48 protein-coding genes and 1 pseudogene (1 of these 49 running past the window's edge) are annotated in these 57,671 nt (G+C 51.8%); 24 read left to right on the top strand and 25 right to left on the bottom strand.

Going from position 1 to position 57,671, the window contains the following annotated elements:
• From AC4IE8_RS03080 to AC4IE8_RS03065, 4 genes are all read right to left on the bottom strand, one after another.
• Nucleotides 1-393, bottom strand: partial view of a cytochrome b/b6 domain-containing protein gene (locus AC4IE8_RS03080; protein ID WP_068987697.1) — the 5' portion only. Its footprint begins 318 nt before the window's first position; 393 of the gene's 711 nt are visible here — the first part of the coding sequence; it begins with the start codon at nt 391-393; the stop codon falls past the left edge of the window.
• Nucleotides 390-2,084: a tetrathionate reductase family octaheme c-type cytochrome gene (locus tag AC4IE8_RS03075; protein ID WP_490790295.1), complete on the bottom strand. Its 1,695-nt coding sequence runs from the start codon at nt 2,082-2,084 to the stop codon at nt 390-392. Before AC4IE8_RS03075 ends, AC4IE8_RS03080 begins: the two co-directional genes overlap by 4 nt.
• 945 nt (nt 2,085-3,029) lie before the next feature.
• Nucleotides 3,030-3,374, bottom strand: coding sequence for a phenylpyruvate tautomerase MIF-related protein (locus AC4IE8_RS03070; RefSeq protein WP_490790294.1), 345 nt, complete (start codon nt 3,372-3,374; stop codon nt 3,030-3,032).
• Between the two features lie 6 nt (nt 3,375-3,380).
• Entirely contained in the window at nt 3,381-3,800 is a 420-nt protein-coding gene (locus tag AC4IE8_RS03065; RefSeq protein WP_490790293.1) for a DUF4124 domain-containing protein, read from the bottom strand.
• A gap of 219 nt (nt 3,801-4,019) precedes the next feature.
• Between AC4IE8_RS03065 and AC4IE8_RS03060 the strand changes: the two genes are divergently transcribed.
• From AC4IE8_RS03060 to AC4IE8_RS03045, 4 genes are all read left to right on the top strand, one after another.
• Nucleotides 4,020-5,738, top strand: coding sequence for an acetolactate synthase 3 large subunit (locus AC4IE8_RS03060; protein ID WP_490790292.1), 1,719 nt, complete (start codon nt 4,020-4,022; stop codon nt 5,736-5,738).
• On the top strand, nt 5,738-6,229 hold the full coding sequence (gene ilvN / locus AC4IE8_RS03055) for an acetolactate synthase small subunit (protein ID WP_068987702.1): 492 nt from the start codon (nt 5,738-5,740) through the stop codon (nt 6,227-6,229). Before AC4IE8_RS03060 ends, ilvN begins: the two co-directional genes overlap by 1 nt.
• A 146-nt stretch (nt 6,230-6,375) precedes the next feature.
• Nucleotides 6,376-7,386 (top strand): ketol-acid reductoisomerase, encoded by a 1,011-nt coding sequence (ilvC, locus tag AC4IE8_RS03050; RefSeq protein WP_068988548.1) that lies wholly within the window; start codon nt 6,376-6,378, stop codon nt 7,384-7,386.
• Nucleotides 7,387-7,571: 185 nt separating this feature from the next.
• Nucleotides 7,572-8,792: an argininosuccinate synthase gene (locus AC4IE8_RS03045; protein ID WP_490790291.1), complete on the top strand. Its 1,221-nt coding sequence runs from the start codon at nt 7,572-7,574 to the stop codon at nt 8,790-8,792.
• A 414-nt stretch (nt 8,793-9,206) separates the two neighbouring features.
• On the opposite strand, the gene dusA is transcribed toward AC4IE8_RS03045, so the two are convergent.
• The 3 genes from dusA to AC4IE8_RS03030 all read right to left on the bottom strand — a co-directional run bounded on the left by dusA (nt 9,207) and on the right by AC4IE8_RS03030 (nt 11,975).
• Nucleotides 9,207-10,172 (bottom strand): tRNA dihydrouridine(20/20a) synthase DusA, encoded by a 966-nt coding sequence (gene dusA / locus AC4IE8_RS03040; protein ID WP_490790290.1) that lies wholly within the window; start codon nt 10,170-10,172, stop codon nt 9,207-9,209.
• A gap of 163 nt (nt 10,173-10,335) precedes the next feature.
• Complete coding sequence (locus AC4IE8_RS03035) at nt 10,336-10,896, bottom strand: hypothetical protein (RefSeq protein ID WP_068987705.1); 561 nt, start codon at nt 10,894-10,896, stop codon at nt 10,336-10,338.
• 203 nt (nt 10,897-11,099) lie between these two features.
• On the bottom strand, nt 11,100-11,975 hold the full coding sequence (locus tag AC4IE8_RS03030) for a substrate-binding domain-containing protein (RefSeq protein ID WP_490790289.1): 876 nt from the start codon (nt 11,973-11,975) through the stop codon (nt 11,100-11,102).
• A gap of 295 nt (nt 11,976-12,270) precedes the next feature.
• Here AC4IE8_RS03030 and AC4IE8_RS03025 point away from each other — a divergent pair, with 295 nt between their 5' ends.
• Complete coding sequence (locus tag AC4IE8_RS03025) at nt 12,271-12,864, top strand: SCO family protein (protein WP_068987707.1); 594 nt, start codon at nt 12,271-12,273, stop codon at nt 12,862-12,864.
• 259 nt (nt 12,865-13,123) lie between these two features.
• On the opposite strand, the gene AC4IE8_RS03020 is transcribed toward AC4IE8_RS03025, so the two are convergent.
• Nucleotides 13,124-13,303, bottom strand: coding sequence for a hypothetical protein (locus AC4IE8_RS03020; RefSeq protein ID WP_068987708.1), 180 nt, complete (start codon nt 13,301-13,303; stop codon nt 13,124-13,126).
• 398 nt (nt 13,304-13,701) lie between these two features.
• On the opposite strand from AC4IE8_RS03020, the gene AC4IE8_RS03015 reads away from it, so the two are divergent.
• The gene (locus tag AC4IE8_RS03015) at nt 13,702-16,587 is read left to right on the top strand and encodes a proline dehydrogenase family protein (RefSeq protein ID WP_490790288.1); all 2,886 of its coding nucleotides are present in this window, start codon (nt 13,702-13,704) and stop codon (nt 16,585-16,587) included.
• Between the two features lie 184 nt (nt 16,588-16,771).
• Complete coding sequence (locus AC4IE8_RS03010) at nt 16,772-19,129, top strand: putative bifunctional diguanylate cyclase/phosphodiesterase (RefSeq protein ID WP_068987711.1); 2,358 nt, start codon at nt 16,772-16,774, stop codon at nt 19,127-19,129.
• Nucleotides 19,130-19,288: 159 nt separating this feature from the next.
• Here AC4IE8_RS03010 and AC4IE8_RS03005 read toward each other — a convergent pair whose 3' ends face one another.
• The 3 genes from AC4IE8_RS03005 to rsgA form a co-directional block, all read right to left on the bottom strand.
• Nucleotides 19,289-19,486: a putative motility protein gene (locus AC4IE8_RS03005; RefSeq protein WP_068987712.1), complete on the bottom strand. Its 198-nt coding sequence runs from the start codon at nt 19,484-19,486 to the stop codon at nt 19,289-19,291.
• 239 nt (nt 19,487-19,725) lie between these two features.
• Nucleotides 19,726-20,736: a peptide-methionine (S)-S-oxide reductase MsrA gene (msrA, locus tag AC4IE8_RS03000; protein ID WP_068987713.1), complete on the bottom strand. Its 1,011-nt coding sequence runs from the start codon at nt 20,734-20,736 to the stop codon at nt 19,726-19,728.
• A gap of 201 nt (nt 20,737-20,937) precedes the next feature.
• Nucleotides 20,938-21,984: a ribosome small subunit-dependent GTPase A gene (rsgA, locus tag AC4IE8_RS02995; protein ID WP_490790287.1), complete on the bottom strand. Its 1,047-nt coding sequence runs from the start codon at nt 21,982-21,984 to the stop codon at nt 20,938-20,940.
• Between the two features lie 274 nt (nt 21,985-22,258).
• On the opposite strand from rsgA, the gene AC4IE8_RS02990 reads away from it, so the two are divergent.
• From AC4IE8_RS02990 to AC4IE8_RS02950, 9 genes and pseudogenes are all read left to right on the top strand, one after another.
• Nucleotides 22,259-22,861, top strand: a complete 603-nt coding sequence (locus tag AC4IE8_RS02990) for an ANTAR domain-containing response regulator (RefSeq protein WP_068987715.1) — start codon at nt 22,259-22,261, stop codon at nt 22,859-22,861.
• Between the two features lie 434 nt (nt 22,862-23,295).
• Nucleotides 23,296-24,702, top strand: a complete 1,407-nt coding sequence (locus AC4IE8_RS02985) for an ABC transporter substrate-binding protein (protein ID WP_490790286.1) — start codon at nt 23,296-23,298, stop codon at nt 24,700-24,702.
• Nucleotides 24,703-24,816: 114 nt separating this feature from the next.
• A complete protein-coding gene (locus tag AC4IE8_RS02980; RefSeq protein ID WP_083225884.1) occupies nt 24,817-25,845 on the top strand; it encodes an ABC transporter permease in 1,029 nt (342 codons plus the stop codon).
• A gap of 38 nt (nt 25,846-25,883) precedes the next feature.
• Nucleotides 25,884-26,675 (top strand): annotated as a pseudogene (locus AC4IE8_RS02975) (ABC transporter ATP-binding protein); the annotation flags it as partial.
• Nucleotides 26,676-26,711: 36 nt separating this feature from the next.
• Nucleotides 26,712-28,085: a CmpA/NrtA family ABC transporter substrate-binding protein gene (locus AC4IE8_RS02970; RefSeq protein ID WP_490790314.1), complete on the top strand. Its 1,374-nt coding sequence runs from the start codon at nt 26,712-26,714 to the stop codon at nt 28,083-28,085.
• Nucleotides 28,082-30,535 (top strand): nitrite reductase large subunit NirB, encoded by a 2,454-nt coding sequence (nirB, locus tag AC4IE8_RS02965; protein ID WP_490790285.1) that lies wholly within the window; start codon nt 28,082-28,084, stop codon nt 30,533-30,535. Before AC4IE8_RS02970 ends, nirB begins: the two co-directional genes overlap by 4 nt.
• Nucleotides 30,532-30,861, top strand: coding sequence for a nitrite reductase small subunit NirD (nirD, locus tag AC4IE8_RS02960; RefSeq protein WP_068987719.1), 330 nt, complete (start codon nt 30,532-30,534; stop codon nt 30,859-30,861). The genes nirB and nirD overlap by 4 nt, the downstream gene beginning before the upstream one ends.
• A 97-nt stretch (nt 30,862-30,958) precedes the next feature.
• Nucleotides 30,959-33,625: a molybdopterin-dependent oxidoreductase gene (locus AC4IE8_RS02955; protein WP_490790284.1), complete on the top strand. Its 2,667-nt coding sequence runs from the start codon at nt 30,959-30,961 to the stop codon at nt 33,623-33,625.
• A gap of 45 nt (nt 33,626-33,670) precedes the next feature.
• Complete coding sequence (locus AC4IE8_RS02950) at nt 33,671-34,084, top strand: globin family protein (RefSeq protein ID WP_068987721.1); 414 nt, start codon at nt 33,671-33,673, stop codon at nt 34,082-34,084.
• 175 nt (nt 34,085-34,259) lie between these two features.
• Here the strand turns inward: AC4IE8_RS02950 and AC4IE8_RS02945 are convergent, their stop codons facing one another.
• From AC4IE8_RS02945 to AC4IE8_RS02935, 3 genes are all read right to left on the bottom strand, one after another.
• Entirely contained in the window at nt 34,260-35,447 is a 1,188-nt protein-coding gene (locus AC4IE8_RS02945; RefSeq protein WP_490790283.1) for a TsoY family (seleno)protein, read from the bottom strand.
• 491 nt (nt 35,448-35,938) lie between these two features.
• On the bottom strand, nt 35,939-36,682 hold the full coding sequence (locus tag AC4IE8_RS02940; protein WP_068987723.1) for a rhodanese-like domain-containing protein: 744 nt from the start codon (nt 36,680-36,682) through the stop codon (nt 35,939-35,941).
• A gap of 336 nt (nt 36,683-37,018) precedes the next feature.
• A complete protein-coding gene (locus AC4IE8_RS02935; protein WP_490790282.1) occupies nt 37,019-37,735 on the bottom strand; it encodes a biosynthetic peptidoglycan transglycosylase in 717 nt (238 codons plus the stop codon).
• 228 nt (nt 37,736-37,963) lie between these two features.
• On the opposite strand from AC4IE8_RS02935, the gene AC4IE8_RS02930 reads away from it, so the two are divergent.
• From AC4IE8_RS02930 to AC4IE8_RS02905, 6 genes are all read left to right on the top strand, one after another.
• Complete coding sequence (locus AC4IE8_RS02930) at nt 37,964-38,566, top strand: RNA polymerase sigma factor (RefSeq protein ID WP_490790281.1); 603 nt, start codon at nt 37,964-37,966, stop codon at nt 38,564-38,566.
• The gene (locus AC4IE8_RS02925) at nt 38,563-38,940 is read left to right on the top strand and encodes a hypothetical protein (protein ID WP_490790280.1); all 378 of its coding nucleotides are present in this window, start codon (nt 38,563-38,565) and stop codon (nt 38,938-38,940) included. The genes AC4IE8_RS02930 and AC4IE8_RS02925 overlap by 4 nt, the downstream gene beginning before the upstream one ends.
• Nucleotides 38,921-39,139, top strand: a complete 219-nt coding sequence (locus AC4IE8_RS02920) for a hypothetical protein (RefSeq protein WP_068987726.1) — start codon at nt 38,921-38,923, stop codon at nt 39,137-39,139. The genes AC4IE8_RS02925 and AC4IE8_RS02920 overlap by 20 nt, the downstream gene beginning before the upstream one ends.
• Before the next feature lie 28 nt (nt 39,140-39,167).
• Nucleotides 39,168-39,626: a DUF3106 domain-containing protein gene (locus tag AC4IE8_RS02915; protein WP_068987727.1), complete on the top strand. Its 459-nt coding sequence runs from the start codon at nt 39,168-39,170 to the stop codon at nt 39,624-39,626.
• A 2-nt stretch (nt 39,627-39,628) separates the two neighbouring features.
• Nucleotides 39,629-40,510, top strand: a complete 882-nt coding sequence (locus AC4IE8_RS02910) for a hypothetical protein (RefSeq protein ID WP_490790279.1) — start codon at nt 39,629-39,631, stop codon at nt 40,508-40,510.
• A gap of 136 nt (nt 40,511-40,646) precedes the next feature.
• Nucleotides 40,647-42,482 carry a DUF4382 domain-containing protein gene (locus AC4IE8_RS02905; RefSeq protein ID WP_490790278.1) on the top strand — a complete coding sequence of 612 codons (1,836 nt, stop codon included), beginning with the start codon at nt 40,647-40,649 and terminating at the stop codon, nt 42,480-42,482.
• Between the two features lie 64 nt (nt 42,483-42,546).
• Here AC4IE8_RS02905 and AC4IE8_RS02900 read toward each other — a convergent pair whose 3' ends face one another.
• Nucleotides 42,547-43,050 carry a gamma-glutamylcyclotransferase family protein gene (locus tag AC4IE8_RS02900; RefSeq protein ID WP_490790313.1) on the bottom strand — a complete coding sequence of 168 codons (504 nt, stop codon included), beginning with the start codon at nt 43,048-43,050 and terminating at the stop codon, nt 42,547-42,549.
• Between the two features lie 24 nt (nt 43,051-43,074).
• Nucleotides 43,075-43,362 carry a DUF1330 domain-containing protein gene (locus AC4IE8_RS02895; protein WP_068987731.1) on the bottom strand — a complete coding sequence of 96 codons (288 nt, stop codon included), beginning with the start codon at nt 43,360-43,362 and terminating at the stop codon, nt 43,075-43,077.
• Between the two features lie 658 nt (nt 43,363-44,020).
• On the opposite strand from AC4IE8_RS02895, the gene AC4IE8_RS02890 reads away from it, so the two are divergent.
• Nucleotides 44,021-45,559, top strand: a complete 1,539-nt coding sequence (locus tag AC4IE8_RS02890; RefSeq protein WP_490790277.1) for a fused MFS/spermidine synthase — start codon at nt 44,021-44,023, stop codon at nt 45,557-45,559.
• Between the two features lie 239 nt (nt 45,560-45,798).
• Nucleotides 45,799-46,173: a 4a-hydroxytetrahydrobiopterin dehydratase gene (locus AC4IE8_RS02885; protein ID WP_068987733.1), complete on the top strand. Its 375-nt coding sequence runs from the start codon at nt 45,799-45,801 to the stop codon at nt 46,171-46,173.
• Between the two features lie 38 nt (nt 46,174-46,211).
• On the opposite strand, the gene AC4IE8_RS02880 is transcribed toward AC4IE8_RS02885, so the two are convergent.
• The 9 genes from AC4IE8_RS02880 to AC4IE8_RS02840 all read right to left on the bottom strand — a co-directional run bounded on the left by AC4IE8_RS02880 (nt 46,212) and on the right by AC4IE8_RS02840 (nt 57,465).
• Nucleotides 46,212-47,108 (bottom strand): DMT family transporter, encoded by an 897-nt coding sequence (locus AC4IE8_RS02880; RefSeq protein ID WP_068987734.1) that lies wholly within the window; start codon nt 47,106-47,108, stop codon nt 46,212-46,214.
• Nucleotides 47,109-47,295: 187 nt separating this feature from the next.
• Nucleotides 47,296-47,625, bottom strand: coding sequence for a hypothetical protein (locus AC4IE8_RS02875; protein WP_490790276.1), 330 nt, complete (start codon nt 47,623-47,625; stop codon nt 47,296-47,298).
• Between the two features lie 152 nt (nt 47,626-47,777).
• On the bottom strand, nt 47,778-48,782 hold the full coding sequence (locus tag AC4IE8_RS02870) for a metal-dependent hydrolase (RefSeq protein ID WP_068987736.1): 1,005 nt from the start codon (nt 48,780-48,782) through the stop codon (nt 47,778-47,780).
• A gap of 17 nt (nt 48,783-48,799) precedes the next feature.
• Nucleotides 48,800-49,126, bottom strand: a complete 327-nt coding sequence (locus tag AC4IE8_RS02865) for a hypothetical protein (protein WP_068987737.1) — start codon at nt 49,124-49,126, stop codon at nt 48,800-48,802.
• A gap of 460 nt (nt 49,127-49,586) precedes the next feature.
• Nucleotides 49,587-50,339 carry a ceramidase domain-containing protein gene (locus AC4IE8_RS02860; RefSeq protein WP_068987738.1) on the bottom strand — a complete coding sequence of 251 codons (753 nt, stop codon included), beginning with the start codon at nt 50,337-50,339 and terminating at the stop codon, nt 49,587-49,589.
• A gap of 325 nt (nt 50,340-50,664) precedes the next feature.
• The gene (locus AC4IE8_RS02855; RefSeq protein WP_068987739.1) at nt 50,665-51,039 is read right to left on the bottom strand and encodes a VOC family protein; all 375 of its coding nucleotides are present in this window, start codon (nt 51,037-51,039) and stop codon (nt 50,665-50,667) included.
• A gap of 94 nt (nt 51,040-51,133) precedes the next feature.
• Nucleotides 51,134-52,231: an HD-GYP domain-containing protein gene (locus AC4IE8_RS02850; protein WP_068987740.1), complete on the bottom strand. Its 1,098-nt coding sequence runs from the start codon at nt 52,229-52,231 to the stop codon at nt 51,134-51,136.
• The gene (locus AC4IE8_RS02845) at nt 52,215-56,495 is read right to left on the bottom strand and encodes a response regulator (protein ID WP_490790275.1); all 4,281 of its coding nucleotides are present in this window, start codon (nt 56,493-56,495) and stop codon (nt 52,215-52,217) included. Before AC4IE8_RS02845 ends, AC4IE8_RS02850 begins: the two co-directional genes overlap by 17 nt.
• 424 nt (nt 56,496-56,919) lie before the next feature.
• Nucleotides 56,920-57,465, bottom strand: coding sequence for a hypothetical protein (locus tag AC4IE8_RS02840; RefSeq protein WP_490790274.1), 546 nt, complete (start codon nt 57,463-57,465; stop codon nt 56,920-56,922).
• Nucleotides 57,466-57,671: the final 206 nt, after the last annotated feature.

Raw genomic sequence — 57,671 nt, 5'->3', positions numbered from 1 at the left:
CTGGAGGGCATTCTGTTTCCTTTGCAGTCCTTTCTTGTAAGGGTGAGGTTCACCGGCAAGAATGCCGTAGGCATAAAATCGGATTACCTTCAGTACACCTTCTTTGAACAGATATTGCCGCCATTGGCCGGTGGTGAAATTCCAGAAGGTGGTGAAGATCCAGAGCACGATCAACGCCAATGCACCGTAGGTATGGATCACCACAGCGGTCTGAAAATCGAGCAGGCTATGGGTGCCGTGCAGGCCCAGTCCGGTGTAGAACAGGGTGAAAATCAGTATCGCCTGAGACCAGTGCCAGAAGCGCTCGTAACGGGTGTAGATCATGACATAGTGTTTTTCACCCCGTGTCTTGATCTTGGTGTTGTGGCTTGAGTTGTTGGTTTGACTGCTCATTGTGCACCTCCCTGTGATAGTTTCTTGCTGAAGATCTTGCGCAACAGGGCATGCAGCAGTACCCCAAGCAAGGCACCGCCGAGTGCGAGATAACCCAGAATATCGAGCCAGCCGAAGCTGTCCCGCCCAGGCATGTAAAAACCGTTCAGATCCGCCAGCCGTCCCTCCCTGCTATGGCAGTCGGCACATCCCATGGCGTCCTCTTTAGGGGCCACCATGTGGGTGATTGGCCAGAATGAGTAGGTCTCGACGAAATCGAACTCACCGCTGTAGGGTACATTGTTCTTTTTCATCCCCACCTTGATGGCCCGGCCGAAATCGTAGTTGCCCCAATAGGCGTCATCGTCTTCACCCCACAGGTGCATATAGACCATGGTGTTGTTGCCTTTGTCATAGGGCTGGATGGTATGCATGCGTTTGAACGGCCAGATGCGGGATTTGCCGTCGTTGTGGCTACCCTGATAGCCGTTGATCTCAACCGGTCCCTGGCTGGGATCGAATTTGGTTTCGATGGTGGTGTAGTTCATCTGGCCGTCAAACCAATCGTAATGGGGTGCCAGGTTTTCCGCGTATTCAAAGCTGCCCTTGATCGATTTATAGGTGGCCCGATGGGCACCATTGGCCTGGGTGTAGTTTTTCTCCTTGAAGCCGGCGCCATCCTTGGTTTTACCCGCAGTACGCCAGTCCCAGTCCACCATGGTGGCAACGCCACCGCGGGCGATGGTTGGGATATGACAGGTCTGACAGGCGATTTTATCGGTATGACCGTTTAGCTTAATGCCGACCAGTGAGCTGTAGTTGTGAGGCGCTTCACTATGGCAGGATTCGCATGTGGCCACATCCCGACGCTCACCGGGCAGACCCAATCCCTCGGTATCATGTGCGATCACGTTATAGCGGCTGCCAGCCCAGATATGCTGTCGGGTAACATGGCAGGTTGTACAGGCGAAGTTGAGACCTTCGGCGTCCATATGCACATCCAATTCCCGGCTGGGTCGCTTCAGGGATGAATCCAGGTCGCCATGTTTGACCCCATCACCACCACCGCCATAGAAGTGGCAGGAGCCGCAGTTTTCCCGCCCAGGTTTTCCCACACTCTGGGCCACCTTGCTCCACTCGATCGGTTTTTTGCCCTCAAACATGATTGAGCAGGCTTTGTTACCGGTTGAGTTGGGGGTTTTGTAGTAGCTGCCGGTTCGGTCGTGACACACCAGGCAGTCGATATTCTCCTGTTTGGAGAAATCAAAATTCTCATCCTTCCAGCCATAGCCGGCATGACATTGAGCGCACATCCCCTCATTGCCTTTTGCGTTGGTGCAGAAGGTGTTGATCAGGGTCTTCTTACCCAGCGTCTGGCCGCTGCTTGGATGATCGTACTCCCAGGTCCAGTGAATCGACTGCATGAAGTGACGACCCGCTTCGGTGTGACATGAAAGGCAGGCTTCCGTCACTTCCGGACCGTTGTTGAAATTCTTCTGCAGGATCTCGAATTTACTATGGTCTGCGGTCGACTCCCCATCGTCCCGGATACTCGGTCCGGTATCCTCGACGATGCGAAAATTCATATCACTGTCCACCGCTTGACTGCTGTGATCTTCGGCAGCCTGGGTGGTGTGGGGCAGGAGTAGCATCAGGGCGCACACGCCAGCTCTGATACTGGACTTGGCAGCCAGTAAGTGTTGTTTATGCATCTTGATTCCGTGATGACGGTTGTGACCGCGACACATAAACAGCTTCGGCCCGGTCCTGTTTATTCCTACCTGAAGGCTTAGATTCAGGTGCTCAATTAATGGGATGTTTTGTCCCTGTCGGGCTGAGCGTACTCGGCTTCCTACCCCATGACATTGATAATTCCCAATGCCTGTGCCAGCAGCACGCCAAGTTTCCAGGTCATGCCGATTGTCAGGGGTACGAGTAGAAAGTGGTAGCGCGCGGTGAGTGCGAACTACCAGCGTGACAGCTCTTTCATCATCGGGTCCAGCATGCGATGCCTCCTGCTAATTGAATGGGCTCAGCCTCAGTCAACTTCAGCAATCTCTGCTCCATTCACTCAGCTGTTTGAATGTAAGCACAACAGGTTTTGTTTAAAAACTGACTGAGATGCTGACTGGGCCTAACCCCCATGGGTTGTGTGATCTGCTCTCTAACCGAATGGTGGATCACAATCAGAGGGTCTTGGCCCAGTCAGTATGAACAGCATTCAAGTCTCCGCAGAGTGAGATGATGAATGCTGTAGAGCAAGCACGATCGGGAGCAAACAGGGCTGTGGTCATGGATGGTCCGCAAAAACTATATGAACTGTAAGCGTTTGTTATTTTTGATAAAAATAAAAATGGGGTGTATTTGTGCGCGATACCCTATCCGTTGTAGTTCCTGGCAGATCTCTATTTAAAATGCAGTCCACAAATGAACGCGAATAGACGCAAAGGGTGAGTTGCCTGTGAGCTGAGCCTGATCTGGCAGATTTCTCAATGCTGGAGCCACTCTGTGCCGGATGGCTTGGGTCGAAATTATCGAGACCTGCGTTCTGATTGACGAGGGTTCGTGGTGCTTCGCGTTCATTCGCCGCGAATCGAATTTACGCCTGCCACAGAGCAATGCTCGTTCGCTCGAATGGTGGGTCTATCGGTGGCCCATTAGAATGTTGCTGAATCCCATCCCCACAGATGGCGCTCTGCGGAGCTGAATTCGATATAGACTCTGTCTTCCGGGATGTGCAGCTGCTGTTGCATCAGTAGGCAGAGCAGCTTGGAGAAATCCCCGGTGCGATCCCCGGGAAGTCCGATGCTTTTCAGTTCCAGGTAGGCAGTGCTGGCGCTGTTACCGCTGAATATCATGTGAGGATTGTGGACGAAGTCGATCATCACATAACGCTCCGGCTTTCCCAGCATCTCGGCGACTGTTGCCGAGGCGATTTTCAGCACCTCTTTCAGTTGCTCATCATCGACGGCTCGATTGGTGGTGATTCTGAGTAGTGGCATATCGGTCTATTTACAATACTCTTCGATCTGTTGTTGCGCTTTCTCAATCCGCTCCTGCTTCTGCTCATCCGAGAGTCGCAGATACTCGTCGCCGGCTTTATAGAGACGGTTACCCAGGCTCTTCAGGGTCTGTAGATTTGACCTGGCCGCCTTGCAGTTCTCTTCGCGCAGCTTCCGGCTCTCCTGACTCTCCTTCTGTTCAGCCTTTTTCAGGGCTCTGTCCTCTTCCCGGTCTGCCAGATCCTGGCGTAACTTCTGTAAACGCTGTTTGGCCGCCGCCGCATCGCTGGAGGGGGCGCTGTAGGTCTTGACCACATCGGCTTTACCCTCCGGAGGGGGCGTTTGAGAGTAGGTGACGACACCATCCTCGTTTACCCAGCGGTAGGTTTCTGCGGATATTGCGGTAGAAATCAGTAACAGAAGCATGAGGAGGATTCTTGATTGCACTGCAGGTTCCCTATCAATCCGGTTGCAAGATTGATTGATATTATGGGGCATGGGTGGCTGATGGCAAGCCACAATCAGTGAAATCACAACATGACAGGGGTATATCCGCTTGACCTGTTAGTGGAGTATTAGTATTTTGCACTGTTTCGATATTGTTTTTGCGCTCGACGGTCAAATCGGCGCAACTGGAGGCATCACGTGGAACTAAGCGGTGGCGAGATCATCGTTCAATGTTTGAAAGATGAAGGCGTAGAGCATGTTTTCGGTTACCCAGGCGGGGCCGTTCTGCATATCTATGATGCATTCTTCAAACAGAAAGAGCTGAAGCATATTCTGGTACGTCATGAACAGGCTGCCGGACATGCCGCGGACGGCTATGCCCGTGCCACCGGCAAGCCCGGTGTGGTACTGGTAACCTCAGGACCGGGCGCGACCAATGTAGTCACCGGCGTTGCCACTGCCTTTATGGATTCCATTCCAATGGTGGTGTTGACCGGACAGGTGCCGACACCGGTGATCGGCAGTGATGCCTTTCAGGAGGTTGATACGGTTGGTATCACACGCCCCTGTGTGAAGCACAATTTTCTGGTCAAGCGGCTGGAGGATCTTGCGGATACCATTAAAAAGGCGTTCTATATCGCGACCACCGGGCGACCTGGTCCCGTGGTCATCGATATCCCCAAGGACATTACCGACCCCGGCATCAAGATCCCCTACCACTATCCGAACAAAGTGAAGATGCGTTCCTACAATCCGGTGGTGAAGGGGCATCTGGGGCAGATCAAGAAGGCGGTCAAGATTCTGATGGAAGCGGAACGCCCGGTCTTCTATACCGGTGGCGGTGTGGTGCTGGACGATGCGGCCAAGCCGCTCACCGACCTGGTGGATACCCTCGGTTTCCCGATTACCCAGACCCTGATGGGACTGGGCGCCTACCCAGGCAGCGGCAAGAACTTTCTCGGCATGCTGGGGATGCATGGTACCTATGAGGCCAACATGGCGATGCATGAGACCGATGTGTTGATCGCGGTCGGCGCTCGCTTCGATGACCGGGTCACCGGCCACGTCAAGCAGTTCTGTCCCGATGCGACGATCATCCATGCGGATATAGATCCATCCTCCATATCCAAGAATGTGCGGGTCGATGTGCCGATTGTCGGACCGGTCAAGCAGGTGCTGAAGGATATGCTCAAGGTGGTCAATGAGGGTGACAAGAAGCCGAAACAGCAGGCGCTGAAAAAGTGGTGGAAGCAGATCGACAAATGGCGCGCCATGGACTGCATGAAGTACGACAAAAAGAGCGAGCTGATCAAACCCCAGCAGGCGGTTGAGATGCTGCACAAGGTGACCAAGGGCGATGCCTATGTGACCTCCGATGTGGGGCAGCACCAGATGTTCGCCGCTCAGTTCTATCGCTTCGACAAACCCCGTCGCTGGATCAACTCCGGTGGTCTGGGCACCATGGGCTTCGGTCTGCCGGCGGCGATCGGTGTACAGATGGCCCATCCCAAGGCGGAAGTGGCGGTGGTCACTGGTGAGTCGAGTATTCAGATGTGCATCCAGGAGCTTGCCACCTGTCTGCAGTACGATCTGCCGATCAAGATCATTTTGTTGAACAATGGTTACATGGGTATGGTTCGTCAGTGGCAGGAGTTCTTCTACGACAGTCGCTACTCCCAGTCGGGGATGAGCGTGACACCGGATTTCGTCAAGCTGACCGAGTCCTATGGACATATCGGCATGCGTGTCGAGAAGTCGGAGGATCTGGAAGGGGCCATGAAAGAGGCCTTCTCCCATAAAGACCGTCTGGTGTTCCTGGATGTGGTGGTCGACCCGTCTGAAAATGTCTACCCGATGATTGCGGCGGGCAAGGGGCATCACGAGATGTATCTGTCACCTGGGAGTGAGTTGGTCTGATGAGGCATATCATATCTATTCTGATGGAGAACGAGTCCGGTGCACTGGCGCGGGTGGCCAATCTGTTTACCGCCCGGGGCTACAATATCGAGTCCCTCACCGTGGCGCCGACTGAGGATCTGAGTCTGTCCCGCATGACCCTGGTCACCAGTGGCAGTGATGAGATCATCGAGCAGATCACCAAACAGCTGAACAAGCTGGTGGATGTGGTGAAGTTGGTTGATCTCACCGAAGGCGGTCATCTCGAGCGGGAGATGATGATGATCAAACTGCGTGCTGAGCGCACCCAGCGGGAGGAGATCAAACGACTGGTCGATATCTTCCGCGGCAAGATCATCGATGTCACCGACACCAGCTACACCGTTGAACTGACCGGTGCGGCCAGTAAACTTAACGCCTTCATCGAGGCGGTGAACGAAGAGCTGATCATCGAAGTGGTGCGAACCGGCCCTTCCGGCATCGGTCGCGGTCCAAAAGGCTTGAGTCTGTAAACGGATCGATCTGCGCCGGGGGAAACTGTTGCTGGTCCGGGATGATCGACCGGCAGCCTACCGGTGAATGATGGACTCTGGCACAATCGGCCCGTTATAAATCTAACCCAATTAATTTGAAATTTTCCGAAGGAAACAACATGGCTATCAATGTTTATTACGACAAAGACTGTGATCTCAACATCATCAAGGGAAAAACAGTCTCCATCATCGGTTACGGTTCTCAGGGGCATGCCCATGCCAACAATCTGCAGGATTCCGGTGTCAATGTCATCGTTGGTCTGCGTGAAGGCTCTCCTTCGGCGATCAAGGCCGGTAACGCCGGGCTGACCGTAAAATCGATCGAAGAGGCGGTGAAGGCTGCGGATATCGTGATGATCCTGGCACCCGATGAGTTTCAGGCTGACCTCTATCGCAACCAGATCGAGCCCAACATCAAGGATTCCGCTGCCCTGGCCTTTGCCCATGGCTTTGCCATCCACTATAACCAGGTCGTGCCCCGTGAGGATCTGGATGTGATCATGATCGCGCCGAAAGCGCCAGGACACACCGTTCGCAGTGAGTACGTCAAAGGCGGCGGTATTCCGGATCTGGTCGCTGTCTATCAGGATGCCACCGGCACCGCGATGGATACCGCTCTCTCCTACGCTTCCGCCATCGGCGGTGGCCGTACCGGTATTATCGAGACCACATTCAAGGATGAGACCGAAACCGATCTGTTCGGTGAGCAGGCAGTACTCTGCGGTGGTGCGGTTGAGTTGGTGAAGGCCGGCTTCGAAACCCTGACCGAGGCTGGTTACGCCCCGGAAATGGCCTACTTCGAATGTCTGCACGAGCTGAAGCTGATCGTCGACCTGATGTACGAAGGCGGTATCGCCAACATGAACTACTCCATCTCCAACAATGCGGAGTATGGTGAGTACGTAACTGGCCCCAAGGTGATCAACGACGAGAGCCGCTGGGCGATGAGAGAGGCGCTGCATAATATCCAGACTGGTGAATATGCCAAAAACTTCGTCTCTGAAGGCGCCTTGGGTTACCCCTCAATGACCGCCTATCGTCGACTCAATGAAGAGCACCCGATCGAGCAGGTCGGTGAGCGTCTGCGCGGCATGATGCCTTGGATCAAAAAGATCGTCGACAAGTCGAAAAACTGATCCTTGCTGATTCTGGCCCGGTTATCTTTGAGCCGGGCCAGTCTGACTCCCCGCCTGCTGCAGAGACGCCATCCAGTCACTCATTATCCTGTTAGTCCAATAAAACCTGGCCGGAATGGATTTGATCTGGCGCAGAATCGTCTATAATGGCGGGTTTTCCAAGCTTCTTTTGTGGGAGATTCCGGATGTCCAAAGCGGATGTTAAAAAGGTCGTACTGGCCTACTCAGGCGGTCTTGATACCTCGATCATCGTCAAATGGCTGCAGGATGAGTATCAGTGTGAGGTGGTGACCTTCACTGCCGATGTTGGTCAGGGTGAAGAGGTCGAGCCGGTTCGATCCAAGGCTGAAGCCGCCGGTATCAAAGAGATCTATATCGAGGATCTGACCGAAGAGTTCGTGCGTGACTACGTCTTCCCCATGTTTCGCGCCAATGCAATCTATGAGGGTGAGTATCTGCTCGGCACCTCCATTGCCCGCCCGCTGATCGCCAAGCGGCTGATCGAAATCGCCAATGAGACCGGCGCGGATGCCATCTCCCATGGGGCCACAGGTAAAGGTAACGATCAGGTCCGCTTCGAGCTTGGCGCCTATGCGCTGCGCCCGGATATCAAGATCATCGCCCCCTGGCGGGAGTGGGATCTCAATTCCCGTGAAAAACTCCTCGCCTACGCGGAGGATCACGGCATCTCCATCGAAATGAAGCGCGAGGGCAAGAAGTCCCCCTACTCAATGGACGCCAATCTGCTGCACATCTCCTACGAGGGCTACGATCTGGAAGATCCCTGGACCGAGCCGGGCAATGAGATGTGGCGCTGGTCGGTCTCACCCGAGGAGGCGCCGGATCAGGCAACCACCATCGAAATCGGTTTTGAACAGGGTGACCCGGTCTCCATCGACGGTGAGCGTCTCTCACCCGCAGCACTGCTGCTCAAGCTGAATCAGCTGGGTGGCGCCAACGGCATCGGTCGGGCGGACATCGTGGAGAACCGCTATGTGGGCATGAAGTCACGGGGCTGCTACGAGACCCCCGGCGGCACCATCCTGCTGAAGGCCCATCGGGCGATGGAGTCACTGACCCTGGATCGGGAAGCGGCCCACATGAAAGATGAGCTGATGCCCCGCTATGCCAAACTGATCTACAACGGCTACTGGTTCGCCCCGGAGCGGGAGATGCTGCAGGCCGCCATCGACAAGACCCAGTCCGTGGTGAACGGTGTGGTACGGCTCAAACTCTACAAAGGCAATGTCGGCATCGTCGGTCGCAAGTCTGAAACCAACAGCCTGTTCGACGAGTCGATCGCCACCTTTGAAGACGATGCGGGCGCCTACAACCAGCAAGATGCGGAGGGCTTCATCAAGCTCAACGCGCTGCGCCTGAGAGTTGCCGCCAGTAAAGAAGATTGAAGGTATTTTTAGTCCGCAAATGAACGCCTATAAGAGATAAGCCTAAAGGCCATATGGAACAGACCTGAATGGTGCTTACTCAAACCCTGCTTGGTGGGGCATGGCCCCACCAAATACGCTTGGATTAAATACAGTCGCACTGATTTTTTCCGGACAGCAGTGGGCGCATACCGGGATCCTGAAAAATCAAACTCAGTGTCTCACCCCATATATTCGAGCCAAGGTGGAGTTATGCTGCTCCTTACTTCAAGGCATTGTTTTTGAATTGCGCATCAGGGCCTCACACCGGGGCTCGGCAATACCATCAAACCGTTAAGCCGGTAGTCGCAACAGTTCCATTTGCGGTCTAAAAACTACCATTGAGTTCAGGGTGTAGGGCGGGGCCATGCCCCACCAAGTACACAAAAAACGCATCTACTCAATAACCTGAGCGGCGGCACGCAGGATCAGGCTGCTGTCGGCACCGGCTTTATGCGCCTCTTCGCTGAGCATCCGGCGCCACTTCTTAGCCCCTGGCAGGCCTTGAAACAGTCCCAGGATATGGCGGGTGATCCGGTTGATCGGAGTGCCCGCTGAGAGCTCCTGATCGATATAGGGGATCATCGACTCAATGATCTGGTGACGGCTTGATGGGCTTCCCTCAGAACCATAAATCAGACTGTCCGCCTGAGAGAGGATCCACGGATTATGGTAAGCCTCCCGGCCGATCATCACTCCATCCACATGCTCAAGGTTCTGCTCGACCTGTTCCAGGGTGGTGATGCCGCCATTGATGATGATCTCCAGAGCAGGGAAATCCTGCTTTAGCTGATGCACTGTCTCATAGTGCAGAGGAGGGATCTCTCGGTTCTCCTTAGGACTTAATCCCTGCAACCAGGCTTTGCGCGCATGCACGATAAAAGTGTGGCAGCCGGCTTCTGAGACCTTGCCGACAAACTCACAAAGCGCCTGGTAGCTGTCCTGGTCGTCCACGCCGATGCGGTGTTTTATCGTGACATCGACCGCGACCTGATCGCGCATCGCCTTGACGCAATCCGCGACCAACTCCGGGGTCAGCATCAGACAGGCGCCGAAGCGGCCTGACTGGACCCGGTCGGAGGGGCAGCCCACATTCAGATTGATCTCATCGTATCCCCACTGTTCTGCCAGCTTGGCGCACTGGGCCAGCGCCTCGGGCTCACTGCCACCCAGCTGCAGTGCCAGCGGATGTTCGCTGTTGTCGAAGTCGAGAAAACGGGCGCGATTGCCGTGCAGTATGGCGCCGGTGGTCACCATCTCCGTATAGAGAAGCACATGGCTGGAGATCAGGCGCAGGAAATAGCGGCAGTATCGATCGGTCCAGTCCAGCATGGGGGCGATGGAGAGTCTACGGTCAGGCACGGAATCAGTTCAGTTGATGCTAGTTAGTGGTGGCTCAAGGCCAGGGGGAGCGACTAAGTTCTGAGAATTTTCGAGTAAAAAGGGCTAAAAGACAAATGTGATTTTGTGTAACTGAAAGGGGGGAGGTGGGGCTGAGCCCCACCAGGCGAACGCGGGATTTGGTTTAAACGGCGCCCCAGCCCTCTCTCTTTACATCTGTGGCGCCTGCGATGACATCATCAAGTGGTGCGGCGGGATATTTCGGTTTGTAGCGCTTCAACTCATCCAGCAGGGTAACCAGCTTGTCGGCGGATGACTGCCCCTTGAAGTCGCTCTTTTCCAGGGCCAGCTCATCGATAACCTCGTTCCAGGGTACGCCCTGAACCAGAGGAATCAGCACAAAGGTGATGCCCTCGATCTCCACCTGGGCCGGTGATTCGATATTCACCACATAGAGCAGCGCCTTCATCTCCGGTGAAAAGAGATCCTGATATTTTTCGATTAGGGTGTTGATCGAAGTGACGTCGTCGATGGCGCCGACCAGCAGTTTCAATTTCTCGTCGCCAAGCAGCACTGCGCCACGCATCACTTCGACAGGGGGTTTTGTGTGACCTTTTTCATCGGCAATCTCCCCTTCGACCAGCACCAGTTCGCCGCGATAGGCGTAGAGCCCTGAGGTGGAAGTCTGATCCAGGAAGTTGCTATTGAAGAGCAGGCCCTCTTCTTTGAATTGCTGCAGTGGCATGGTTTAACTCCAATTAAATTGTGGTTAATGCCAGTGAGCAATCTTGGTGCCAATCAGATCATGATTTGGAATTGTTAATGATTACAAAGACTAAGCTGGTTGTGGTTTCGTCTTCAAGCGGGCTTTGTTGAGTATGCGACAACCTCGACTCGACCAATGTCGAGTCTCTTCCAAGCAGATCAAAGCGGTGCACCCACACTGAGTCAGTTTTGCGCCAGAGACTCGCGGATAAACCGCTTCCAGTCATCGAATCGCTTCTGCAACAGCAGCATGCCATCAAAATAGGGCACCACCTGGTTGTTGCGAATAATCTCACGGCCCTTGGGGCCCAGAGCGAATTGGATAAAACGGTCCGATTCCTTGCTGTTGGGGGAGCTTTTACTGAGTACCAGGTAGAGCGGGCGATAGAGCAGGTAGTCGCCGGTGCGGATGTTTTCAAAGCTTGGATCCCGGTCTTCGAGTTTGAGGATCTTGAAATCCCGTTTGTAGGCACTGGCGACACCGGTGACTGCAATCGCATTGGGATTCACTTCGACGTTCTTCTCCAGTGGTCCTGAAGAGGGGAACTCCTGGTGGCCGATAAACACCGCTTTCGGGTCCTCGAACAGGTGCTTGCGCAGGGTGTAGCCAACACCGGAGATTTTTCCCTGGCGGATCAGCAGCTCCAATGGCTGTTTTTTGCCACCGAGTTGAGACCAGTTGGTGATCTTGCCCTGGTAGAGACTGCGCAGCTGAGAGAGGCTGATCGACTCGATGGGATTGGATTTGTGTACCACAACCACCAGCGCGTCCCAGGCAACCGGGACCATGGTGGCTGCCGCCTCTTCCCGGGACATGTCCAGGGTGAAGCGACAGGCGCCCCCGATATCGGCCTGTTTGCTGGTGATGGCACGGATCCCTTTGGTGGCGCCGCCACCGGAGATATTGATATTGACGCCGGTCTTCTCATAGTAGGCATTTGCCAGATCGGCCATGAAGGCATTCCGGGTGATACCGCAGCCGACCCAGGAGAGTTCCACCGCCTGTGCCGGGACATAGAGTAGGGTTAGTATCAATAAGCTAATGATTTTATTACGCAAAACGGGCCTCTTCTCGGTTTAAGGGTCACTATCATAAGCTTCCTTCGAATGACAGGGTATTTTGGTAGGGTAAAGAGTAGTCAAAAAAAATTAATTGTACGTTGTATAAGGAATTAATTTCCCGATTTGACCTGAAAATTGTTTTGAATTTGATCTTCAGCTCAAAACAGAGATGCTACAGGAAGGAGGGTCATAGGCTGGCTTGCATGCTGGGCGATGAAGGACTATGTCTTGCTTCAGAAAGAGCTCGGCAGGGGCAGTTCATGAATCAATATCAATTGGACCACGGGGAGCTATGTTTCGGAAATTCCTGATTCTGTTAGCACTGATTATGTCGGTTTCATCGACCTGGTCGGCTAAGCGGGTCGAGCAGGACCGGGTGCTTGATCTGCATGGTGATCAGCTGGGTGGTGATTTCACCCTGCAATCGAGCCAGGGTGAGTTCTCTTTGCAGCAGCTGAGAGGCAAGGTGGTTCTGCTGTTTTTTGGTTACACCAAGTGTCCGGATGTCTGTCCCTCCTCCCTGGCGCTGTTATCCCAGGCATTGAATGAGCTCAGCGATGAGGAGTTGCAGCAGGTCCAGGGAGTATTTATCAGTGTCGATCCCAAGCGCGACACTTTTCAGGCCCTGGATGAGTATGTCAGCTATTTCCACCCCAATCTGATCGGTATCACCGGCAGTGAAAGTGAGATCGCCAATGTGGCCAAGCTCTATGGTGCACAATATGTGGAAGTGAAACTGGAGGCCTCAGCATTCGCCTATGCGGTTGACCACTCAGCGACGACCTATCTGATTTCACCACAGGGTGAGTTGCGCTTCCTGCTGCCCCACCAAACTCCCTCGGTGATGATTCTTGAAGCGATCCGTTATCTGCTCGCAGAGGGTTGATGCACTGCAATCTGTTATAAAACTTCTGTAAGGCAGAACTGCAGTGCAGTGAATTATTGTCGGGATGTGTCCACAAAGCGTCGATTTCACAACACAATCCGGGCAGAGACAGGTCTCACAATTGAGTGGTAACTAAAGATTGGGGGGTACTAAGAACAGTACCTCATTCCTGTATGGATAAATTGAATCTATGTAATTTTTCTGTTGATAGGCTGTAACAATAATTTCAACAGATCGTGAACTTTGACTGTTTATTCGTCTATTTACTTTTTTTTGATTTCAGGAGGTGTTTGATACCAAAAAAAAGTGGTAATCCGATCGCTAACACAAGCATCAGGTGCTCAAGAAGATGCGCCACTGAAGGTGTGTCGTGGTGGGCCATTGCCGTACCGGCGGTTAACGTAAGCAATGTGAAGGCAACCAGTCTGCGGATCTTCATGATAGTCAAGCTCCTAGTTACTTGGTTAATTAAGCTATTACTAATATCTAATGCAATTTTAGACTGAATACAGACGATTGATATGCCATGGATCAATAAATCAGAATCGAGTTATTTCTATCGCTTCGGTTGTTTATTGAGCGGTCTCCCTCACTGCCATCATCGCCTCTTCTGATCCAGGGTTTACAATAAAACTATAAAGAGAGTTCGATATCTGAATCTTTTGCCATTTGATAATTAACTGAGAGAACCCCCGCTTGGTTAAGACAGTTTGGATTTGTAACGACAAGCCCTGAAGATTGAGTATCAGCTGCGTCAACCCGTGATCTATTGGGATTGGTGTAAAGGTGCGTCTCATAGCCGTTTCGAACTAACGATTTAGGTGACAGGAGTTGATGGTGAGTAAGTCGTTTGATGACGAGATTCAACAGGTTGGCCGTCAGATGTGGCAACAGCGTCAGCTCAAGGAAGGGGCGAATCGAACCGGCTGGATCGATCGATTACTTCCCCAGTTGATTGCCGATCATCATTTGCGCACCCAGGCATTGAGATTTATCGATGCCGTGCCGATGCTGAATGATGACAAAACCCTGGTCAGACATTTCAAGGCATATTTTGGTGAAGTGGACCCGGATAGTCTCCCCGCGCTGATCAGTTGGGGAATCAAACGGATCTCCCTCCATTCCATACCAGGTTTCATAGCGCCGGTGATCAGGGCCGCTGTGAAAGGTGTTGCGCATCGATTCATCGGCGGTGAAACCGCAGCTGAGATCATTGATTCCATATCCGGGCTACAGCGCCGGGGCATCTATACCAGTCTTGATCTTCTCGGAGAGGAGAGCGTCAGTGAAAAAGAGGCGTTTGCCTATCAGCAGGCCTACCTTGATCTGATCCAACAGTTCTCCAGTCATGGGTTTGATGATCTGAATCTTTCACTCAAACTCTCATCCCTTTATTCACAAATCACACCGGTCGATACGGATGGCGCCGTTGCGATTCTGTCAGAGCGGTTGAAACCAATCTGTGATGCGGCAATGGGTGCTGGGATAAGCCTTTGCCTCGATATGGAGCAGTATGACTACAAAGCGATAATACTCAGAGTGTTCAAGCATCTCGCGATGCAGCCATCCTATCGGGAGTGGCAGGGGTTTGGTGTTGTCTTGCAGGCGTATCTCAAAGAGAGTGACGAGGATTTGACCGAACTGCTCGAATGGGTCAAGCAACGTGGTACGCCCGTCTCTGTCAGACTGGTTCGCGGCGCCTATTGGGATATGGAGACCGTGATGGCACGGCAGCAGGGCTGGAGTGTGCCGGTGTGGCAGACGAAAGCTGAAACGGATGCTTGCTATGAACGTTGTTTAAAACGGCTTTTTGCATCGCCACTGATCTATCCTGCGGTAGCAACCCATAATATCCGCAGCCTTGCCTGTGCCGTTGTATTGGCCGATCAGACGCAGCGTTCGCCGGACAGTTATGAGTTTCAGATGTTGTACGGTATGTCTGATGAGCTCGAGGGTCTGGTTACAGAGCGCGGCCTGAAACTGAGACTCTACATGCCTTATGGTGAACTGCTACCGGGTATTGCCTATCTGGTTCGTCGGCTGCTCGAAAACACATCGGACCAATCGATACTGCCGGTGTTGGAGAGTGCGGATGTTGAGAGAGTCCTCGCTCCTCCGGTGATTGGTGAGAATCGGCGCTCAGAGTTTGAGGCGGAGTTCACCAATTATCCACTGCACAGATTTACTCAACAGTCAGAGCGTGAAAACTTTTCCGCTGCATTGGCAACGGTTGAACAGAAGCTGGGTAAGACCTATCCACTGTTACTGACTGGCCATTTGGTGATCGAAGAAGTTTTTCTTGAATCCACCAATCCCGCGAAACCGGATGAGCTGGTCGGACGTGTGGTTCGGGCTGGTGAGGATGATGCGGAAGTGGCGCTGCAGAGAGCGGTCGAAGCGCAGCGTGAATGGGGACTGAAAACTTTCAGTCACAGGGCCGATCTGCTTCAGGCGGCGGCATCGAAGTTGATCGAACATCAGGATGAATTTGCCGCCTGGGAGGTCAAAGAGGCGGGTAAAGGGTGGCAGGAGGCCAATGCGGATGTCGCAGAAGCGATCGATTTTCTTAACTACTACGCAAAAACCTCCCGTCGTTTCGACACCATCGAACAGCCCAATATGCCAGGTGAGATCAATACTCACGAATATCTACCACTGGGGGTCGGAGTCATCCTTCCGCCGTGGAATTTTCCATTGGCCATCCCCGTTGGAATGGTTGCTGCAGCAATCGTATGCGGCAACAGTGTAGTCTTGAAACCCGCTTCAGAGACGCCAATTGTGGCGTGGCATTTCTGTAAACTTTTGCAAGAGATTGGTATGCCTGAAGGTGTTGTGAACTATCTTCCAGGTAGTGGCGCCGTGATTGGCGAGGCCATGGTGCGTGATCCAAGAACCAATTTTGTCGCCTTTACCGGATCCAAAGAGGTCGGACTGCACTTGTTAAACGTTGTGACCGGGCTTTCAGAGTCCCAGCGTCAGATTAAAAAAGTGATCGCTGAAATGGGTGGAAAAAATGCCATCATCATAGATCAGGATGCGGATCTGGATGAGGCGGTAAAAGGGGTGATCGAATCGGCCTTTGGTTACCAGGGACAGAAATGCAGTGCCTGTTCACGGGTGATTTGTGTTGAGGGTATTCACGATCTGCTTGTTGCAAGATTGGTCGATGCGGTCGAGAGTCTCCGGATCGGTGATCCGGCGTGGCCTGGAGTGACAATGGGTCCGGTGATCTCTGAAGCTGCCAGGCGGCGAATTGTTGAGAAGCTGGCTGAGTGTGAATTGACTGCCTCATGTGTCTCCAAGGTTGAGCTGCCCACCTCTCTGAGGGGTCACTATTTGCCACCAATGATATTCAGTGATGTTCTGGAGGATTCGCCGCTGGCGCAGCAAGAGCTGTTTGCTCCGGTGGTGGCTGTATTAAAGGCTAAGAACTTTATTGAGGCGATAGATATTGCCAATGACAGTGACTATGGACTGACCGGCGGGGTATACAGTCGGTCACCTGAAAACCTGAGATTGGCGAAACAGAAATTCGCTGTCGGCAATCTCTACCTGAATCGAAAGATAACCAGAGCCAACGTGTATCGCCAACCCTTTGGTGGCTTCAGATTGAGTGGTACAGGCTTTAAAGCGGGTGGTCCTGACTATTTACTGCAGTTTCTACAGGCAAAAAATATTACTGAAAACAGCCTGCGTAAGGGGTTTTCTCCGGAATCGGGTTAGGGCCTGTTAACACTAATCCAATGCGCCGAGTGGCGCTTTTTCAGGCGCAACCCGGAGGGCGCATTGGATTAGTGTTAACAGGCCCTAATACTTATCACTATTATTTTCGGAATTAGTTTTTTATACACCGGTGTGTACAATACCGGGGATTGACGGGAGAGTCTGAGAACAGTCTAAACGGAATATGAAATCGATAAAGCAAGCGGTTTTAGACAAGCAGATCGATCTGCTCTTTTCCTACAGTGGCACGGTGGTGGCCTCAGGAATAGCCGTTGGCATATTTGCCTGGATATATTTTTCATTTGTGATCGAAACTCCCTGGCTGATGTTCTGGGGTGTGTCACTGGTTGGAGTGAACCTTGCCAGGCTCTATCTGCTTCACCGTTTCAAACGGATTAACAAAGCTCAGGCAATTCTCAGTATCTGGCTGCGTAGGCATCTTATTCTTACATTTTTCAGCGGTCTGATCTGGGGCTTGCTGAGTCTCGCCTATGATCCGAACTGGGCAACTTCTCACCAAGTGATGCTGGTGATGCTGCTGACCGGTTTGGCAGCCTTCAGTATTACGGCTTATGCCGCAGTGCTTGAAGTCTATGTGGTGTTTCTTATTCCCTTGCTGCTTCCCCTGGAGCTGGATCTGGTTTCCAGTGGGGAAATCTTCACCTCGGTACTTGCTGTACTGCTGCTGTTGTTTGCCATCGGCATGCTGTTTGTCGCAAGACGCTTTTATACCCAGTACATTGAAAGTATCCATCTGTCGTTTGAACACCAGTTTCTACAGAAGGAGTTGTTGAATGGAACTCAGCATTTGGAAAGTATGGAGCATGCCTTAAAGAATGCTGAACAGCAGTTTGACAATGTTCTGGAGACCTCTCTGGATGGTTACTGGGAGTTGGATCTGCAGAAAGATGATCTCTATCTCTCTCCGCGTTGGAAGGCACAGTTGGGTTATAAGGATCACGAATTAAAGAGTGAACTGGATACCTGGAAAAAACTGCTGCATCCCGATGACCGAAATGTGATTTTGGAAAAGTTTGATACCTATCTGACTCACCCCAGAGGACATTGGGAAGCGGAATTCCGTTTACTCAATAAAAGTGGCGGTTACCGGGGTATTCTGGCAAGAGCGACACCGACGCTTGATGAGCAAGGTAAGTTGATTCGCCTGACCGGTGTGCATATCGATATCACAGAGCGGGTCAAAGCGGAAAACAAAATAAAGAAGCTGGCCTACTACGACAGGCTGACCAAACTGCCCAACCGTATACTGTTCAATGACAGAATCAGTCATGCAATCTCCCAATCCAAACATACCGGCCTGAAATTATGTATTCTTTTTTTGGACCTGGACCGGTTTAAAAATATCAATGACAGTTTTGGTCATCCGGCAGGTGATCATGTATTGAAAATGATTGCGGAGCGATTGAAAATGGTTGTCAGGGAGGATGACACGCTGGCGAGACTGGGTGGTGATGAGTTCGCCGTATTGGTGGAGAATGTTCACCATTCTCATCATGCGGCGCTGATGGCGGGTAAGATCAAAAGCAGTTTCGAAAAAAGTTTTGTGGTCGGTGGTCACGATTTCTATATCAGTAGCAGTATCGGTATTTCGGTCTATCCAAACGATGGGGGAGACGCGGCCAGTCTGCTGAAAAATGCTGATGCAGCTATGTATAAAGCGAAGAACATCGATCGAGGTGGTTTTCAGTTTTATACCGAAGAGTTGAGTGAAAAGGCGTTACAACACTACACCATTGATTCTGGCCTTCGTCAGGCCCTCAGCAAGCAGCAGTTTTCGGTTCTGTATCAACCCAAGATCGATCTCTCATCCGGGTCGATTAAAGGCGCTGAAGCACTGGTGCGCTGGAGGCACCCACAACTGGGAGAGATACCTCCGGAAGAATTCATACCCATAGCGGAAGAGACGGGGCAGATCAGAGGGATTGGTGAGTGGGTGTTGTTGCAGGCTTGTAACACGGCACAGGATTGGCGGTCTCAAGGTCTTGATATTGGCAGAATGGCCGTCAACCTTTCAGGCATTCAATTGCAAAGTGATGACTTTCTGGAAACCGTGAAGCGTATTCTGCTGAAAACCGGTCTGCCTACGGATCTGTTGGAGCTTGAGGTTACGGAAAACATATTGATGCGTGACAGCGAAAAGTCGATCAACTCGCTTGTCGAGCTGCAAAGCATGGGGGTCAATATCGCGATTGATGATTTCGGTACCGGCTATTCATCGTTGGCTCAACTGGCCACCCTGCCGGTTGATAAATTGAAAATTGATCGTAGTTTTGTCACCACGATTTGCCAGGATGAACAGAGTGCGGAGATCTCGAGAACCATTATTGCTCTGGGTCGTACCCTCAGCAAGGTCGTAATTGCCGAAGGGATCGAGTATTCCGATCAACAGGATTTTCTTCGCAAGGAAGGTTGTGATGAAGGTCAGGGTTTTCTGTTCTCCAAGCCAATGAACGGTAAACAGTTTATCGAATTCGCAGAGAACAACGGCCAACAGGCTAGACTGACCACCTTACAGTCGTAACTGATTTGCCAATCATGCTGTTAACGATTTGTTACGGTGTTTGGTGTCCATCGCGGCATATAAAAGAGCCTGGATTTTATTCTGCACAAAAAAATCAGCTCCTGGTACATCTGAGGAGCTGATTCTGTGGGTCCAGCTTTCGACGATACTGCTGCGTAGCTAGACTTTTACATCGATGTTATTTCCAAGGGAGGAAGATGGGTTGGCTTTCGGTGCACTCTGCTCCACAGACTGAACCATCTGCACGGCAATCTGTTCCTGCATCTCCATGACTTTTTTCTGCATGGCCACACTAGTCTCTGTTCCTGCATTAGCAACCATGCTGACTGCGGAAGTGCTGACACCGGCAATGTCCATAACTCAACTCCTGAAATTCACAGTTGGGATTCACTTTCCTGTAGCGGCCTTTATGGCCAAATCTTTAGTCTGATCAACGACTGGTGAGTTAAGCGAATCCACTAACATTCCGACTGGCTTCAGGGTGGTGAGGTTTCTGTAACTGATAGATAAATATGGTTATAATATTTGATTTGTTCGGTCGGCTGGGAACTTGTAGAGCATTGTTGAAAGCCCCCCTACTGACCCTCAAGGGGGAATTAAAAGAGTGAGTTTTGAGCGCTCCCAGCCTCCATCGAACTGACGATATTTGAAGCTTCCGGTCGCATGCGTTGGCTGTCAAACCATTGCCAGAACTCGTTCATGTTGCCGTTGTAGCCGATAAACCGGGAGACCTCATTGCCCTGCTCAAACAGCACAATGGTGGGGGTGGCGATCAGACTCTTCTGCATTTTCCAGCCAGCAGGTGGTTGTCTCGACAGGGTGCTGGCAATTTCCACCTCGGCCTGCCAGTGGTCAAGAATGTCAGCCTTGAACTGTTGGCAGTAGATGCACTCTTCCGCTTCGAAAACCACCAGCTGTTGTTGTGGATCAAGTTTTGCACCATCCAGCGTGGCGGTCGTTGATGGTCGTTGCAGATGGCTGTCCTGACTGTCCGGATAGATGACACCTGTACCACCCAGGCCACAATAACCATTAGGATTCTTGACAAGGTAATCCTGGTGGTAGGTTTCTGCCGCAGTATAGCTGGTGAGCGGGGCGATCTCAGTGGTTATCCTGCCAAACTTCTTTGCCAGCAGGGCCTGTTGGTAGATATCGCGGGTTTTAACCGCCGTGGTGGTCTGTTCATCGTTGTGGGTATAGATCGCACTACGATAGTTAGAACCCACATCGTTCCCCTGTCGGTCACCCTGGGTCGGATCATGGTTTTGCCAAAAACCGATCAATACCGCTTCCAGACTGGTTCTGTTGGTATCAAAAGTGATTTTTACCACCTCGGTATGGTTGCGCTTATCGGTCAGCCCCAGCTTACGCAGGGATTCGTGACTGAGTATTTTGCGGTAGCTTGCCTCGATTTCACCATTCGCATAACCACTCTCCACATCGACAACCCCCGGCAGAGCCGACATTCTCTTCTCCGCACCCCAGAAGCAGCCCATTCCCAGAACGATACTCTCGAGATGATCTTGCTGGCTGTTGGCCTGGGTGACTTGAAAGGGAGCCAAAACCAGCAGTGCCAGGATCAGAAGCGTATTGGAACGGTTTTTCATAACTCGGCCTGTAACGAATGTTGCTTGAGTGGAACTATCTACAGTTTAAGTGATTGAACATGCGTGAATCCTCACGTAAAGATCACGAAAATATCACCAGCTTTGCTGCTGGCATTTACGGGCTCAACAGTTGATCAAATGCCTCGGGGCAGAGAGTCTCTGCCCCGGGGCAATCGATTCAGGGTTAAGAAGACAAACGGATCAATCGGCCCCCTTCTTCAGCTTTTGTGAGGCCTTTAATGTGCTGCGGTAGAAGCGTCCGAGTGCACGATCCCTGGCCCGCTTCTGTGCGATGGTTGCACTGTTCTGCTGCTGTTCCCGCATCAGCTTCTGGTAGTTGACCAGACGTCGTTGATCCAGCTCCCCCTGTTCAATGGCTGACACAACAGCACAACCTGGCTCACCCTGGTGAGCGCAATCGCTGAAGCGGCATTGCTGTGCAAGGCTGGTGATATCGGAGAAGCTCTCCTCGATACCCTGCTCGCAATCATACAGCTGTAACTCCCTCATCCCCGGGGTATCGATCAGGATGCCTCCGGAAGGGATAAAGTGCAGCGATCGGCCGGTGGTGGTGTGGCGTCCCTTGCTGTCATCCAGCCGGATCCCCTGTGTGGCCTGATGGTTGTCACCCAGGAGTGTATTCACCAGAGTCGATTTTCCCACCCCGGAGGATCCCAGCAGGGCAACGGTTCTACCGGTCGTGCACCAGAGATTCAGCTTGATCACGCTGTCGCTCTGTTGCCCGTTAACAGGGACCACGCTCAACATTGGATCAACCGCCTGTATCTGTTGAACATAGGATTCTGGATCCTGGCAAAGGTCCGCCTTGCTGAGTACCACCACAGGCTCCACCCCAGCCTCTGCAGCGATTGCGAGATAACGCTCGATACGGTTCAGATTGAACTCTTCATTGAGTGAGCTGACGATGAACAGGGTATCCACATTGGCCGCGATCAGCTGGGTCTCGACCTTACTGCCGGCCGCCTTGCGGGCGAACAGAGTGAGTCGGTCCAGCATTCTGTGAAAATGGTTTTCCCGCTCCAGCAGCAGCCAGTCGCCAACAGTCATGGCGGGCATTGAATGGGTAATGGACAGAGGGGTAATTCCCGCTTCGGTTTCGACTTCCAGTCTGGAGCGATGCTGGGCGATTACCCGTCCGATGGTGAATGTTTCTAGCTCTTCCAGAGCGAGTTGTTGTTGGAAAGAGGGTGACCAACCCAGTTGGTGCAATGATTTATGGTTAGACATGAGTGCCCCCGATGCATAAAACGCATCGTTCTGATGACAATAACACGATGGGGCGTGGGCCCCGGTTATAAAACCGGGCAGAGATTAGCTGGTGGTCAGCTAACTGCCCGGGGGGTGTCGATTACACTCATTCATACCCTCCGGCTTGGATTGGTTAACTGCCTGTAAATTAGCAGAATGAATGAGCGGGTTCAATGCGCTGAAAGGAGATATCCTGTAATGGCGGTCAAAAATTCTGGTTTTTTTGGCATGATTATTGTCTATCACGAACCCCATGTCTCATTCGAAACCAAACAAACCGCTGCGTGTCATGCTGGTGGACGATAAGTCCGACCGGCGGGAGATGATCGATTTTGCACTGCGCGATATCGAGTGTGCGCTGGTGGCTTGTGTCTCCGGTGACGGGGATCTGTTGTCAGCGGTGCAGCAGTGCAATCCCGATGTGATTCTGATCGATATCGAGGCGCCGGGCAGGGATACACTGGAGAGTCTTGAATCGGTACAGAGTACGGTGCCCCGCCCAATGGTGATGTTCTCCCAGGATGACAATAACCGGACGATCCGCCGCGCCACACAGGCCGGGGTAAGCGCCTATGTGGTGGATGGTCTGCAGGGCAACCGGGTTCGCCCGATCATCGATGCGGCTGTTGCTCGCTTCCAGCATTTCAACCATCTTGAGTCGGAGTTGCAAAAAGCCCATCAGCAGCTGAATGACCGTAAGGTGATCGATAAGGCCAAGGGGATCATCATGAAACAGCGTGGACTGAATGAGGAGCAGGCCTATCAGGCGATGCGCAAACTAGCGATGGACACCAATCGTAAGATTGCCGAGGTGGCGCAGAATATCATCGAGGCAGCCAGTATCCTCTCAGGTTGATTCTGTGGCGTGCACTCCGATGGGCCAAAATTGTGCACTCGCACAAACTTGGTGACTTTTTTTAGTGCGTGTCATCTCGATTGTTTGCTCTGGATAAATCGTTCTGTGATTGGATTGGCCCAGCCTCTCTCTCTCTTTACTCAATTAACTCTTATAAAAAACAACAGCTAAGTTACTTGTGGTGACTGCGCCTGCTGTCTGCTGCTGGAAATCTGGCATGTGGATTGCAATAAGTTTGCAAAGGTTGAATTTGGTCCAATGGCGGACCAGCCCAATGGCGGGTATCCAACCGGTTTACGAATTCAGGTCAACGCAGGCCGATCAGGACAAAGGCGTCCATTCCCACACGATCTTCGATCGTGGCTGGGAGTGGGCGCTTTTTTTTTGCCTGCGGACCAATAGAGATTTTTTGACATTTACCAGAGGTGTTTTTCATGAGTTCAAGCAGTTTCATCAAGAACAGCAGTCGCAGGGGTTTCCTGAAACGGGCGGCGTTGGCTGTCGCTTTGTCCGCCGGTCTCGGTTTGGCGAGCGGTACGGCGTCGGCAGAGATTGGATATCCCGAAAAGGAGGACCTGAAGTTCGGCTTCATTAAATTGACTGATATGGCGCCGTTGGCTATCGCCTACGAAAAGGGTTACTTCGAGGACGAGGGTCTGTATGTGACCCTGGAGGCCCAGGCCAACTGGAAGGTGTTGCTCGATGGGGTTATCGATGGGCAGCTGGATGGGGCCCATATGCTGGCTGGTCAACCGTTGGCTGCGACCATCGGTTTCGGTACCAAGGCGCATATCGTCACCCCGTTCAGTATGGATCTGAATGGTAACGGCATCACCGTTTCCAATACGGTGTGGGAACAGATGAAACCCCATGTACCGAAACAAGCCGATGGCAAACCGGTTCATCCGATCAAGGCGGATGCCCTGAAGCCGGTGGTCGATCAATACAAGAAGGATGGCAAGCCCTTCAAGATGGGGATGGTCTTTCCGGTATCCACCCACAACTATGAGTTGCGTTACTGGCTAGCAGCCGGGGGAATCAATCCAGGTTATTACGCGCCTCACAAAGGGGATATCACCGGGCAGTTGAAGGCCGATGCGCTGTTGTCAGTAACGCCACCACCTCAGATGCCGGCGACACTTGAGGCGGGGACCATTTACGGTTACTGCGTTGGTGAACCGTGGAACCAGCAGGCGGTATTCAAAGGGATCGGTGTGCCGGTGATTACCGACTATGAGATCTGGAAGGATAACCCGGAGAAGGTTTTCGGTATGACCAAGGCATTCACCGAGAAGTATCCGAATACCACCATCCGGGTTGTGAAAGCATTGATTCGTGCCGGTAAATGGCTCGATGAGAACGACAATGCCAACCGTCCCGAAGCGGTGAAGATTCTCTCCCAGTCCAACTATGTGGGGGCCGATTATGAAGTGATCGCCAACTCCATGACCGGCACCTTCGAGTATGAAAAGGGTGATAAGCGTTCGGTTCCCGACTTCAATGTCTTTTTCCGCTACAACGCCACCTATCCTTACTACTCGGATGCGGTCTGGTACCTGACCCAGATGCGTCGCTGGGGACAGATCTCGGAAAAGAAACCCGACAGCTGGTATGACAAAGTGGCGAAGAGTGTCTATCGCCCGGACATCTATCAGAAAGCGGCTGAATCCCTGATTGCCGAAGGCAAGTTGAAGGCGGACGAATTCCCCGATTTCAAAACAGAAACCGGTTATCGCAAACCTCAGACCGAATTCATCGATGAGGTGACATTCGATGGCACCAAACCCAATGAGTACATCGATAGTTTCAGCATCGGACTGAAGGGGGACGAACAGGTTTAAACCGGCACAGGGTGCGGCTGAGCCGCACCCGGATCCGGGTAGAGCTTTCATGGTCGAGCAGGGACGCTCTTAATCGGTTCAGAGAAGTACCGGCCTATCAACAGGAAAACTAAGATGGCAACTTCAATCTCATCAAAGACCTTCAATCTGCCGTGGTTCGAGTCAATACTGAATCGCCTGGCCAGTGACCAGTTCGGTCAATCTTTCACCCAGCTGATCAAACAGCTGCTGGTACCACTGATTGCCCTGGTGATATTTCTCGGACTCTGGAGTGTCGGTGCCAAACATGTGGAGACCTCACTGGGTATTTTGCCCGGTCCGGCTAAAGTCTGGGAGCAGACTCAGTCATTGTACCAAGAGCATAATGCGGAACGGGCGAAAGCGGATGCTTTCTACGAGCGTGTGCAAGGACGTATCGACAAGGCCGTGGCCGCAGGCCAGCCGGAAGAGCGCATCGAGCGGATGCGAGCGAGAAAATATACCGGCAAAGAGACCTTTTTCGATCAGATTCTGACCAGCCTGCTGACCGTGATGGCAGGCTTTCTGGTTGCCTCATTGATTGCCATTCCGATCGGTATCGTCTGCGGCATGAGTGCCACCCTCTATACCGCGATCAATCCATTGATCCAGATCTTCAAACCGGTGTCGCCACTCGCCTGGTTGCCGCTGGTGACGATGGTGGTCTCGGCGCTCTATGTGACCGATGACCCACTCTTCTCCAAATCTTTTCTCAACTCGGCGATTACCGTCACCCTCTGTTGTCTCTGGCCCACCATCATCAACACCACGGTGGGTGTCTCCGGAGTGGATAAGGACCTGATCAATGTCAGCCGGGTATTGCGACTCAACGCCTTCACCAAGACGGTGAAGATCGTACTGCCTTCAGCGATTCCAATGATCTTTACCGGTCTGCGCCTGTCACTGGGTATCGGCTGGATGGTGCTGATTGCCGCCGAGATGCTGGCGCAGAATCCCGGCCTGGGCAAGTTTGTCTGGGACGAGTTTCAGAACGGCAGCTCCGACTCGCTGGCGAGAATCATGGTGGCGGTGCTGGTGATCGGTTTCATCGGTTTCCTGCTCGATCGCGGCATGTTGATGCTGCAGCGGAGCTTCAGCTGGGACAAGAACGCAGTACTGCGTTAAGTGTTTCAGACGTGTCATGAATTGATTGGATAAACAGTATGAATAACTATCTGAATATCGACCATGTCAGTATCACCTTCCCGACCGACAACGGTCCGTTGAATGTGCTCAACGATGTGGACCTGAAAGTCACTCAGGGGGAGTTCATCTCTCTCATCGGTCACTCGGGCTGTGGTAAATCCACCGTGCTGAATATTGTGGCCGGATTGCTCAATGCCACCGAGGGTGGGGTGATACTCGAAGAGAAAGAGGTTACCGAACCCGGGCCGGATCGGGCGGTGGTGTTTCAGAACCATTCGCTACTGCCCTGGTTGACCGTCTATGACAATGTGCGCCTGGCGGTGGATCAGGTTTTTAAAAAGAGCAAGTCGAAAGAGGAGCGCCATCGCTGGACCCTGCACAATCTGGAACTGGTGCATATGTCCCATGCTCTCGATCGCAAGCCGGATGAGATATCGGGCGGCATGAAACAGCGTGTCGGCATTGCCCGCGCCCTGGCCATGGAACCCAAAGTACTGTTGATGGATGAACCCTTCGGTGCGCTCGACTCATTGACCCGTACCCATATGCAGGACTCCCTGATGGAGATCCAGGCGCGGCTCAACAATACGGTGATCATGATCACCCACGATGTGGATGAAGCGGTACTGCTCTCCGATCGGATCATCATGATGACCAATGGGCCTTCCGCCACCATCGGCGAGATTCTCAATGTCGATCTGCCCAAGCCGCGCAACCGCCTGGCCCTGGCGGAGAACCCGGTCTACAACCACTACCGGGCGGAAGTGGTGCGCTTCCTTCACGAACGTCATCAGCAGCCGGAAGAGGAGAAAAGCCAGCCGGAGGCTGAGGCTGAAAGCGATACCGTGGTCGATCTTTCGGCCTGGTTGAAATCGAGCCAGTCGGCTACTGGAAAAACTCTGGAAAAGGATCAGCTCACCCTGGGCTTTATCCCGCTCACCGACTGTGCCCCGCTGGTGGTGGCGAAAGAGAAGGGTTTCTTTCACCAGCAGGGATTGAACGTGGAGCTGTCACGGGAGAACTCCTGGGCCAACATCCGCGACAAGGTGGGTATCGGTATGCTCGATGGGGCACAGATGCTGGCAGCCATGCCCTTGGCCAGTGCCCTGGGCGTGAGCGGTTCGGTGCCGATGATCACCGCCATGAGTCTCGACCTCAACGGTAACGGCATCACCGTTTCCAAGGATATCCATCAGCGCATGGTGGCCACCGGTGAACGCGATCTCGATAGCCTCGCCGGCAGTGGCCGGGCGTTGAAAAAAGTGATCGAGGAGAATCGGGCAGCAGGCGGCAAGCCGCTGATGTTCGCCACGGTGTTTCCCTACTCATCCCATAACTATCTGCTGCGCTACTGGTTGGCCGCGTCCGGTATCGATCCGGACAACGACATCCAGCTGACGGTGGTGCCGCCACCGCAGATGGTCAACTATCTGCAAGCCGGGGTGATCTCGGGCTTTTGTGTCGGTGAGCCCTGGAACACCTTGGCGGTGTGCAACGGTCTGGGTCACACCCTGGCGGCCAGTTACGACATCTGGAACAACCATCCGGAGAAGGTGTTCGGAGTGGCCAGCAGTTGGGCGGCCGCCAATCCCAATACCCATCAGGCGGTGATTACCGCCTTGATCAAGGCCTGTGAGTGGATCGATCAGGCGGAAAACCGCAAAGAGGTTTGCGAACTGCTGAGTCAGGGACGCTACGTCAATGCACCTCAGGAGATACTGGAGAAGTCGATGCTTGGTACATTTCAGTTCTCCCGTGACGAAGCGGCTGTGGAACGGGCCGACTTCAATGTCTTCAATCGTTACAGCGCCAATTTCCCCTGGCGTTCCCATGCGATCTGGTTTTTAACCCAGATGGTTCGCTGGGGACAGTTACGGGATCCGTTCGATCTGCAGCGTATCGCCAAGCTGGTCTATCAGCCGGAGATCTACCGCAAGGCAGCCGCTTCCCTCGCCATTGATCTACCACAGGCTGACATCAAGCCGGAAGGAATCCATGGGGAAGCCTGGCAGCTTGCCGGTGAGCAACACAGCCTGGCGATGGGCTCGGATCTCTTTTTCGATGGCAATGCCTTCGATCCTGAAAAACCCATCGACTATCTCAAAGCACAACCGGTCAGTAACCTGGGCTGTTCCATTGAAGCCCTGCAGCAAGCCAATCCATCCAAGCGATCCCTATCACCGGATACCGAGCCTTTGACAGAAGAGGCAAGCCAATGAAAAAACAGAAACTGATCCTGATCGGCAACGGCATGGCCGGGGTTCGCACCCTGGAAGAGCTGCTCAAACTGGAACCCGAGTTATACGACATTACCGTGTTTGGTGCTGAGCCCCATCCCAACTACAACCGTATCATGCTCTCCCCGGTATTGGCCGGTGAAAAGCAGGTGGATGAGATCGTGCTCAACAGTCGTGAGTGGTATGCGGAAAACGGTATTACCCTGCATACCGGCGATCCGGTGGCAGCCATCGATCGTCAGGCCAGGCAGATCACCACGGCATCGGGAATGCAAGCCTCATACGATCGGCTGTTACTCGCTACCGGTTCCAATCCCTTCATGATTCCCATACCCGGACACGATCTGCCCGGGGTGGTGGGATTCCGTGACATACAGGATGTTGAGACCATGCTGGACTCTGCCCGCCAATACAAAAAGGCGGTGGTGATCGGCGGCGGGCTGCTGGGTCTGGAGGCGGCCAACGGGCTCAAAAAGAACGGTATGGATGTGACGGTGGTCCATCTGATGGATATTCTCATGGAGCGTCAACTGGACAAACCCGCCGCCGCTCTGTTGAAGGTCTCACTGGAGGAGAGCGGACTGAAATTTCTGATGGCGGCGCAGACCGAGGCGATTCTTGGTGATCAGCGGGTTACCGGGCTGCGCTTCAAGGACGGCAGTGAGCTCGACACCGACCTGGTGGTGATGGCGGTGGGTATCCGCCCCAACATGGCCCTGGCCGATGCCGCAGGACTCCATTGCGAACGGGGCATCGTGGTCAACGATACCCTGCAGACCTTCGATCCCCGCATCTACGCAGTGGGTGAGTGTGTGCAGCACCGAAACAATACCTATGGACTGGTGGCGCCGCTGTTCGAACAGGCCAAGGTCTGCGCCAACCATCTGGCCCAGCTTGGCTACGGCCGTTATCAGGGATCGGTCACCTCCACCAAACTGAAGGTGACCGGTATCGATCTCTTCTCCGCCGGTGAATTCAATGAGACCGAGGGGGATGAAACCCTGGTGCTGCAGGATCCCGCTCAAGGGGTCTACAAGAAGCTGGTGATTCGGGACAACCGCATCAAAGGCGCCGTGATGTATGGCGACACCATGGATGGCAGCTGGTATTTCCAGCTGTTGCGGGAAGCCACGGACATCTCCAGTTTCCGCAACACCATTCTGTTCGGTCAGCACGATCTGGGCGATGCAGGACATGGGGAGGAGACCCGGGTCGGTATGCTCTCCGATGAGGCTGAGATCTGTGGTTGTAACGGGGTCTGTAAAGGGGACATCGTCAACGCCATTAGCACACAGGGACTGTTTACCCTGGATGAGGTGAGAGCCCACACCAAGGCCTCCGCTTCCTGCGGTTCCTGCACCGGCATGGTGGAGGCGCTGTTGGCTTCCACGGTCGGTGAGGGATATGCAGCCACGCCGAGCAAGAAGGCGGTCTGTGGCTGCACCAGCTACAGCCATGATGAAGTGCGCAAGGCGATCAGCGAACTTGAATTGAAATCGATGCCTGAGCTGTTTGACAGACTCGACTGGGGGACGCCGGACGGTTGCCCCGGTTGCCGGCCTGCCCTCAACTACTATTTGCTGGCCGCCTGGCCGGCCGAGTATCAGGACGATGCCCAATCCCGCTTCATCAATGAGCGGGCTCACGGCAATATCCAGAAAGATGGCAGCTACTCCGTGGTGCCGCGTATGTTCGGCGGTCTCTGCAGCGCCGATGATCTGCGCGCCATCGCCGATGTGGCGGACAAATTCGAGGTGCCGGAGATCAAGGTCACCGGCGGTCAGCGGATCGACCTGTTCGGCGTGAAGAAGGAGCAGTTACCGGCGGTCTGGAAGGATCTTTCCGATGCCGGTTTTGTCTCCGGTCACGCCTATGGCAAGGCCCTGCGCACGGTAAAAACCTGTGTCGGTAAAAACTGGTGCCGCTTCGGCACTCAGGACTCCACCGGGCTCGGGGTGAAGCTGGAAGAACTTACCTGGGGGTCCTGGATGCCCCACAAGTTCAAGCTGGCCGTCTCCGGCTGCCCCCGTAACTGCGCCGAAGCGACCATCAAGGATCTGGGTGTGGTCTGTGTCGATTCCGGCTATGAGCTGCACATCGGCGGCAATGGGGGAATCAAGGTGCGGGTCACCGATCTGCTCTGCAAGGTGGAGAGCGAACAGGAGGTGCTGGAGTACACCGGTGCCTTCATTCAGTGCTACCGGGAGGAGGCCCAGTATCTGGAGCGTACCGCGCCCTGGGTGGAACGGGTCAGTCTGAACTATGTAAAGCAACGTATCGTGGAAGACAAGATGGGTAGAAAGGCCCTCTATGAGCGCTTCAAGCTGAGTCAGCAGTACGCCCAGGTCGATCCCTGGAAGGCGCGTGCCGAGGGCGCTGAGATCCATGAATTCACACCTTTGAGCATCGACCGTATGAGGGCCGCATCATGAACGACTGGATTCCTGTGACCAAGCTTGAAGAGATCCCCAGGCTGGGTGCCCGCAAACTGCAGGCGGGGGATCTGGATATCGCACTGTTCCGTACCGGCAGCGATGAGGTCTTCGCTCTGCGGGACCGCTGTCCCCATCGAGGTGGCCCGCTGTCACAAGGCATAGTTCATGGCGAGGCTGTGACCTGCCCGCTGCACAATTGGAAGATCGATCTGCAGAGTGGCGAGGTGCAGGGGCCAGACCAGGGTTGTGTGAGCAGCTTTGCTGTACGGATCGAGGATGGGGTGGTCTATCTCGATATCGCCTCCCTGGAGTCTGCTGCTTAAGCGGCTGTTTACCCTTTGAATTGACTGGTGTTCTAAATGATCCGGCGACGACATAATATTGATGACGCAGTGCTATCGATGAAGCGGATCCCTACCCATGCCTGAGATGATCAACACCACCTGTCCTTATTGTGGGGTCGGTTGCGGCCTGCTGGTCGAACCTGACGTGGATGGGGGATGGCGGATTCAGGGGGATCCTGACCACCCCTCAAATCAGGGGCGGCTCTGTTCAAAGGGAACCGCGCTCAACGAAACTCTGGACCTGGATGGCCGTCTGCTGTCACCGATGGTCGATGGCAAGCAGGTGGATTGGGATCTGGCGATCGAACAGGTTGCCGGTCGCTTTCGTCAGGTGATCGATGAACATGGCCCAGATGCGGTGGCCTTCTATGTCTCCGGCCAGCTGTTGACCGAAGACTACTATGTGGCGAACAAGCTGATGAAGGGGTTCATCGGTTCGGGCAATATCGATACCAACTCCAGGCTCTGCATGTCCTCATCGGTGGCCGGTCATAAACGGGCCTTTGGTTCAGACACGGTGCCGGGCTGTTATGAGGATTTCGAACAGGCGGAACTGATTGTTCTGACCGGTTCCAATACCGCCTGGTGTCACCCGGTGCTCTATCGGCGCATCGTCAAGGCGAAGGAGAACAATCCGGCCCTGAAGGTCGTTGTGATCGATCCCCGGGAGACCGCCACCTGTGAGATCGCCGATCTGCATCTGCCCCTCAAATCGGGCACCGACAGCCTGCTGTTCAATGGTCTGCTCAGCTTTCTGGAGAGCCACGATGCCAAAGAGCACGACTTTGTCACGTCTCATACCGAAGGTCTGGAAGAGGCATTGAAGCGTGCTCGCTGGTATGCCCCCACACCGCGGACAACCGCAGAGCATTGCGGTCTGCCACTGGATGATCTGCTGACACTGTTTCACTGGTTTCGAGTCAAACAACGGGTGGTTACCCTCTACTCCCAGGGCATCAATCAGACCTCCAGCGGTACCGACAAGGTCAACGCGATCATCAACTGCCATCTCTACACCGGACGGATCGGTCAGCCGGGTATGGGGCCATTCTCCATTACCGGGCAGCCCAACGCCATGGGAGGCCGGGAAGTGGGTGCATTGAGCAATCAGCTGGCCTGCCACATGGATATCGAAAACCGGGATCACCGCTCCCTGGTGGGGCGTTTTTGGCAAAGCGATTCAGTAACTGAGAAGCCAGGCCTCAAGGCGGTGGATCTCTATCGGGCTGTAGAGACAGGAGAGATCAAGGCGCTTTGGGTGATGGCCACCAATCCGGCGGTCAGTATGCCGGATGCCAATCAGGTCAGACGGGCACTCGATAAGTGTGAGTTTCTGGTGGTCTCGGACTGTATGGCTGAGACCGATACCGCCCGTTATGCGGATGTACTGCTGCCGGCACAGGGGTGGGGGGAGAAGTCTGGGACGGTGACCAGTTCGGAACGAACCATCAGTCGTCAGCATGGTTTTCTGGCGTCGGCGGGAGAGGCCAAACCCGACTGGTGGATTCTCAGTCAGGTGGCGCAACGGATGGGCTATCAGGGTTTTGACTATCGCACCGCGCAGCAGATCTTCAGCGAGTATGCTGAACTTTCCGGTTTTGAGAATGGTGGCCGGCGTGATTTCGATATTTCTGCGCTGGCCGGGCTTGATGCAGAATCCTATGATCGGTTGAAGCCAGTGCAGTGGCCGGTCGTGAATGGGCAGGCCGAGGGTACGCCCAGGCTCTTCAGCGATGGGCGGTTTTATACCCCATCGGGACGAGCGCAGTTTGTTGCTGTGACCCCACAACCGCCGGGCAACTATCCCTCAGATACCTATCCCCTGGTACTCAACACGGGACGGGTCAGGGATCAGTGGCACACCATGACCCGAACCGGTAAATCCCCTCGCTTGTCCGGTCACGACAATGAACCCTTTGCCGAAATCCATCCACTTGATGCGCACAACAACCAGGTGGTTGAGGGTGGTCTGGTCAGGGTTAGCAGTGATTGGGGGGAAGTGGTGGTTCGAGCCCGTCTCAGTGAGCGTCAGCAGGTCGGGCAGATCTTTGTGCCGATGCACTGGAACGATCAGTTTGCCAGCAACGCAACCATCGATAGCCTGGTTAACCCGGCGCTCGACCCGATCTCCGGGCAACCGGAGTTCAAACATACACCGGTGGCGATTGAAGCCTATAAACCCATCTGGTACGGTTTTCTGCTGACTCGTGAAAGGGTCATGCTGGAGCATGCGACTTACTGGGCCAAGTCCAAACGGGATGGCCTTTGGCATTTCGAGTTGGCCGGGGAGACCGCTGCGAAGGATTGGTCTGCGCTGGCCCGCAATCTGCTCAGCTCGGCCACTAATGCCGGTCAATGGGCCGAAATGATGGACAGTGCCGGTGGTCAATACCGGGGTGTCAGTGTCAATGACGGCCAGCTGCAGAGCTGCCTTTTCATCGGTCCTGATCACGATCTGCCGAAGCGGGACTGGTTGGTTCGACTGTTTGGCAAAAACCACCTCTCGCGGCAGGAACGATTGCGACTCCTGGCCGGTGCACCGATGAATGCCCAGGAGGATGCGGGTAAGACAGTCTGTGCCTGTTACGGGGTGGGTTTGAACACCTTGGTCAGCGCGATTGAGGATCAGGGGCTTCAGAGTGCCCAGGCAATTGGTGAGAAGCTCAAGGCGGGAACCAACTGCGGTTCCTGTCTGTCAGAGATCAATCGTTTAATCAAAGAGAGACAGGTTCAAACAGCTTAAGGAAACTCTGAAAAAGTTTTTTTTTAAAAGGAAAAGGAGATAGTTATGACACCTGAACAGATCACTCACGTGAAATCGAGTTGGTCCAAAGTGGTACCGATTGCCGATCAGGCAGCGGCCCTTTTTTATGGTCGTTTGTTTGAGGTATATCCAGAAGTCAAACCTTACTTCAAGGGTGATATGGAGGCTCAGGGTAAAAAGTTGATGACCATGATTGGCACCGCAGTCGGCAGTCTTGACAACCTGGAGCCGCTGCTACCGGTTATCCGCGAATCGGGCAAACGACATGCTGAATATGGTGTGCAGGCGGTGGATTACGATAAAGTGGCCGATGCATTACTCTGGACCCTGGGAGAAGGCTTGGGTGACGCCTTCACCGATGAGGTTAAAGATGCTTGGGTTGTTACCTACACAGCTTTGGCCGGGGTGATGAAAGACGGGGCTGAAGAGGCATCATAGAAGTCAACCTGTGGGGGCTGTTTAAAGTGGCTTTTCTTAAACAGTTCCCCATCAGGTTGATGACGAACAACTAAATCATCTGATTTTTTCCAGCATTCGCCGAAATGACTTATCTTTAAACTGTCATAACAAGATCAATCATCTACTGCATGATTTAGAACAGACAGAAGTTTAATCAAACCCGGCAAAGTCCGTATCCCAATACCTGGCAATTCAGTTTCAAATAGACCGCAATGGTTTTGATCTGAATCAGGATGAAAGGCGCCAGAATCACAAAATAGGCGATGGAATAGGGTGCGATCAGATCATTCTTCATCAATCCGAAGACGATAAAGAAGAAGCCGAAAACAAACATCGCAACACCGGGGCAGATCAACGCGAAACTGCCTGCGTCCCGTTTCTCTCCCTGCAGATAGTCCTGAAAATAACCAACCTTTTTCATGACCTTGTAACCAAGCACACCGGCCAGAATCTGGATCGACAAAATCACCGAGGTGAATACAAACAAACCGGGTTTGGAGAGAGGCTCTGCAAATCCATGGTGAAGTCCCATGATGATGCGGATGCCGCTGATGCCAATCAGCGTGACTATGGGGATCAGAATCCACAGTGTGTAACTGGACTCCTTTGCAATGCCTTGACGCAGTATCGATTTTAATCCGAGCACCAGTTTGATCACGGTTAAAAGCAGAGCAAGCGAAAGAAAAAACAGTGAGCCGAAAATGCCGATTGCGTTGATTGCCTGGGTCTGGCTCATCGCGCCGGGACCTGCAAATCCTGTAGCGATCATGGCAAATGCAAAGATGGCCATCAGTTGGCTGAGATTGTTGTTTTGGTTGAAATCAAAATCACCCTTGATCAGCAGCCGAGTGAAGTAGGCGCCATAGATGCGCAGTGCAAACAGACCGATTGACAGATAAGCCAGTAAAGCAAAAGGAAACAACCTCTCGACAATCTGCCATAGACCGGGAACAAACAGAGAGCCGAGGACAAACACAATGTTGACACTCATACTGAGCGTTAAGGGTATCGCCATCAATGAGACTTCCCGGTTACTGTTGCGCAGTTCTTGGTAGGCCTCTGTTTTGCGGAAATGGCAGAATCCAACCAGGTTTTTGATGAGTAGATGAAAATGGATGATGGAAAAGGCCAAAACAGCCATCAGGTCCAAGCTGAGTAGCATAGTGGCGATGGGGTTATCCCCAAGCAGCACCGGGTGCAGCGATTCGAACGCCACCATAGGTGTCTGTGGATGAGGCACCATAAACATTGGATAGAGAAAAAATGAGATGGCCAGTCCCCCGGCGCCGAGTGCGGCGAGGAAATAGTGCGGATTGAAAGTCGACTCGTTACTGCTGAGCATGTGACAACCCCTGTTGTGAATATAAATTTTGAAAAAGGGCGGGAATCCTACCAGAGCGGACGGAGATGGATATGACAATCCGCAATCCTCCTGGAAACGTTAGGGGGCCTAGTGTTATGGAAGTCTCAAATTGATTGGCAACGACTGGATAAGAAAAAAGTCCACAAATGAACGCCAATCACTGCTGTCCTATTTACATTGATCGAAATAAAGCAAATGGGTCAATTTCGTTTCTCTAGCCTAGCGACATGATAATAGAAAACAAAACAGATGTAGAGAGTAGCTCCCCTCTCCCCTCGCGGGAGAGGGGCATTTATGCATCACCTTGGCTGATTTTGAGTTTAACGGCAAAGCGGTGACAGGCTTTGCCTCTGTAAGGGTTCAATCCAATCCCAGGCATGGATTCAATTTGGATCTATTTGCGGACTAAAATAAAACCACCCTGCTAAATAGCAGGGTGGTAAAGGACTCAATTGACTAATGAGTTGTGATCAGTCGACAGGAGTCAGTGTAAGTGCCTCATACTGATCCGGATCGTTCTGGTAGGCGTTACGATAATTGATCTTGGTGGTCCAGGGCAGCTGCTGGAAATTCCGCCACCCATCTTTGTCTGGATTCATGTCGTTTCTCTCGACATAGACATCGGCACTGTCACTGTCCATTTCACCATTGTTGTTCAGGTCGAGCGCAACAGGTGAGCCATCTGTATCGAGAAGGATGGTGCCGCCATCATAGGCGTATTTATACTGTCCGACAAAACCCTCCCAGATGTTTCTTACATTGGTAAAGGCGGGTCCATCGATACCATAATCGGAAGGATTGGCCAGTACGTTGCCTGCCCCGACGCTCCGCGATCCGGTTCTGCAGAGTGTCATGATCAGGCGCTCTGTATCCCCATTGGCCAGTTCGTAGACTTCCCAATAGAAGTTCTCTTCAGTCTGGGTATCACAACCTGTACAGACGCGGGGATAGGGAATATTGAAACTGCGTTTCGGATGACCTGCTGCGAACTCTTCCATGGTGCGAACATCGACCAGCAGGGCTCTGCCGCTACGACCCCGATGTCGGGCGAAAAAATTTCCTCGGGACTTGAGTGCCTGGTAAGCCTCGGCGGCACTGATTTCGGAATGGTAGAGGCGGTCTTTGAAGTAGCGGTTACCATCAGCCAGGATGTCAGTGGATAAGGGAACAGATAAAAAAGAGGTGATCAATGCAATAGTCTTAATAAGTTTCATAACTCTCTCCTTGCAATTATGACGACAGCTGACTTTGGATGGATGGGGTTTGTGTTTCTTAAGTTCACTAACCGGGAAGGATTGGGCCACTGTCAAAAATTATTTATATATAATTGTTTGTTTTTAACTGTGTATTGCTAATACAAACGGTGCCAATCTTATAGTAGGGGTTGATTTACAAAAATGAACAGAGTCTCATTTTTTATTTATAGATACTTGATCGTCATGGAGAATCGTTTCCATCAGGCAGCGTAGATTGATGAATCAAACAGCGTAAAATAATTGAACATTGAAATATAATGATTGGATGAGTTTGCATCTTTCAGTAACACTTGGTTACTGGTAATACGATTCGAAGTATGAGAGTGGCGGCAGGTTTTGCAGGGTCTCACGATCCACTCTACCGTAGTAGAGATCGAAGAGTCCTTTAGGTTCGTAATCGCCATTGATAACATGTTTCAATCGGGCGACACGTAGCTTGTTACGTGCTGGATGTTTGTTGATATTGAAAGTCTCGGGTGCAATGATCATCGCCACCAAAGCGAGAAACTGATCATCGCTGTTCTCATCGAATGATCGGTTGAAATAGTGGTGTGCCGCCTGTTCGAAGCCCTTCGCATTTGGCCCCAGGTAGACCGTATTGATGAATCGTCTGAGTTGCTTCTCCTTTGACATCAAAGGGTCGAGAACAAAACGGGCGAGTAGGGTCTGCTTGATTTTGGCGATGCCGGGGGTAAAGCGTTCGAAATAGATCTTTTTCACCAGGGCCTGGGTAATGGTGGTAATGCCTGCACCAGGGGTCTTGAGATCTATGCCTGAGTGGTGATAGAAGTTCGGGTCTTCAATTTTCAGCAGTGCCGCCTGTTGGTTCGCTGTGAGTGATGAGACTGTCAGGGGGTAGGGGGCGGCTGATTCCTGTGGTATGACCCTGTCAATGGTATATCGGTAGGCGGCCTGCAACTCCCAACCATAGTATCCGGCGATTGCCAACAGTAAGAGGCTCGCTGTGATCAATGTTCGGCTTAAAGTTTTCACAGGTTTTTGAGATTCCATCTTTCTGGCTCAACCCGATCCTGAGTTTATCAACCATCAGCAGATTGCAGGTCTGCTGTTTGTCTGTCAACCGATGCGCCACGACTGCGTTATATGGAGAGTGATGTTACACAAACAGGGTAGCCGATTGAAACCACTGAAATTGATCTCTTCCATACTTAACGGTGTATCATGGCCGCAGCTTTGCTTGAGAAAATTAAGCCGCAGTGGGATCCATGGGTGCAGCCGATGCTGAAGCAACCTATTGATTCCATTGCTGTTATGCAGGAGTTTGCTTTGCAGGGGGATGGGCTGGACAGCAACCATGCGCTGAATCGTTTTCTCGCGGGTGTCGAACGCCGGGCACTGCGCATGGCGACCGTTTCGGTCGGCAATCCGGACGATGCGCTGGATCTGGTTCAGGATGCAATGATGAAGCTGGCAAGTCGATACGCTGAACGTTCAGAGGATCAGTGGGGACCCCTTTTTCAGCGTATTTTGCAGAACAGCATCAGGGACTGGCACCGCCGCTCCTGGGTGAAGAACCGATGGCACCGCTTTATTCGCGGCGGAGAGGGAGCGGATGCGGTAGATCCACTGCAGGGCTATCCGGACAGCCGGCAGACGGAATCGGTGGAGAGACTTCAGCAGCAGGATGCGATTGCCCGTCTGGAGCAGGAAATCCATAACCTCTCCCTGAGACAACAGCAGGCATTTATGTTGAGATTGTGGGAAGGATTGAGTGTGGAGGAGACGGCAAAGGTTATGGGGTGCTCCCAGGGGAGCGTAAAAACCCACTACTCCCGAGCCGTATCCGCTTTGAGAGAGAAGCTGGAGGATCACTGGCCATGAGATCGGACGAAGAGTTTCTCAGTGAGGTCAAACAGCAGCTGCAGCAGAGTAGCGATGCGCTGGATGAACTGACCCTCGCCAAACTTGGCGCGGCCCGCCGACGTGCCGTGGAGGTCGGGAGTCGACCGGCTGTTTATCGCTTTGGTGATGTGCTGTTCTTGGGCCGTGGTGGGATGGCGATCCTGATACTGGCCGGGTTGTTGTTGATCGCCTCCGCTGTTCTGCTGAAGACAACCAATACGCCTGTAGAGCAGCAAATGCAGTCGATCACCCTGCTGGAGGATATGGAGCTTCTGGGTGCTGCGCAGGAGTTGGAGTTTTATCAGGAGCTGGATTTCTACCTATGGGTGACGGATGAACAGGATTCAGGCTGAGTGGAGTCTGTTGCTGTTTCTGACAACCTCTGCGGTGTTGGCCGGTGAGGCACAGTCCGGAACTGAAGAGCCTCCCAGTATGGAACTGCTGGAATTTCTGGGTGGCTTCGAAACCCCGGAAGGGGATTGGCTGGATCCTCTTCTGCTGGTGGATGACCGGCAAGCTCAGCAAGATGACGTGGTACAGGAAAATGATTAGGTGCTGGTTAACGATAGGCCTGCTGCTTATGGTATCTCCATTGATGGCGGAGGATCTCTCCTGGGCTGGGATGAACGATAGCCAGCAGAAGCTGCTGGCGCCATTGGCTGAACAGTGGGAGAGTCTGCCCGAATCCCGACGCCAGCGACTCCTCAAAGGGGCGGATCGTTGGTCACAGATGACGCCGGAGCAGCAGGATCGGGCAAAATCACGTCTCGAGACCTGGCGCGATCTGAGCTCGGATCAAAAGCAGCTGGTGCGGGAGCGGTTTCGGGAGTTTGTCGCACTTGAGCCGCAACAACGACAACTGTTGCTCGATCGATATCAGCGCTTTCAGAACCTCTCACTGGATGAACGCAAGGCGCTGCGCAAACGCTGGCAGAGCATGTCGCCGCAACAGCGGCAACGGGCACTTAAAAGGTCGAAGATATTGCGCCGCCTGACACCGCAACAGAGACAACGACTAATGAGAAAGTTGAAACAGTAGACATGGATCGTTATATCGCATCGGCCCTGCTGATCTGCTGTCTCATTGCAGATGCCCGGGGGACACCGCTTGAGTGGGAGTGGTTGGATGAGATCGGACCGCCGCTCCAATCCAGCCTGGGTGTGAATCTCGGCCTTGACGATGCGGATGGCTGGAGCCGCCGCTTCGATCTCAGTCTGGCCGGACCGCTCTATTCCCGATTTGATTTCTCCTATGGTGAAAGCCATGTGGAGTCGGATCAGGCAGAACTGGAGACCGACTACTACTCACTGGGTGTTACTACCGATCCTCTGGCGGCAGTCAGCATTTCGGTCGGATTTGAGGAGTGGGGGGATGAAGCGGCACTGACTGTTGAAACCCTGTGGCTCGGTTTCACCTTCAACCTCGGTGACTTTTCGGCAACCCTGATGCCTCAGCAGCGGGACATCCGGCTGCAGGTAACCGACTGGTATCGACCTCGCGCCGACCATGTGGATCTGGAGAGCCGGGATATCGGTCTGATTCTGAGTTACTTTACCGCTGACGGCTGGGTCTTCAGTGGCAGTTATTTCAACTATGACTACTCGGAAAACATCAGTCGTCTCGATGAGGACTATCGAGTCATCTCTGTATTTCCCCTCGATACCCTTGATCTGGCCAGCGGCCTGGATGACTACCGCTACTCGATCGGCATCGGCAAGCTGCTCGGGGAAATCAGTGTCGATCTGGATTGGAGTCGCAGTCGTTCCGCCGTGGATGGCAACTATGCCAGCCTGACCAGTCTCTCATTCGATATCCCCATCAATGATCAAATCAGTTTGAATCTCATGGGTGGCGTACAGGATGTGGATTACGCCGAGGATAAGATCCTCTTCTCCAATCTTGGGCTGACCCTCTTCTGGTAAATCCGCGCCCGCTGTCAAATAAAAAACGTTTTAGAAAATTTCCTGTCAACCAGTTCGCATTGATTGCGTTAATCCCTTTAGAGGACGGATCAAATCGTCTGATTAGGACTATTCAATCAATAAAGAGGAAATGGTAATGAAAGGTTTTTTAGACAACTGGTTTCTTCCCGGCTTGCTCAGTCTGATGTTTCTGCTGACAGGGTGCGGCGGTGGCGGCAGTTCCGATTCCACAGGGGAGACCGGAACTGAGGAGAGCGGGAGATTGGTGATCGGTGTGACCGATGCGCCCGGTGACTTCAGCAGCTATACCGTGGATGTGATCTCACTGACCCTGACCAAACAGAACGGTGCGGTGGTCGATACCCTGCCGCTCAATACTCGCATCGATTTTGCCCAGTACACGGATATGACCGAGTTCGTCACGGCCGTGACAGTGCCGTCAGGACGCTATGTGAAAGCGGAAATGGTGGTGGACTACAGCAATGCCGAGATCTGGGTGGAAGATGAGAGCGGTGAGTTGGTGGAAGTGCCACCGGCCAACATTCTCAATGAAGCCGGGGAGACATTGAGCCAGCTTGAACTGTCGGTGCATATTGAAGGTCGACAGACTCTGTTGATCGCTCCGGGCATACCCGCCCATCTTACCCTCGATTTCGATCTCAATACCTCGAATCAGGTGGATCTTGATGGGGTGGAACCGGTATTGACGGTACAACCGATCCTGCTGGCGGATGTTGAGCTCGATCGTCCCAAGCCCCATCGTCTGCGTGGACCTCTAATGGATGTGGATAGTGAGAACAGTGAGTTTGAGATCAGCATCCGCCCGTTCCGTCACCGTTTCAATCGTCAGAACCGCTTTGGCGAGTTGACGGTGAGTGTTTCCGATGAGACCTATTATGAGGTCGATGGTGAGACCTATCAGGGGGAGCGTGGACTGGCCGCCTTGGATGAGGTACCGACATTCACAGCGACCCTGGCGGTCGGTGAGTTGCAGCGGACCAACAACCGGTTCACCTATCAGGCAACGGAAGTCTATGCCGGTTCCAGTGTGCCTGGCGGCGATCTCGATGTGGTGAGAGGCAATGTGATCGCCCGCAGTGGTGATCAGTTAACCGTCAGAGGGGCGACGCTGATGCGGGCGGATGGCTCGGTGATCTTTCGGGATACCATCGACGTACAGTTGGATGGGGAGACCGTCGTCAAAAAACAGCTATCGACCGAGGAACACAACACCGGTGAGATTTCCGTTGGTCAGCGGGTACTGGTGTTCGGTAACCTGGATACGGCTGAGTCGAGTCTCAGTGCGGATCATCTGCGGATGCTGGTGACTGTGCTCAGCAGTACTCGGGTCGATGATGAGAGTGCTCTGGTGGTCGATCTGCAGAAGATCGATGGCCGGCCGGTTTCACTTTTCGATTTCAGTGGTACCGGCAGTAGCGCGACGACCGATGCCGATCCACAAAACTACGAAGTGGATCATGGTGCGTTGGATATCTCGCAATTAAGTGCGGGTGTGCCATTGCGGGTAATTGGCTTTGTTACCCCATTCGCCACGGCGCCGGCGGATTTCACAGCCCAAAGCCTGGTTGACCTGACCGAGGTTGCGGCGGTATTGACTCTGGGTTACGGCAGCGGCAGTGCCAATGCGTTCAGTGCCATCTCGGCAGAGGGTCTGACCCTCGATCTGACCGATGCGGAGCTATTCCATCACCTGGGCAGGGCCGGTATTGTAATCGACCTGACTGAGCTGGGTGTGGAACCGGTGATCGTACCCCATAACGATGGAGATGGTAGTTTCTGGATCCAGGAGGGGGAGACCCGGCAGCTGCATACAGATTTTGCCAACTTTGCTGAAGATCTGGCGTCACGAATCGAGGCGGGCAGTCTGGTGAAAGGGTTACTTGCCAGTGGCGACTATGTGGATCAGAGCGGCGTGCTCACCAGCAGGATGGTTGTCGTCAAACTGCTTTGATTTTCAATCAAACCCTTGATGCCCTCCCCTTCGGGGGAGGGCGCGTAATAAGTCTCAAATCCGCCTATCTCAATCCGTCGATATGGATGGCCATTTCCAAGGTATGCCTTTCACTGTTCGGATCGATGATCGATTCGATACGCTCGATTCTGTCGATGTAGGTCGTGGAAAACCGGTGTTCCCTGGCGCCGCTCAACACATGGTGTTTATACCAACTGTAAGGTTTCAAGAGAGAATCGATGTGGGTGGCGTAGTAGGTAAAGGCGGATATGCTGTCGCCAGATCCGGTTACCAGGGTAACCTGTTTCTCCTCATAGCCGTTCCCCAGGCCTTCGTGCCGATCAAGCTCCGCCTTTTCAGCTTGAGCAATTTCAAACACAACACCGATTATCCGCTGTTCCGGATCGCGGGTCTCCAGTGCGTCGCATTTGGCAGAACCGTCCCGGCTTATTTTATGAAAGCGCAGGTCGTGTGCCTCCAGCGTGGCGGTAAATCTGAATCGCGCCGAAGGCACTCGCTTGATGAGGCGCCTGGATGACATGTTCGATCCATAAGCGAAATAGAGCATTGGGTTCTTCACGCAGTCTGACGATCACGTTTCATAGCTTAGCAGATCCATCTCTGCCGCCTCCTGGCGAAGTGGAATCAACGCTTGATACTGAGCAGAGGTGTACCAGTCGTTCAAGGCCTGCATATCGGGAAACTCGATGACAACCGTGTCACTATGCTGATGGCTGCCGGATAGAACAGCCGATAATCTGCCCCGGAAGATCAGGGAGCCCTGCCAGGGCTCAAGGGTGACGGCTACCTTGTTGCGATACTCCTGCCACTTTTCGTTCTCTTTTACCGTGATATGTCCAATGAGGTAAGCATTTGCCATAGATCTATCCTTTTTATTTGGTCCGGTTTTATTGTTGGTTGTTTGAACGGTGGGTGGTTATCGAGGTTCCAACGGATCTTAGAATAACCTCCTTTTTCTTATGAGATTATCCGATTCACAGGCAAGTTGTAAGCCATCACTTTGTGTTCAAAAGCGATATACTGAATTGTTGTGATAACAGACCCTAGCCTATCGGGGGTTGTGGAATGAAAAGAGATAACCAAGCAGAAGACGAAGGTTAGAATAAGCACGCAATGATCAGTGTGCCAATCAGATGGAGAGAGTAGCTCCCCTCTCCCCTTGCGGGAGAGGGGCCGGGGGAGAGGGGGAAGACTGGGCACCTCAGTCTGAATAAGAAATCAACGCAATAATAATGAATGATCAACGAGTCTTTTATCTTTTAGCCAAATCGAACGCTTCGCGTACACCCTCTCCCCAATCCTCTCCCATTACGGGAGAGGGGCTTTGACGCATCTCCTTGGCTAATTTTGAGGTAACGGCACAATAGGGCATATTGGATTAGTGCTAACAGGCCCTACGCACCTTAGTGTATTGATAGGCGGTCCTGATCCGGTTATTAATCCCTGTAGTAATGAGTTGATGTATTTTCCCGTGTCATAGCTGGTTTTCGGATACCACATCGGATCGAGCGTTTTTTATGAGTAATCAATCTGCAGCAACTGTCTCTAATCGACTGCGTCTATTGGGTTTCTCACTGACTGTATTCCTCTCCTCAGCCGCGCTGCTGGTGCTTGAGATCCTGGCCGGTCGGTTGTTGGCGCCCCATATCGGGGTGTCCCTCTACACCTGGACGTCGATCATCGGTGTCATTCTTGCCGGTCTTTCACTCGGTAATTGGCTGGGTGGGATTTGGGCGGACCGGGGAGCCGACGGACGGGTGGCCGGCGTTGCCATGGCGCTGGCGGGCATCTATGCCATGCTCGCGCTGCCGCTGATGGATGGGCTGGGCAGCTTGCTGGCTACGCAACAGGTCGGTCTGCTCGGATCGAGTTTCATCTTTGCCTTTACGCTGTTTGCACCACCTGCTGTAGCAATCGGTGTTGTTACCCCCTTGCTGACAACCCGCGCCCTCGACCTGGATCCCCGGGCAGGACATGTGGTTGGCAGGATGCATGCACTGGCGGCCATCGGTAGCATCGTCGGCACCTTCGCTGCCGGGTACTGGCTGGTTCAGTCGTTCGGCTCCCGGGCCATTCTGTTCGGTACCGGTGTGGGACTGATCCTGCTCGCAGTACCCTTCCTGCTGCGGTTACGTCCACCGGTATTGGTGGTATTGATCCTGATCACGCTCGCCTCTGGCATTCTCAGCCTCTCTCAACAGGGGCTGCGTGGCTCCTGTGACCGGGAGAGTCAGTACTTCTGCATCCGGGTAGTCGATCGCAGTAGTGACGCCCCGTTTGGCCAGGCCCGCGGGATGGTGCTTGACCATCTGCTCCACGGCATCAACCACGACACCGATCCGAGGATTATCATTGCCCCCTATGTGCATGCCATCGATGAGCTTGTCTATGAGCACTTCAATCAACGTTATGACGCTGGACTTGACTGGTTCTTTCTCGGGGGAGGCAGCTATACCCACCCCCGAGCCGTTCAGGCGTTGAGTCCGGAATCCTCTGTCACCGTGGCCGAGCTCGATCCGATGGTGACCTTGACCGCGGTGGAGAAGCTCTACCTGGAGCCGGAAGCGATGCATATCCTGCATGAAGATGGACGTCGGGCCCTGACGGCAGAAACCGGCAAGTTCGATGTTATCGTCGGCGATGTCTTTCACGATGTTGCGATTCCCGAGCATATGGTCACGCTGGAGTTTGCTGAAATCGTCCGCCAACGGTTGAGACCTGATGGTATCTATCTCATGAATATCGTCGACGCCTTTCCCGATCCGCGTCTGGTACGTGCCATCACCAAAACCCTGAGTGAGGTGTTCACCCACGTCGATCTGTGGATGGAGGGTGTACCCGGTGCCGATCGGGTTACCTTCGTGCTGAGTGCCACAAACAGTGAACGACCGCCGGAGATCGTTCAGGCCCGATTCGGTTTTGAACGAACCTGGTTTCGAGTTACTGAAAAGTTGATGGAGTTGGGAAAACCGCTGGATGAGCTGCCGGTGCTTACCGATGACTATGCCCCGGTAGAAAGATTGATTGCCGGGCTTTTGCTTGGCGAACGGGATTGAGATAAAACCAGAGTTTTCTATGCCACCATTCAATCACTGCGGTTGGCACTGATTTGTAAATAAGTGAATTGTTGAATCATTCCTTAATTGACAAGGTTACAAATCTAATCGCCACCAATGAACGCAAAAGCTCGCTCGATATAGAGTGAAAACAACCCATATTAATCTCAGTGTTAGTCCTGACTCCCTATCATCTACAGTCTTAGGAACAGTGCTGATAGAGATGACAGGAGGCTGTCATGGCAGGCAAACAAGATGAGACCTGCAGTGACGAAGAGATCGAGGCAAGGCTGAAAGAGGCGCTTCCGAATTGGTATCTGGAGAAGGGCTGGATCCAACGTAGATATAAAACCAGTGGCTGGAAAGCTACCCTGATGGTGGTAAATACGGTAGGACACCTGGCGGAGGCCGCGTTCCATCACCCGGATCTCACCATCTCCTATGTGTTCGTTATCGTCAAACTGGTGACCCACTCCGCGAAAGGCGTCACCAACAAGGATTTTGAACTGGCAGGCAAAATCGAGGAAGTGGTGATGTGGCAGCCTGGACTTGCGGAGGGGGCCCTCGAAGGTACCCCCGATGATCCCCGTTTCAAATACATCAAATACAGTTGATCTGCCGATTGGCGTTAATTCAATCAGTTTAACTGGAATCAGGCAACTGATCGCTGGCTTTTGTCACTCCAGAGAATCACCATTCCCGAGATGACGATAAGGCAGCAACCCACAACCACCGGAGTGCCAAGTGGTTCTCCAAAAAGCAGCACGCCCAGAGAGACACCAAACAGCAGTCTGGTGTATCTGAATGGGGTTACCGCCGAAACGTCACCAGTGCGCATTGCTTTCATTAATCCTGAATAGGCAATAACCCCGAATAAGATGGCTCCCAGTAGATAGAGTGATGTTGAGAAGTCAGGAGTGATAAACGGCGTGTTCTGCCAGGCAGAGAACAGCAAACCGGCAATCACGATCGATACAAAGCCATAAAAGCCCAGTATGGAAATGCCGAGCGTTGGCGGAGCTGCCCGACTGGCCAGATCGCGACCAGCGAACCCAAGCATTCCGGCAACCGCGAACAGGGAGAGGATGGAAAAACTCTCAGAGCCTGGACGGATAATGACAACCACACCCAGCAGGCCAATAAAGATCGCTGTCCACCTCTGCCATCCCACTTTTTCATCAAACAACAGAGCAGCTCCCAAGACGACGAATATCGGTGCAGCCTGAAGGATAACGGTAGTGGCGGATAACGTGGTGTATGCCAAGGCAAGTACATAAAACAACCGACCAATAATCTCGAATAGGATGCGTGTCAGCATCGGTCTTGAGAAACACTCTTTTGTGAAAATGCGTTGACCACCAAAGTGTGCCATGCCCGTAAAGATCAGAGCGCCACCTAAACCAAAAACGATGAGCAACTGTCCGATGGACATTGTCTGAGTGACTGTTTTAAGAAAAGTATCCTCAATGGCGAAACATCCCATGGAAATGGTCATCCACAGGCTGCCGATAAAATTGTTCTGACTTGATGAATTGGATGGCTTGTACATTAATTAAGTGGTTTGTTACCGGTTGGTCTTGCCCTGTCTGATTAGGGGATGCTGAATATTTGAAAACATCAGTGATCTTGCCATTATGCTGATCTAAGAGAATTTACTTAAGGTCTTTTTTTAAATCATAAAGTATGACTGTTGTAGGTCAAAAGCAAGTATTTTACAGAGTAGGGAAGTAGTTAACTTAAGCTAATCCTTTCATATAGGAAGCGTCAAACTTATGTAAAAACCTGGATTGGTCTGTCTTGTCAGCATCTATAAAACTGATTGAAACAGGGAGGATTGGAAAATAGACGTTATCTGTAAAGCGGCGTTCTCGCTCATCGCCTATTTTCAAAAGTACTGATCCTTTCTCCAGTTCAATGGTTACAACACCATCTTTAATCTCATGCCGATAATCAGATAGCGCATGCGGCAGCAGGTTAAAAAACTCATCATGTGTGTAACCCATTTCCCTTTTCAGGCTGAATGGGCTTTTGTAGTCTGAATGATCGTGGGTTGTATGATTTGTCATGCTTAGGTCGTCAGTTTTGCTTTTCTACGCATCTACTCGATTTGAAAGGGTATGTCATCTGTTTATATGGCCTGTATCGAGATGCATTAGACTACCCTTGGCTCATTAAACACTGGATGTCTCTGTTCTTTTCTCATTTTTCATTACATTATTCAATGCTCTTCGCCAAACATCCGCTGCCACACCCATCGCAATGCCTCGACGTCGGGTCGTTCGGCGGGGATGCGTTCGGGCGGGATCAATGGGCGCATGACGCCTTCCTCTCGTTGACCGACAACAAAGGAGAATATGTAGCGTGGTTCGAATCCCATGCGCAAATCGGTAATCGCCAAACGACCATTGATCTCCCGTACGCGATAGAAGCCCTTGGTGAACCAGCGCAGCCGCATCACGGCGGGTGCATCGCTAACCGGGGAGAGCAGGCTATCGTTGCTTGAATACTGTTCGAGTCCAATCTCGGGTAGTGGGTCGAGCAGTGAATAGTAGCCCTCCCGATAGCCATTCGGTTCCATCGCGACAATGCGCCAGAGCAGCAGATTGAATGGCGTCGGTGTCGCTATCAGCCGATTGTACTCAACGCCTTGGCGGGCCAGTTCACTCTCGGCGATGTCACGTACCTGTGCCTGTATGGAGATGGCAATTGCGAGATAGAGCGTGCTCAGGCCAAGTCCAATCCTGTTCGCGCGTCGTCCGGTAGTTAGCTTGCGTTTGCTGAAAGCAGCCCAAAGCACACCGACCAGCAGTAGTAGTGTATACAGGGGGTCGATAATAAAGATGCTGCCAAGCCCGATCGGCGGTCCGTTGCTTGGCCAGAAGAGCTGTGTACCGTAGATGGTGATCGCATCAAGCAAGGCGTGGGTCGCGAGTGCGAGCCAAACGAGCAGGGACCAGCGTGTGATCGATGCACCGTCTCTCGCATGCAGGCGTGCAAGACCCGCACCCAGGACCGGTGCGACGATGGTGTGAGTGACAAGGGAGTGGCTGAAGCCCCGGTGATTGGTCACAGCTGCAACGTCGTCCGCGTGGGGCAGGAAAACATCGAGATCAGGCATTCCGCCGAATACGGCCCCCCAGATAAGCGCTTTACGGCCGACGCGCGCACCTAGCGCTGCGTGGCCAACGGCCGCACCGAGCAATATCTGAGTGACCGGATCCATACACAATTACTCCATTTTTACTTATTAAACTGAGTCTTGCTGTGATTTTTCAAGTAAGACCAGAATGAATGACCTTCAATTTCAACCCGTTTTTTTATGAGAACCGTTTCAATATTGACCAGGTATTTATCATAGACCGTCTCTCGCTCGTGTTTTAAGGGGGAGGGACAGTAACAGGTTTGAACCCATTCGATTGTGTTGGGGGCGACGATCTTGGCCTGCTTCATCGAAGATACGATCTCAGCACCATCCGGTTTCTGGTTCGCAACTGTTCCGTCCGCTAAAACCTCGTAAAAGGCTGACAGCTTATTGAGAACGAACTTTGCTCTGACTCGATATTCCACAACTGCCTCCTGATGTTTTACGTCAACCGAACCGGAGGAGCGGTAAAGCAGAGTGGGCCTTCCGGATGTAATAGCTAATTTATCAATTCAATCTTAGCAGGTACTTTTAAATCAGGTGGGGAAGCAGCCTCATGTCTTACATTAATATATATACTGACTTTCTATTCAGATGACCAATCAAGAAACGGTTTTAGGACTCTGAAAGATGCCCACTCAATAAAGCTCAGCAACAAGACTAAAAAGCCCCTCTCCCTTGACGGGAGAGGGTGTACGCGAAGCGTTTCACCTGGGCAAAAGACAAAAATCAAACTAACCATTCAATTTTGTCGGATTGATTTCTCTTAAAGAGTAAGGTTCTAATTCTCCCCCTCTCCCCCGGCCCCTCTCCCGCAAGGGGAGAGGGGAGTATACCGTGAGTGGGAGACATCCTTGTGCAGTCGGTTGCGCATCACCTAGACTCTTATGCGATAAGTTTTCGCCTTTTAAGCATAATTAAAATGGAGTAGCAACCGGCAGCCGCCAGTAGATGTTTCACTGTGTGTCCACTCACGATCTCTCCTGTCATCTGAAACACGGCCGTATCGTATGCCTCTGCACCTTTAGCCAAGGCGTATAACACAAGGGCAACGAAGAGCAGGCCCTGGTGTGTAAAGCCACTGTTGAATAACACCATGAAGAAGGGCAACGTCAGCAGCGGGATGAACTGCACCCACACGTAGAGGCGTAGGTCATCGAAGAAGTAGCCATAGAGAACACTACTGATACCAACAATGATGAGCGGGATCAGTAGACGGGAGAAGCGGCGATTGACATATTCACTCAGGAGTGCTGTGAGAAACGCCATAAATCCAACACTCATCGGTAACCGATCCCAGACAAGGGTCTGATTACTCGGGCTCCAGTGATAGTATATCGAACCAAGACCCACCAGGCTTACACCCGCAAACAGTACAAGCCACGCGCTATGACCGGGACCTGTATGATTTTTCAGGCAAAATGCGATGCCAATGGTACCGACGAGCAGGAAGGCCAGGTTAGATATCACATCGAAAAAATTCGGGATCCCAAGGAAAGGGGCAGTATCAGTAAAACGGTGATAGGCCTCTTTTTGAGGGATCGGTTCAATCAGCAGTAGCAAGACGAGAGGGAAGAGCAACAGAAACATAAGTACAGCGTGCTTCCAATTAAACTCTTGCAACTGGTTGGTGCTCATCCAAACCTCGAGTAAAGATCAAAATCCACGAACTAGGGCCTATTGGGTTCGTGTTAACAGGCCCTAAGTGACGTATGAAATCCAGGCTCTATGCATAGTGTATTCTCTCGTTGATTTGACACCTTATCCTGTATAAGAAGTTCCTGGTGTTCATCAGAGAGAGATCCTAATCAGAAATGAAGGATATCCTTTACTTATAAGAAAGCTATGTTGTTGATCTATCGGGATTTATAGAAACGCTATGCAGTGGGTGTCCAGGATTGCTTTCTGCATGATTCAAGAGCTATTGTAATTTATGTCTTTTGACGGTGGTTTAAGAAGTCCTTCACGGCTCCTTTGCGTCCTCTCCAAAACTGAGCATATGGCCGTCAGGATCCTGAACGCTGAACTCTCTCATACCGTAGATTGTGTTAATCAAGGGTGTCGGTTTGTACCCACGCTTTACAACATGATCGTACAGCTCGTTGACGTTGTCAGGATAAAAATAGAAAATTGTTGGCCATTGTGTGCTCTGTTGGGGGTCTATAGGGCGCTCTAAACCGATATCCGTCTCCGTTTCGGAGAGCATCAACTCAGTATTACCCGATTGTATCGTTGCCCATCGCCACGCTTCGACTGCGTTAGGGTCACTGACCAGTTTGAAACTTAAAGCGTCTTCGTAGAAACTAAGGCTACTTTTAATGTTGCTGACATTCAGCATTGGTATAAGTCTCTGTAAGTTCACTATTATTTAGATCCTGAACGGGGCTTGTTGGTATGATTGCGCCGGTTTTTATCGCATCAAACAAGGGTTTCTAGCTGTCAGCGAACTTGAGTGCAATGTTATTAAACTCACCTTCCAGCGCTTTGAATGCCTCCACTATGACGGGATCAAAGTGACTCCCTGAGCTTTCTAGAATAATCTGAACCGAGGTTTCATGGCTGTGGGCTTTTTTGTAGACACGTTCATTCACCAAAGCATCATACACATCCGCCAGGGCCATCAGTCTGCCGGAGATGGGTATCTTTGGCCCTTTAAGGCCTTGGGGGTAACCACTGCCGTCCCATTTTTCATGGTGCGTGAGTGTGACCTCTTTTGCCATTGCCAGAAATTCTGTTGTGCCAAAATCACTTTCAGCTTTCACCAAGGCATCATAGCCGAGTTGGGAGTGGGTGCGCATAACTACCCATTCGTCGGCTGTCAGTTTTCCAGGCTTCATTAGAATTTGGTCGGGTATGCCCACCTTACCAATATCGTGCAGGGGTGCTGAACGAAATAATCTGTCGACCGTATCTTCAGTAAGATAGTCTTTGTAATCCGAATGGTCTTTCAGCTTTTCACAAAGCAAGCGTATGTAGTATTGGGTTCGCTTGATATGATTGCCTGTCTCGTTGTCACGCGTCTCTGCCAGTGATGCCATGCAACGTATGGCCACATCCTGAGTGCGTCTGATCTCTTTGGTTCGCTCTTGAACACGTAGCTCCAGCAGGCTGTTCTCGTCACTTAATATCCGCTTCCCTCTCGCCAATGCCAGGTGATTCGCAACCCGACTCTCTACGATGGGGGGACTGATTGGCTTGGTGATATAGTCAACGGCTCCTAGCGAGAAACCAAGAAGTTCATCGTCAACCTCGCTCTTTACTGTCAGGAATATGACAGGAATATCACGTGTCGATGGATTTTGTTTGAGCCTCTGACAGACCTCGTAGCCGTCTATATCCGGCATCAATATATCGAGTAAGATCAAATCAGGGATAAGGTCCTCATGGCTAGCACGCTGGAGGGCTGTCTCACCATCTTTAGCGACGATGACCTGATAATTTTGATTCAATATTTCAACGAGCACATCAATATAGAATTTCTCATCATCGACCAATAGAATACGCGCTTTTTGTTCATTCTTGTTTGTCATCTGTCACCGCCGGCAACCGTCTTTTAATAGCTAGTAAGGTAGTTACTGCTTTATCAAAGTCATAATTATCAACATGAGTTTTCAATTCGTTAACCGAATCCGTGAGGCTTGAATCCTGAGCCAGAACCATTGGGGTGAGCTTTTCGAGCAACCCTGATGATGTTACATCGCCTTGTTTAAGAGCGGTGTCTGTCCGCTCAAGTAATTGTTGAACATCCTCTGTACTTGCTCCTTCAATGGCACCATCCCTAATCTGAGCTTCATCGATCTTATTTTGGAGTATTTGAATACTATCAAAAACGATACTTACCTGCTTTTCGAATGTCTCTATTAAGTTTGTGATCTGATGTTCATCAGATGGATCAAGTATGGCATCCAATAGTGTGCGTGTCGCCTCCTGTAGGCGATTAGCGCCAATACTACCGGAAACGCCTTGTAAGGTATGTAGGAGGCGCTTGAGCGTGTCCCGTTCGTTTGAGCGAAGCAGGTCCGACACCTGAATCGCGCTATCTTGATACCGCTGTTGAAATTCCAGTAGGAGTTTTACGTAGAGGCGCTGATTTCCTCCAACCCGATTAGTCCCCCACTTCAGATCTATACCCTCTACCGTTTCGGGCAGATCGTAAGCATGAACTTGGCCTAAGACAGGCTGTATATCGGATAGTGGACGATCGTCTATGGGGAGCCAAGCCAGTAATGTACTCGACAGCCTGTCCGGATCGATCGGCTTGGAGAGGTAGTCATCCATGCCTGCTGCCAGGCAGCGCTCCCGGTCACCTCGCATTGCATGAGCAGTCATCGCAATGATCCGAACGTAGGTATTTTTGAGTTCGTTTCGGACCCGTCGGGTTGTTTCGAGGCCGTCGAGACCTGGCATCTGTAGATCCATAAACACCAGATCAAAATTGACCTCTTTGATTTTCTTGAGAGCCTCTTCACCGCTGCTGACGATAACAACCAGTAAACCAAGCTTTTCCAGCAGTTCTTGAGCAACCTGCTGATTGATTACATTGTCTTCAACCAGCAGCACCTGTCCCTTGAAGCGACGGGACTTGATATCGCGCTTTTGCGTTTGTTTGGTTTGGCCAAAGAGTACTTCACTTATCGTGTCAAATAAGGTTGATGGACTGATCGGTTTTATCAGTACACTTTCCACGCCCAGACGGTCAGTATGCATCAGGAGATCCTGATGATCGTACGCTGTAATCATAATGATTGGTATTGAATGTGATGCATCGAGATCTTTGCGAATATGTTCAACAGCCTGCACACCATCGATTTCAGGCATCCGCCAATCCATGATCAACAAGCGGATATCATTCATTGCTTGTAATGCCGCGTAGGCCTCTTTGGCAGAAGATACCGCTGTTACCGAGAAAGAGAATGATTCAAGCGTCTTGGTTATCACTTCACGTGTGGTGTCGTTGTCTTCGACAACCAATACCTTCATACCACGCATAAAATCCTTGAAAACAAACTCGCTCGCCTTTTGTTTCCTGGCTACCTTCAAAGGAATGGCAGAACTGAACTCACTGCCTTGACCAGGTGTGCTTTTTACACTGATCTCTCCAGCCATCAGCCTTACAAGATTGTTGCTGATACTGAGTCCCAGGCCAGTGCCTCCATGGCGGCGTGTGGTTGATGCATCTGCCTGTACGAAGGCCTCAAACAGACGCTCAACTTTTTCCGGCTCTATACCAATGCCACTATCTTTTACAGAGAATCTCACTCTGATATCCGAGTCGCTTTGCTCTTCCAGCTCGACCGATAAGAGAATTTCTCCCTCAGCGGTGAATTTAATCGCATTCTGCGCAAGGTTGATGAGTACCTGGCCGATTCTCAACGGATCGCCAATGAGTTTCTGTGGAATACTCAGGTCCTGCTTAAAGATGAACTCAAGTCCTTTCTGCTCAGCTTTGATTGAAATCAAGCTGGATAGGTTTTGCAGAATTGAATCCAGTCTGAATTCGCTCTGTTCGATCTGTAGCTTGCCCGCTTCAATCTTTGAAAAATCGAGGATATCATTCAGAATGCCCAGCAGATTGATTGATGACAGTTTGATCTTACTGAGGTAGTCAAACTGCTTTTCTGTAAGGTCAGTATCCAGTGCCAAATGAGTCATGCCGATGATTGCGTTCATCGGTGTGCGGATTTCATGGCTCATGTTTGCCAGAAAGTCACTCTTGAAGCGATTCGCTTGGCGTTGCAGATTCATCGCTTTTTTAATCTCTTTTTCTACCCGTATTCGTTCTGTTAAGTTGACCAGAACTCCGAGATGCATCATCTCATCCTGCATGCGAATGGGGATGGCTGATAGCAGACCCTCAATCAGGTTGCCTTTCAGGGTCCTTATGCCAATACGCATGTTCCGTACTTCTCTTTTTGTTTTTAAGGCAGTCAATACGCGTTCACGGTCTGCGAGATCAGCATAAAAACCAGCCATATTCATTCCGATGATTGATGAATCCCCCGCCTCAATCTCTAAAAGTGATTGTTCATTGGATATTCTAATAACGCCTTTCGTATCACTGACCACTATCGCTACAGGTACAGTATTTATAATCAAGTTAAGTTGCGCTTCATTCTGTTTTGCCAGTTGGTGTTTTCTACGTAGCCGCAACAGCCAGATTACAAACACCAATACTACAGACAACGCCACACCAATAACACGCCAGACAGTCGTGTAGTCCACGGTCACATCGTAACGTATCGACATCCATCTCTGTTGTATTTCGTTTTTTTGCTTTTCCGTCATGCTGCGGATGGCTTGATCCAGAATTTCAACCAGAATCGGCCAATCCTTACGTACTCCGACTGATAGTTGATAATGATAGGGAGTCGGCGCTCCGACCTTGATGTTTGTCAGTCCATTTTTACGGATCAGGTGACTTCCCACAGTCAGGTTGCCTACATACCCATCAATCTCACTAAGCGCCAGTCGCTTCAAGCCGTCAAATGCACTAGGCACCAATATCAACTCAATACCCGGATAATCCTGTTTGAGGTATTCTTCCGCGACATAGCCTTTAACAACACCGATCTTGCGGCCAATGAAGTCCTCCAGACCATTCACAAAGGGTTGCTTATCGCCCACAAATATAACAAACGGAAAGTCAAGATAGGGCTGGGTGAAATTGAGAAACTCTCGTCTCTCTGGCGTATCCACTAAGGCCGGCAGCAGGTCCAGTTGATGATTTCTTGCCGCGTCCATGACTTCTTGCCAAGTCAGATCTTTTTTTACTTCAGTTTGTAAATTTAAAACTCTGGAGAAGTAACTGACATAGTCTGAAGAAAGGCCTTGGTATACTCCATTTTCATCAACAAACTCGATTGGATCCCAGGCTGTATCAATCCCAACGCGTAGTTTACCGATTTGCTTCAGCCACTCTCTCTGCTCTACGGTAAGTTTTAGCAACTTCTTATCGGCTAAAGGTGACTTGGGTATTGATATCCAGCGATCTAGAATCTCCTGTCGCTCTGCGTCAGTGATAGACCACAATGCCTTGTTCATGGCAGAGACGAGAGGCTTCAAGGGTACATCGCGGTTAATCGCGAAACGTTGGTAAGATGATCCTATTCCCGCATCACCACTGAAGTGAAGGTTAACCAGTTGCTGATCTTGGATGACCCATTGTGCCACTGCCCGGGTACCGATGTAGGCATCTGCTTTTTTCCAGGAAACAGCTTGCAGCGCCTCCTGGGTATTGAGTACCGGCAACAGATTTATCTCTGGATGTAACTCCTGCAGCTGACGCATGGTAGAAAACCCATCCTCAACGGCAACCACCTTGTCTCTCAGAGATTCGATATCGGATAGACCCTGACGGCTGGAACGCGTGACGATAGCCTTATGCGTTTGAAAAAAAGGCTCTGTAAAGTAGAGGTCCCTCTCACGCTGTTCGTTCTTCACCACCGAGGCCGCCAACGGCAATTCACCCTCGCGCACCTTCTGCAGCATCTCTTTAAATGTCGGTCCGGGGTGTATTCTGAATTCAATCCCAAGCCGCTCTGAGATCAGACTCAAGTAATCGGCAGCAATGCCTCGGTGCTCATCGTCCAGCATAAAATCGATAGGCGGCCAACTGCCATCCACCCCAATATCTACGATGGGATGGGTCTCCAGCCAGGCAGTTTCCTCAGTCGTCAGATCAAGATCAGTGGATCGCTGCGAAGGTTGTGCTGCATGAAGAGAGACAAGGTAGACCAACGACACAATGGCCGTGAACGTGGCAACCGCTGATCGTAAAAATGAAGGCCGCGACATTTCCACTCTCTGTCGCCAGCGCAGAGTTGCTCTGCAGCTGGGTATTGTTATGATTTTGCGTTATTCTTTCCTTAAACGATTATAATTATACCCTTTCAATCCGGAGACTGCGAAGGAATTAAATTCCTTTTAGCAGAAGATTTTCAGTCGTTCTTCCAATCTCACGCCTAGATCGGTAATGCCAATGCATAGGTATCAGTGATGCAGCGTTTTCGATAGGCCTATCAAGTCAAGCGCCTGAATAGGGACACCCATCATTTGTGTCTCGATGTAACAAATGAATCAATATGATTTGGCTGAACAATTAACGTCTGTTCAATAAATGTCCTGGACGACAAACTATATCGGTTACTTAGTACTTTTAGGCATCTGCCTGATGGGGGAAGGTTTCTCCGGCGCCGCAGGCGCGTAGTTGGCGTTTTTGTTAAGTGCTTATGTATTCCCGCAAATAGTTTCCATATCCTTGGTTTATTTTTACCCATGCAGAATCTACAGCGTCTATTGATTCCTTATTCATGTCCAATGCTTTCCTAATCAACTCTTCGCGCCTCTTATTATGTCCATGCTTATTTAAGCGATATGAATCTAGGATTTCTTTATGGCAATACATTAAGTCGCGAACATTGTTCTTTATTGCGTGATTAAAATTCCCATCAAGAAGCATTTGTATACCTTCTTCAAATGCAGTAAATTTCTTTACTTTAGCAGCGTCTAAAGCTGTTCTTAGTATATCCCTTTTGGATAATTCCAGTACGCGATCATTCATAACCCTATACGCAACATCGTCAAGGGATTTCCCCTCTTTTATGTCGGATTCAGTTTCTTTGAATATCCTTATCAAGTCATCTCTTACATACTTAGCATTGGAATAGCATTCTTTTACCACTTCCTGGTAATACTTATCTTTTCTTTGATTTCGTATTTCCATGAGCTTTAGGAAATAGTCGATTAACTTCGTGTACGGATCCAAACCATCACCTTTTTTACACTTAACGCCTAACTCACCGGAAAAATGCGAGCGCAACGAGTATTTTGTCCGATGGAGCTATTTGTGTACGCCCAGCATGGGCATGAACTGATGGGGTGTAAGTCCCCTGTAGGAGAACCACGGTCGATGATCGATGAGTTGCATAGGCGTCCCTCTCAGAGTCAGATTCCCTATCAATTCATGTATTT

The organism is Candidatus Thiodiazotropha sp. AKAK2 (assembly GCF_058244685.1).
Note: the sequence above shows the minus strand (reverse complement) of the source record. Positions and strands in the feature narration are given on the sequence as shown.

Bases quoted from the DNA above. Each gene is read 5' to 3' on its own strand.
- AC4IE8_RS03075 (WP_490790295.1), bottom strand. From the start codon at position 2,084: ATGCATAAACAACACTTACTGGCTGCCAAGTCCAGTATCAGAGCTGGC.
- AC4IE8_RS03070 (WP_490790294.1), bottom strand. From the start codon at position 3,374: ATGCCACTACTCAGAATCACCACCAATCGAGCCGTCGATGATGAGCAA.
- AC4IE8_RS03065 (WP_490790293.1), bottom strand. From the start codon at position 3,800: ATGCTTCTGTTACTGATTTCTACCGCAATATCCGCAGAAACCTACCGC.
- ilvN (WP_068987702.1), top strand. From the start codon at position 5,738: ATGAGGCATATCATATCTATTCTGATGGAGAACGAGTCCGGTGCACTG.
- AC4IE8_RS03045 (WP_490790291.1), top strand. From the start codon at position 7,572: ATGTCCAAAGCGGATGTTAAAAAGGTCGTACTGGCCTACTCAGGCGGT.
- AC4IE8_RS03035 (WP_068987705.1), bottom strand. From the start codon at position 10,896: ATGCCACTGCAGCAATTCAAAGAAGAGGGCCTGCTCTTCAATAGCAAC.
- AC4IE8_RS03025 (WP_068987707.1), top strand. From the start codon at position 12,271: ATGTTTCGGAAATTCCTGATTCTGTTAGCACTGATTATGTCGGTTTCA.
- AC4IE8_RS03020 (WP_068987708.1), bottom strand. From the start codon at position 13,303: ATGAAGATCCGCAGACTGGTTGCCTTCACATTGCTTACGTTAACCGCC.
- AC4IE8_RS03010 (WP_068987711.1), top strand. From the start codon at position 16,772: ATGAAATCGATAAAGCAAGCGGTTTTAGACAAGCAGATCGATCTGCTC.
- AC4IE8_RS03005 (WP_068987712.1), bottom strand. From the start codon at position 19,486: ATGGACATTGCCGGTGTCAGCACTTCCGCAGTCAGCATGGTTGCTAAT.
- msrA (WP_068987713.1), bottom strand. From the start codon at position 20,736: ATGAAAAACCGTTCCAATACGCTTCTGATCCTGGCACTGCTGGTTTTG.
- rsgA (WP_490790287.1), bottom strand. From the start codon at position 21,984: ATGTCTAACCATAAATCATTGCACCAACTGGGTTGGTCACCCTCTTTC.
- AC4IE8_RS02990 (WP_068987715.1), top strand. From the start codon at position 22,259: ATGTCTCATTCGAAACCAAACAAACCGCTGCGTGTCATGCTGGTGGAC.
- AC4IE8_RS02985 (WP_490790286.1), top strand. From the start codon at position 23,296: ATGAGTTCAAGCAGTTTCATCAAGAACAGCAGTCGCAGGGGTTTCCTG.
- AC4IE8_RS02980 (WP_083225884.1), top strand. From the start codon at position 24,817: ATGGCAACTTCAATCTCATCAAAGACCTTCAATCTGCCGTGGTTCGAG.
- nirB (WP_490790285.1), top strand. From the start codon at position 28,082: ATGAAAAAACAGAAACTGATCCTGATCGGCAACGGCATGGCCGGGGTT.
- nirD (WP_068987719.1), top strand. From the start codon at position 30,532: ATGAACGACTGGATTCCTGTGACCAAGCTTGAAGAGATCCCCAGGCTG.
- AC4IE8_RS02955 (WP_490790284.1), top strand. From the start codon at position 30,959: ATGCCTGAGATGATCAACACCACCTGTCCTTATTGTGGGGTCGGTTGC.
- AC4IE8_RS02950 (WP_068987721.1), top strand. From the start codon at position 33,671: ATGACACCTGAACAGATCACTCACGTGAAATCGAGTTGGTCCAAAGTG.
- AC4IE8_RS02945 (WP_490790283.1), bottom strand. From the start codon at position 35,447: ATGCTCAGCAGTAACGAGTCGACTTTCAATCCGCACTATTTCCTCGCC.
- AC4IE8_RS02940 (WP_068987723.1), bottom strand. From the start codon at position 36,682: ATGAAACTTATTAAGACTATTGCATTGATCACCTCTTTTTTATCTGTT.
- AC4IE8_RS02935 (WP_490790282.1), bottom strand. From the start codon at position 37,735: ATGGAATCTCAAAAACCTGTGAAAACTTTAAGCCGAACATTGATCACA.
- AC4IE8_RS02930 (WP_490790281.1), top strand. From the start codon at position 37,964: ATGCTGAAGCAACCTATTGATTCCATTGCTGTTATGCAGGAGTTTGCT.
- AC4IE8_RS02925 (WP_490790280.1), top strand. From the start codon at position 38,563: ATGAGATCGGACGAAGAGTTTCTCAGTGAGGTCAAACAGCAGCTGCAG.
- AC4IE8_RS02920 (WP_068987726.1), top strand. From the start codon at position 38,921: ATGAACAGGATTCAGGCTGAGTGGAGTCTGTTGCTGTTTCTGACAACC.
- AC4IE8_RS02915 (WP_068987727.1), top strand. From the start codon at position 39,168: ATGGTATCTCCATTGATGGCGGAGGATCTCTCCTGGGCTGGGATGAAC.
- AC4IE8_RS02910 (WP_490790279.1), top strand. From the start codon at position 39,629: ATGGATCGTTATATCGCATCGGCCCTGCTGATCTGCTGTCTCATTGCA.
- AC4IE8_RS02905 (WP_490790278.1), top strand. From the start codon at position 40,647: ATGAAAGGTTTTTTAGACAACTGGTTTCTTCCCGGCTTGCTCAGTCTG.
- AC4IE8_RS02900 (WP_490790313.1), bottom strand. From the start codon at position 43,050: ATGCTCTATTTCGCTTATGGATCGAACATGTCATCCAGGCGCCTCATC.
- AC4IE8_RS02895 (WP_068987731.1), bottom strand. From the start codon at position 43,362: ATGGCAAATGCTTACCTCATTGGACATATCACGGTAAAAGAGAACGAA.
- AC4IE8_RS02890 (WP_490790277.1), top strand. From the start codon at position 44,021: ATGAGTAATCAATCTGCAGCAACTGTCTCTAATCGACTGCGTCTATTG.
- AC4IE8_RS02885 (WP_068987733.1), top strand. From the start codon at position 45,799: ATGGCAGGCAAACAAGATGAGACCTGCAGTGACGAAGAGATCGAGGCA.
- AC4IE8_RS02880 (WP_068987734.1), bottom strand. From the start codon at position 47,108: ATGTACAAGCCATCCAATTCATCAAGTCAGAACAATTTTATCGGCAGC.
- AC4IE8_RS02875 (WP_490790276.1), bottom strand. From the start codon at position 47,625: ATGACAAATCATACAACCCACGATCATTCAGACTACAAAAGCCCATTC.
- AC4IE8_RS02870 (WP_068987736.1), bottom strand. From the start codon at position 48,782: ATGGATCCGGTCACTCAGATATTGCTCGGTGCGGCCGTTGGCCACGCA.
- AC4IE8_RS02860 (WP_068987738.1), bottom strand. From the start codon at position 50,339: ATGAGCACCAACCAGTTGCAAGAGTTTAATTGGAAGCACGCTGTACTT.
- AC4IE8_RS02855 (WP_068987739.1), bottom strand. From the start codon at position 51,039: ATGCTGAATGTCAGCAACATTAAAAGTAGCCTTAGTTTCTACGAAGAC.
- AC4IE8_RS02850 (WP_068987740.1), bottom strand. From the start codon at position 52,231: ATGACAAACAAGAATGAACAAAAAGCGCGTATTCTATTGGTCGATGAT.
- AC4IE8_RS02845 (WP_490790275.1), bottom strand. From the start codon at position 56,495: ATGTCGCGGCCTTCATTTTTACGATCAGCGGTTGCCACGTTCACGGCC.